48 protein-coding genes and 1 pseudogene (1 of these 49 running past the window's edge) are annotated in these 56,840 nt (G+C 64.6%); 32 read left to right on the forward strand and 17 right to left on the reverse strand.

Features of this window, described 5'->3' with window-relative positions; all coding sequences use genetic code 11:
- Positions 1–111 precede the first annotated feature (111 nt).
- From ACCQ12_RS00735 to ACCQ12_RS00745, 3 genes are all read left to right on the forward strand, one after another.
- Positions 112–897 carry an FRG domain-containing protein gene (locus ACCQ12_RS00735; protein WP_372382691.1) on the forward strand — a complete coding sequence of 262 codons (786 nt, stop codon included), beginning with the start codon at positions 112–114 and terminating at the stop codon, positions 895–897.
- A 634-nt stretch (positions 898–1,531) separates the two neighbouring features.
- Positions 1,532–2,194 carry a hypothetical protein gene (locus tag ACCQ12_RS00740; protein WP_372382692.1) on the forward strand — a complete coding sequence of 221 codons (663 nt, stop codon included), beginning with the start codon at positions 1,532–1,534 and terminating at the stop codon, positions 2,192–2,194.
- Between the two features lie 399 nt (positions 2,195–2,593).
- Entirely contained in the window at positions 2,594–2,944 is a 351-nt protein-coding gene (locus ACCQ12_RS00745) for a SymE family type I addiction module toxin (protein ID WP_372382693.1), read from the forward strand.
- Positions 2,945–3,207: 263 nt separating this feature from the next.
- Here the strand turns inward: ACCQ12_RS00745 and ACCQ12_RS00750 are convergent, their stop codons facing one another.
- Positions 3,208–3,297, reverse strand: coding sequence for a hypothetical protein (locus ACCQ12_RS00750; protein ID WP_326520498.1), 90 nt, complete (start codon positions 3,295–3,297; stop codon positions 3,208–3,210).
- 210 nt (positions 3,298–3,507) lie between these two features.
- Between ACCQ12_RS00750 and ACCQ12_RS00755 the strand changes: the two genes are divergently transcribed.
- Positions 3,508–3,993, forward strand: a complete 486-nt coding sequence (locus tag ACCQ12_RS00755) for a hypothetical protein (RefSeq protein ID WP_081422448.1) — start codon at positions 3,508–3,510, stop codon at positions 3,991–3,993.
- A gap of 43 nt (positions 3,994–4,036) precedes the next feature.
- On the opposite strand, the gene ACCQ12_RS00760 is transcribed toward ACCQ12_RS00755, so the two are convergent.
- Positions 4,037–5,488, reverse strand: coding sequence for an XVIPCD domain-containing protein (locus ACCQ12_RS00760; RefSeq protein ID WP_372382694.1), 1,452 nt, complete (start codon positions 5,486–5,488; stop codon positions 4,037–4,039).
- A complete protein-coding gene (locus tag ACCQ12_RS00765) occupies positions 5,485–6,174 on the reverse strand; it encodes a hypothetical protein (RefSeq protein WP_372382695.1) in 690 nt (229 codons plus the stop codon). The genes ACCQ12_RS00760 and ACCQ12_RS00765 overlap by 4 nt, the downstream gene beginning before the upstream one ends.
- A gap of 517 nt (positions 6,175–6,691) precedes the next feature.
- Between ACCQ12_RS00765 and ACCQ12_RS00770 the strand changes: the two are divergent.
- The 4 genes and pseudogenes from ACCQ12_RS00770 to ACCQ12_RS00785 all read left to right on the forward strand — a co-directional run bounded on the left by ACCQ12_RS00770 (position 6,692) and on the right by ACCQ12_RS00785 (position 9,121).
- Positions 6,692–7,041, forward strand: a pseudogene (locus ACCQ12_RS00770) (SymE family type I addiction module toxin).
- Between the two features lie 110 nt (positions 7,042–7,151).
- Positions 7,152–7,376, forward strand: a complete 225-nt coding sequence (locus tag ACCQ12_RS00775; RefSeq protein WP_372382696.1) for a hypothetical protein — start codon at positions 7,152–7,154, stop codon at positions 7,374–7,376.
- 650 nt (positions 7,377–8,026) lie between these two features.
- Positions 8,027–8,641 (forward strand): hypothetical protein, encoded by a 615-nt coding sequence (locus tag ACCQ12_RS00780; RefSeq protein WP_372382697.1) that lies wholly within the window; start codon positions 8,027–8,029, stop codon positions 8,639–8,641.
- Between the two features lie 102 nt (positions 8,642–8,743).
- Positions 8,744–9,121, forward strand: a complete 378-nt coding sequence (locus ACCQ12_RS00785; protein WP_372382698.1) for a hypothetical protein — start codon at positions 8,744–8,746, stop codon at positions 9,119–9,121.
- A 153-nt stretch (positions 9,122–9,274) separates the two neighbouring features.
- Here ACCQ12_RS00785 and ACCQ12_RS00790 read toward each other — a convergent pair whose 3' ends face one another.
- The 3 genes from ACCQ12_RS00790 to ACCQ12_RS00800 all read right to left on the reverse strand — a co-directional run bounded on the left by ACCQ12_RS00790 (position 9,275) and on the right by ACCQ12_RS00800 (position 11,544).
- Positions 9,275–10,132 carry an SDR family oxidoreductase gene (locus tag ACCQ12_RS00790; protein WP_372382699.1) on the reverse strand — a complete coding sequence of 286 codons (858 nt, stop codon included), beginning with the start codon at positions 10,130–10,132 and terminating at the stop codon, positions 9,275–9,277.
- Between the two features lie 7 nt (positions 10,133–10,139).
- Positions 10,140–10,628: a MarR family winged helix-turn-helix transcriptional regulator gene (locus ACCQ12_RS00795; protein WP_372383525.1), complete on the reverse strand. Its 489-nt coding sequence runs from the start codon at positions 10,626–10,628 to the stop codon at positions 10,140–10,142.
- 184 nt (positions 10,629–10,812) lie between these two features.
- Complete coding sequence (locus tag ACCQ12_RS00800; RefSeq protein ID WP_372382700.1) at positions 10,813–11,544, reverse strand: carbon-nitrogen hydrolase family protein; 732 nt, start codon at positions 11,542–11,544, stop codon at positions 10,813–10,815.
- 375 nt (positions 11,545–11,919) lie between these two features.
- Between ACCQ12_RS00800 and ACCQ12_RS00805 the strand changes: the two genes are divergently transcribed.
- From ACCQ12_RS00805 to ACCQ12_RS00840, 8 genes are all read left to right on the forward strand, one after another.
- Positions 11,920–15,036, forward strand: coding sequence for a maltotransferase domain-containing protein (locus tag ACCQ12_RS00805; RefSeq protein WP_372382701.1), 3,117 nt, complete (start codon positions 11,920–11,922; stop codon positions 15,034–15,036).
- Complete coding sequence (gene treS, locus ACCQ12_RS00810; RefSeq protein ID WP_372382702.1) at positions 15,033–18,383, forward strand: maltose alpha-D-glucosyltransferase; 3,351 nt, start codon at positions 15,033–15,035, stop codon at positions 18,381–18,383. The genes ACCQ12_RS00805 and treS overlap by 4 nt, the downstream gene beginning before the upstream one ends.
- 11 nt (positions 18,384–18,394) lie before the next feature.
- Positions 18,395–20,578, forward strand: coding sequence for a 1,4-alpha-glucan branching protein GlgB (gene glgB, locus ACCQ12_RS00815; RefSeq protein ID WP_372382703.1), 2,184 nt, complete (start codon positions 18,395–18,397; stop codon positions 20,576–20,578).
- A 391-nt stretch (positions 20,579–20,969) separates the two neighbouring features.
- Positions 20,970–21,269, forward strand: coding sequence for a hypothetical protein (locus ACCQ12_RS00820; protein WP_372382704.1), 300 nt, complete (start codon positions 20,970–20,972; stop codon positions 21,267–21,269).
- A complete protein-coding gene (locus ACCQ12_RS00825; RefSeq protein WP_372382705.1) occupies positions 21,259–21,531 on the forward strand; it encodes a hypothetical protein in 273 nt (90 codons plus the stop codon). The genes ACCQ12_RS00820 and ACCQ12_RS00825 overlap by 11 nt, the downstream gene beginning before the upstream one ends.
- Complete coding sequence (locus tag ACCQ12_RS00830) at positions 21,528–23,081, forward strand: PepSY-associated TM helix domain-containing protein (RefSeq protein ID WP_372382706.1); 1,554 nt, start codon at positions 21,528–21,530, stop codon at positions 23,079–23,081. Before ACCQ12_RS00825 ends, ACCQ12_RS00830 begins: the two co-directional genes overlap by 4 nt.
- A gap of 336 nt (positions 23,082–23,417) precedes the next feature.
- A complete protein-coding gene (locus ACCQ12_RS00835) occupies positions 23,418–23,882 on the forward strand; it encodes a metallophosphoesterase family protein (protein ID WP_372382707.1) in 465 nt (154 codons plus the stop codon).
- Positions 23,883–23,948: 66 nt separating this feature from the next.
- Positions 23,949–25,097, forward strand: coding sequence for an aldo/keto reductase (locus ACCQ12_RS00840; RefSeq protein ID WP_372382708.1), 1,149 nt, complete (start codon positions 23,949–23,951; stop codon positions 25,095–25,097).
- 314 nt (positions 25,098–25,411) lie between these two features.
- Here ACCQ12_RS00840 and ACCQ12_RS00845 read toward each other — a convergent pair whose 3' ends face one another.
- From ACCQ12_RS00845 to ACCQ12_RS00855, 3 genes are all read right to left on the reverse strand, one after another.
- The gene (locus ACCQ12_RS00845; protein ID WP_372382709.1) at positions 25,412–26,404 is read right to left on the reverse strand and encodes a rhamnogalacturonan acetylesterase; all 993 of its coding nucleotides are present in this window, start codon (positions 26,402–26,404) and stop codon (positions 25,412–25,414) included.
- A 183-nt stretch (positions 26,405–26,587) separates the two neighbouring features.
- Positions 26,588–28,207, reverse strand: a complete 1,620-nt coding sequence (locus ACCQ12_RS00850; RefSeq protein ID WP_372382710.1) for a carboxylesterase/lipase family protein — start codon at positions 28,205–28,207, stop codon at positions 26,588–26,590.
- Positions 28,204–29,298, reverse strand: coding sequence for an alpha/beta hydrolase (locus ACCQ12_RS00855; RefSeq protein WP_372382711.1), 1,095 nt, complete (start codon positions 29,296–29,298; stop codon positions 28,204–28,206). Before ACCQ12_RS00855 ends, ACCQ12_RS00850 begins: the two co-directional genes overlap by 4 nt.
- Before the next feature lie 138 nt (positions 29,299–29,436).
- Here ACCQ12_RS00855 and ACCQ12_RS00860 point away from each other — a divergent pair, with 138 nt between their 5' ends.
- The 10 genes from ACCQ12_RS00860 to ACCQ12_RS00905 all read left to right on the forward strand — a co-directional run bounded on the left by ACCQ12_RS00860 (position 29,437) and on the right by ACCQ12_RS00905 (position 40,663).
- The gene (locus tag ACCQ12_RS00860) at positions 29,437–30,258 is read left to right on the forward strand and encodes a 2-keto-4-pentenoate hydratase (RefSeq protein ID WP_039407037.1); all 822 of its coding nucleotides are present in this window, start codon (positions 29,437–29,439) and stop codon (positions 30,256–30,258) included.
- A 37-nt stretch (positions 30,259–30,295) separates the two neighbouring features.
- A complete protein-coding gene (locus ACCQ12_RS00865; protein WP_039407039.1) occupies positions 30,296–31,294 on the forward strand; it encodes a TRAP transporter substrate-binding protein in 999 nt (332 codons plus the stop codon).
- Positions 31,295–31,304: 10 nt separating this feature from the next.
- The gene (locus tag ACCQ12_RS00870) at positions 31,305–31,826 is read left to right on the forward strand and encodes a TRAP transporter small permease (RefSeq protein ID WP_372382712.1); all 522 of its coding nucleotides are present in this window, start codon (positions 31,305–31,307) and stop codon (positions 31,824–31,826) included.
- Positions 31,826–33,109, forward strand: coding sequence for a TRAP transporter large permease (locus ACCQ12_RS00875; protein ID WP_039407044.1), 1,284 nt, complete (start codon positions 31,826–31,828; stop codon positions 33,107–33,109). Before ACCQ12_RS00870 ends, ACCQ12_RS00875 begins: the two co-directional genes overlap by 1 nt.
- A gap of 194 nt (positions 33,110–33,303) precedes the next feature.
- Entirely contained in the window at positions 33,304–34,887 is a 1,584-nt protein-coding gene (locus ACCQ12_RS00880) for a family 43 glycosylhydrolase (RefSeq protein ID WP_372382713.1), read from the forward strand.
- Positions 34,888–35,028: 141 nt separating this feature from the next.
- Positions 35,029–36,087: a LacI family DNA-binding transcriptional regulator gene (locus ACCQ12_RS00885; protein WP_029218312.1), complete on the forward strand. Its 1,059-nt coding sequence runs from the start codon at positions 35,029–35,031 to the stop codon at positions 36,085–36,087.
- A 515-nt stretch (positions 36,088–36,602) separates the two neighbouring features.
- Positions 36,603–37,457 carry a 5-dehydro-4-deoxy-D-glucuronate isomerase gene (gene kduI, locus ACCQ12_RS00890; protein WP_047695036.1) on the forward strand — a complete coding sequence of 285 codons (855 nt, stop codon included), beginning with the start codon at positions 36,603–36,605 and terminating at the stop codon, positions 37,455–37,457.
- 145 nt (positions 37,458–37,602) lie between these two features.
- Positions 37,603–38,358, forward strand: coding sequence for a 2-dehydro-3-deoxy-D-gluconate 5-dehydrogenase KduD (gene kduD / locus ACCQ12_RS00895; RefSeq protein ID WP_039407056.1), 756 nt, complete (start codon positions 37,603–37,605; stop codon positions 38,356–38,358).
- A gap of 232 nt (positions 38,359–38,590) precedes the next feature.
- Positions 38,591–39,253: an RpiB/LacA/LacB family sugar-phosphate isomerase gene (locus tag ACCQ12_RS00900; protein WP_179453348.1), complete on the forward strand. Its 663-nt coding sequence runs from the start codon at positions 38,591–38,593 to the stop codon at positions 39,251–39,253.
- A 291-nt stretch (positions 39,254–39,544) separates the two neighbouring features.
- Positions 39,545–40,663: a GDSL-type esterase/lipase family protein gene (locus ACCQ12_RS00905; protein ID WP_372382714.1), complete on the forward strand. Its 1,119-nt coding sequence runs from the start codon at positions 39,545–39,547 to the stop codon at positions 40,661–40,663.
- A 335-nt stretch (positions 40,664–40,998) separates the two neighbouring features.
- Here ACCQ12_RS00905 and ACCQ12_RS00910 read toward each other — a convergent pair whose 3' ends face one another.
- The 4 genes from ACCQ12_RS00910 to phhA form a co-directional block, all read right to left on the reverse strand.
- On the reverse strand, positions 40,999–42,282 hold the full coding sequence (locus tag ACCQ12_RS00910) for a type II toxin-antitoxin system HipA family toxin (protein WP_372382715.1): 1,284 nt from the start codon (positions 42,280–42,282) through the stop codon (positions 40,999–41,001).
- A complete protein-coding gene (locus ACCQ12_RS00915) occupies positions 42,279–42,596 on the reverse strand; it encodes a helix-turn-helix domain-containing protein (protein ID WP_047695032.1) in 318 nt (105 codons plus the stop codon). Before ACCQ12_RS00915 ends, ACCQ12_RS00910 begins: the two co-directional genes overlap by 4 nt.
- Before the next feature lie 180 nt (positions 42,597–42,776).
- The gene (locus ACCQ12_RS00920; RefSeq protein ID WP_039407065.1) at positions 42,777–43,421 is read right to left on the reverse strand and encodes a DMP19 family protein; all 645 of its coding nucleotides are present in this window, start codon (positions 43,419–43,421) and stop codon (positions 42,777–42,779) included.
- A gap of 140 nt (positions 43,422–43,561) precedes the next feature.
- Positions 43,562–44,452, reverse strand: a complete 891-nt coding sequence (phhA, locus tag ACCQ12_RS00925; RefSeq protein ID WP_372382716.1) for a phenylalanine 4-monooxygenase — start codon at positions 44,450–44,452, stop codon at positions 43,562–43,564.
- A 128-nt stretch (positions 44,453–44,580) separates the two neighbouring features.
- Here phhA and ACCQ12_RS00930 point away from each other — a divergent pair, with 128 nt between their 5' ends.
- Both ACCQ12_RS00930 and ACCQ12_RS00935 read left to right on the forward strand, forming a co-directional pair.
- Positions 44,581–45,063, forward strand: coding sequence for an Lrp/AsnC family transcriptional regulator (locus ACCQ12_RS00930; protein WP_039566292.1), 483 nt, complete (start codon positions 44,581–44,583; stop codon positions 45,061–45,063).
- Between the two features lie 512 nt (positions 45,064–45,575).
- Positions 45,576–47,777: a TonB-dependent siderophore receptor gene (locus tag ACCQ12_RS00935; protein ID WP_372361887.1), complete on the forward strand. Its 2,202-nt coding sequence runs from the start codon at positions 45,576–45,578 to the stop codon at positions 47,775–47,777.
- Positions 47,778–48,341: 564 nt separating this feature from the next.
- On the opposite strand, the gene ACCQ12_RS00940 is transcribed toward ACCQ12_RS00935, so the two are convergent.
- From ACCQ12_RS00940 to ACCQ12_RS00950, 3 genes are all read right to left on the reverse strand, one after another.
- Positions 48,342–49,379, reverse strand: coding sequence for a patatin-like phospholipase family protein (locus ACCQ12_RS00940; RefSeq protein ID WP_372382717.1), 1,038 nt, complete (start codon positions 49,377–49,379; stop codon positions 48,342–48,344).
- Between the two features lie 278 nt (positions 49,380–49,657).
- On the reverse strand, positions 49,658–50,668 hold the full coding sequence (locus ACCQ12_RS00945; RefSeq protein WP_047695922.1) for a TIGR00266 family protein: 1,011 nt from the start codon (positions 50,666–50,668) through the stop codon (positions 49,658–49,660).
- Positions 50,669–51,079: 411 nt separating this feature from the next.
- Entirely contained in the window at positions 51,080–51,916 is an 837-nt protein-coding gene (locus ACCQ12_RS00950; RefSeq protein ID WP_372382718.1) for an ABC transporter ATP-binding protein, read from the reverse strand.
- 148 nt (positions 51,917–52,064) lie between these two features.
- Between ACCQ12_RS00950 and ACCQ12_RS00955 the strand changes: the two genes are divergently transcribed.
- The 4 genes from ACCQ12_RS00955 to ACCQ12_RS00970 all read left to right on the forward strand — a co-directional run bounded on the left by ACCQ12_RS00955 (position 52,065) and on the right by ACCQ12_RS00970 (position 55,949).
- The gene (locus tag ACCQ12_RS00955; protein ID WP_372383526.1) at positions 52,065–53,270 is read left to right on the forward strand and encodes a DesA family fatty acid desaturase; all 1,206 of its coding nucleotides are present in this window, start codon (positions 52,065–52,067) and stop codon (positions 53,268–53,270) included.
- 94 nt (positions 53,271–53,364) lie between these two features.
- Entirely contained in the window at positions 53,365–53,697 is a 333-nt protein-coding gene (locus ACCQ12_RS00960; protein WP_166743796.1) for an EF-hand domain-containing protein, read from the forward strand.
- A 48-nt stretch (positions 53,698–53,745) separates the two neighbouring features.
- Positions 53,746–54,483 (forward strand): ATP-binding cassette domain-containing protein, encoded by a 738-nt coding sequence (locus ACCQ12_RS00965; protein ID WP_372382719.1) that lies wholly within the window; start codon positions 53,746–53,748, stop codon positions 54,481–54,483.
- Positions 54,480–55,949 carry an ABC transporter permease/substrate-binding protein gene (locus ACCQ12_RS00970; protein WP_372382720.1) on the forward strand — a complete coding sequence of 490 codons (1,470 nt, stop codon included), beginning with the start codon at positions 54,480–54,482 and terminating at the stop codon, positions 55,947–55,949. Before ACCQ12_RS00965 ends, ACCQ12_RS00970 begins: the two co-directional genes overlap by 4 nt.
- A 119-nt stretch (positions 55,950–56,068) precedes the next feature.
- Here ACCQ12_RS00970 and ACCQ12_RS00975 read toward each other — a convergent pair whose 3' ends face one another.
- Positions 56,069–56,840, reverse strand: the 3' portion of a protein-coding gene (locus tag ACCQ12_RS00975) for an aminotransferase class V-fold PLP-dependent enzyme (protein WP_372382721.1). It continues 410 nt past the right edge of the window; the window shows 772 of its 1,182 coding nt (coding positions 411–1,182); its start codon lies off the right edge, out of view; the stop codon is at positions 56,069–56,071.

Below are 56,840 nucleotides of genomic sequence, written 5' to 3' on the forward strand. Positions count from 1 at the left end.
TGCTGGAAAGGGCAAGAAACTTCAAAATTTGGCCCGATTGACGGCAACCAACGACTCGGCGAGAATCGCGTTATGCTGTGGTTAGGCGATCCAATAATAATTAGGTTAACCATGAAGGTTTTCAAGAGTAGCATCTACGGCAGCGTCGCAGAACCGGAATCGCTAGGCGAAGTACTTGATCTGGCTACGAAGCCGATCGAAGGAGTTCACTACAATGTCCACATGTGGAGAGGTCAAGCCAATATAGACTGGCTTCTTCACTCTGGAGCGTATAGGCGCCTTGCACTCACGAAGGAAAGGATTACTGAGTATGACCTGCGATCCTATGAGAAGAGCCTTCTAGCAAAAGCCAGATTTAATAACTTCCATATTGTTGATGGCAGAGAGCTGCCAGATTTTGACCTTCTAGCTAGGCTTCAACATCATGGCGCTGCGACGCGCCTATTTGATACAAGCAGAAATTGTCTAGTAGCCCTTTATTTCGCTTGCAGCTCCCACCCAGACGATCACGGATTAGTCACTGGATTTCATTCTCATAACCTTGGTGGGTACGAGGGGCAGGGTGAATACCGACCATACGAGCAGGTGGTCGCGGACGCCTCGGAGCATGACCATCCACAGACTTGGTCTCCGCCCTTGGTCTCACCCAGAATTGCTGCGCAACATTCCCAGTTTATATACAGCAAGGTTTCCAGCAATAGCCCTCATAGCCTAAATTTCTCGATAAAAGAAAACGCATTCTTGCCAATCGCAATATCGCCAATTTTAAAGGCAGAAGCTCTAAAGTTATTAAGTGAGGTCTTTGATATTCGTCAATCCACGTTGTTCCCCGACCTCTCTGGATTCTGTGAGATCAACAACACGCATACCCAGGCTTATGCGGATCATCGCTGGTGAAATTAGCCGAAGAACGGCAGGAGCCGGCTTAATTTCACTTCTCCAGTGGGAATAACATGTAAATAACGGGGGCAGGTTGAGGTTTTGGTGGGGCGAGTCGGGTTCACTTCATAAGTGAGCCTGATCCGTTCCGGCAACAACAGGGCTGGCGGTTCCGTGAAAGTAGGTAACGAGCTCCAGTGGCCGATTGCTAGATCTCGGTGTTAGGCTGCAAACACTCGGCTTAAGAAGGATCAACCGTTAGGGAGGCAACCTAATATCTGGCGCCAGAGGCGGAGACGCGGCTGGAAAGCGATGAGCTTCAGACGCTTGTAGTGATTGACCACGGTCAGGGAGTCAGCGAGGATGATGTTATGCCGCGCTGGGCGGTCCAATAGACGTTAGGGCGCAATGGACAGTTCAATTGGTAATCGGCAATTCAATCGAGCCTACATTTCGATGCAAGACATGGAACGATGCATCGAAAGCCTCCAATGTGCGTCTTCTGCCCTTGACCGTGGGGATTACAAAGCAGCGAGAACGGGGTCAGGTGCAATTAATAAGTAAACGTGAATAATTTTACGTGCTTAAAATTCAACCTTGCCTGTCCTAGAGTCCGGATTAATTCAACATTTAGTTTTCAGGAGAATCGCAGTTGAGAAATCCATGGCTGGCTCTTCCAAAAAGTGCGCCTTACATCCTGCCTGACGACCGCCCGCTGGTCGAGACATTTAATAGCCGAGCCGTGCCGGAGAAGCGGTATGATCTATCGCTGTTTCCCGAGCCATACTTTGGTCGCTTCGACGCTCCAGTAGTGTTTCTTGCTCTCAACCCTGGCTGGAATCCTCTTGACGCGGCCATGCATAGTCGCCCAGATTTTGCCACCCAATGCGCACTGTCGTTGGCGCACTCGCTTGCACCATATCCCTTTCTTCACTTGCAACCGGTTTGCGACACGCCAGGTAGCTTGTGGTGGCGTCGCATCACTAAGCCTTTGATCTCTGATGCTGGCTTCGATGCAGTCGCAAAGAACATCTCCTGCCTTCAATTTTTTCCATACCATTCCCGTAAGTTTGGTTCTCATACCACCTCTATTCCGTCCCAGTTGTACGGTATTGAACTGGTCAGGGGAGCCATGGCCCGGGGCGCCGAAATCGTGGTAATGCGTTCCTGGAAGTTATGGTCCAAGGCTGTTCCAGATCTCGTCAGCTACTCCCACTTGCACCTCGTCCGCAACCCGCGTAATCCCACTGTATCAGCGAAAAATCTCCCCAGCGGCTACGAAGTTGTGTTAGACCGAATAAAGGCCGGAAGCTGAAAATGGCTTAGTCAAAAGGGAGGTTGGGTCGAGCTACCCTTGATAACTCCAAGATAGAGGCAGAATCATTTTCATGCATCATCTAAAACGGCAAAGGCCGCGTTGGCATTTGATCGCCGTTTGCCACTCAAAGTAGTTGACATCCCAGCAAACCCGCAGCAATCTCTACCACAAGGAGCGTAGAAACTCCTCACACAGCGGTACCCACCTCCGTCAAACCGGTGGGTTTTTTGTGCCTGCAGCGTCTTGCGGGTGCAACCGACGCGATGCCTGCGTCGGGAGGGCGGCTAATACAACACCCCTCGGGGAAATACGCCCGCCGACTGTGTGCGGTTTCTAACCTCCCGACATCCCGTCGCCACCCGGCGGCGGCGCCTGTTCGTCAAGGAGGGCTTTGCCATGCGTCGACCCACGTCCCGTCCCACATCAGCACGCAAGCGCACCAAGGTGCCGCCGCCCACAGAGGTCGTCTGGCGCACCCTCGACCCCACACTGAAGCCACCGCCGTACCTTGAGCGCACGCCCATCCCCGAGCCCCGCACCGAACGCCGCCCCCCGCGCCCCGGCCACCCGCGTGCCCCCCAACACTGCACCGTGGGCTACGGCTACTACCCCGCCACCCACCAACGCATCCCCACGCTACGCCTACGCGGCCGCTGGCTAGAACAACTTGGCTTCACCATCGGCAGCAAACTCAACATAACCATGCGCAACGGCGAGCTGGTCGTCAGCGTGGCACCTACGGACTAACGCGCGGTACCGCCTTCGCATTTCTTGGGTTGTGGGCTAAGACGCAAGTGGTGGTTGGGGCTGCGACTTCATACCATGCGATGAGGCGCAGTAATGACGGTCCTGTTGCTGCTCTCGCTTCACGATTGCTGCTTTTGCTGCGGCGGTTCTCCAATGCGCCTGCAGCTGACTCAGTGACTGCTCCACAGGTCACGCGAGGGCGTCGCCTGTTTTCATGTGCGCTATCAAGTTGGCGGGGCTGTCCAGCGCTCCTTGAATAATAATTACGTCTTGCCCTGCCGCACACGACGTTTCTCCGCACTCAGCACGATGTGATCGATGCTTGGCAGCCCGTTCTCTGTGGCTAGATACACGCTACTGGCTGCCAGTCGGGCACTTCGGCGCCGTCACGTATCGCTGCGTTGCGGGGCAAGCTAGGTGTTGTGAGCTGTGGCACACTCAGTGCAAGCGGCAGTGCTGGGAGCATAGTTGTAACACCCATTTTTGCGGCGACCCACTTCCTAACAAGTCATTCGAGCCAAATCTTCACTCTGCAATTTGGCTTAATTCATACGTCCGGTGTTATGAAACTTATTGAGATCTTACCCTTGGCTGGTGTCGGCCTTGTAAAGCTCGGCATGTCCCGAGCCGAAGTTCATGCTGTCATGGGGGCGCCTCCAACTAGCTTCAGAAAAGTTCCTACGTCTGCCTATCCCACAGACGCATGGCACCGTGGGTTCCACGTTTTCTATGGGGGCATCGAGCCGAGCGTGGAGTTCATAGAGCTGTCCGCGAATTCCGGATTTGAGGTTCTGTGCCTCGGCCAACATGTATTTAGCACGCCAGCATCGAGGCTCGTCGAGAAATTCCTTGCAGTTACTCCTTTCGATCCTTTTGATGAAGAGTTGGGGTACAGCTACGTGTTTCCGGCACTTGAGCTTGCGGTGTGGCGTCCGGATATGGAAGAGCCGCAGGGAAAATATTTTTCCACGGTGGGCATCGGGTGCGTTGGCTATTTTTCACGGAGAATTCCCAATAACCGGTCAGGTACACTTAAAAAGTCAACCTGACCCCGTTTCCTTCCACGATGACAAGTGCAGGCACGTCATTGCCTCAAAGTGACGGAACAGGGCCGCGCTGTTGTTGCTCCTGTGAGCGCTGCTGTTCCATTGCCAGCTCTTGCGTGCGCTCATGCGCTAAGCGCTGGTTGACAGATTCCAATTGGGTAAAGCTCTCTTGAACAGGCCGCTGCGCGGCGTCGGCCGTTGGCATATGAGCGCGCAGCATGGCCGGATCCTTTGGATCACCTTGCACTACAAAAAGGGTCTGCGCAGTGGGCGAGTCTTTGGTCTTTTCGCTGAGCAGCACATGGTCCACCCGGCTTAGTCCGTTGTCTTTGGCTAGCGTCAGCAGACTCGCTGTCATCCGTTCACTGGTCGCGTCAAACGTGCGGCCGTTGGCTGCATCTAACTGCTCCACCTTGCTTCGGATCTGCTGATGCATGGCATGGTCAGGGTGCCCCGCTTCTGCAGGCGTCAATGTGCGTCCTAGCTCACTCGGTGTCGCGAAATTGGGAGAGCTAACGCCGCGTGCGCCAGTGTCCTTGAACTGGACCATGCCATAGCCGTCCTTGCCAAGGTCAACGATGTTGAAGGTCTTCGCAGATCCTAGCTCCAGCCCGTTGCGCTCCAGCTGTCTTGGGTCCAAACCCAGCGATTTGAGATCGATGCGGATTTCCGGGGGCCGGCGGTCATGCGCCAGATGCGCGTAGTTCTGTGCGATGTGACTGATCGGATTGACGCCATAGTAGTTCCGGTAGTCGGAGTCGCCATGCGGGCCTAGCGTGCCACTGCTGTCATAAAAGCAGTGCTCAACAGATTTAGTCAGCGCATCGTTGCGGGTAAAAGGGTGCTTGGTGAGTGCATCGTAGGTCAGTCCGTCTGCAAACTGCGGAGCGCCGTTCGGTTGTCGCACGACACACCGATTACTCGACCGGTCGAGCAACTCCTTCTCAACCACACTGTCGGGCATCTCAGGGTTCAGATGTTTGATTCGATCATGCAGGGCACGCATTCCCGAGATTTCCGACAGTGCTTCGTCTGCGCGGGTGGAATCCAGGTAAACACGCGTAGGTCCAGTCAGGTCGACCTGATTCTCCCGATTATCGTAAGCCTCCTGCATCCGGTTGCCCATGCTCTTGCCGAACTCGGCAAGAGCTTCGGCACGATGCTTGGCCAACACGCCGTGCATGGTTTCATGGCCCATGACCTCGGTCAGATAGTCGAGGCGCTCTGATCCTGCGAAGTCTTTGAACGCTGCTTCGCTGATATTGAGTGTGCCCGCTTTGCCGTCTTTACCGTCCTGGAAGTGACCCCCGTTATTCTGTCCGTGCGAGACAGCAATCGCGCCAATTCGGCCTTTCTCAATGGCATCACCTAGCAGATTTGAAAGATAGGGTGATTCAACAATTGTCTGCCGGATGCTTGCTTCCGCACCGGCAGGAAGCGCCGGATCTTTTGCCATCTGGGCAAGTAGGGGTTCAATACGTGGATCAACCGGGATCATGGCTTACCTCCGTCGATTTTCACGCTGTAAACGCACTCTTGTGGACTGCTTTGGTCATTGGTTCGATAGATGAGCAGTGAGACCGAGAACATGTGGCTACCGCGATTGATTGCATGCCAATGCTGGCGTAGCCATCCACCCTGGAAGGGTCGCTGGCCGCCGCGTGTGTATCCCATGCCCTCAAGCGTTTTGGACAATGCTTCTGCTTGCCAGATGCAGGTCGACGTGGGCACGCGCGTGGGATCGCCTTGGTTAGGCAAGGACACTGCAACTTCGATCCGCGAGAAGCCATCCTTCGTTGGGCGATGTGTCGCGTAGAGCGCATAGCCATCGGCCAGAGCGACGTCTTTTGCTTCACGCCACGGGTATGCCGGATCAGACGGTGGCCCAAGCTTGATGCCAAGTGCAGATTCCATTCGCGGGTAGTCCATATCCGCTGGCACTGTCAGACCATCGATGAAACGCAGCAGCCGGCGCTCCAGCTCTTGCGGAGTGGTGTTGGCAGAGACGGAATCGGCACGGTTATCGGTGCTCTTGCCTTTCTCTGGCGAGGTTGGCGTCGCTGTGGCAGCAGATTGCGTGGCTGCATCCCGTCCTGCTTCACCAGGCGCGCGAGCGCATGCACTTGGCAGCGCTAGTAAAAGCAGCAGCAAAGGAAACAGGCTTCGGACGTTAACTTTTATCATTGGAATCCTACTCACGCGACATTGCGATGTTGGCCAACTGTCATTCGCGCCGTTGGTGTAATGCACTGCCGAGTCCGAACCTGAGAGGCGCGATGGTGATAGATAGCGAGGGGACGGAAAGCTATTTGCGGGAAGGTTGGGGTGCGCTTGGAGTAGCAATCTCTCTAGGTTCAATCCAACTCTGACCCTGCTGCTTCACACGTTGACGCAAGGGATCTTCCATCAACGCTTTCCAGATTGCCAGCATCAGCCAGTTGACATGTCACGCAGCGCGTAGCAGTCTTTTGGCCACGGAGCGTAGAAACTCCTAAGACAGCGGTACCCACCTCCGAAATACCGGTGGGTTTTTTGTGCCTGCAGGGTCCTGCTGGCGCAGCCGACGCGTTGCCTGCGTCGGGAGGGCGGCTAATACAACACCCTTCGGGGAAATACGCCCGCCGTCTGTCTTCGGTTTCTAACCTCCCGGCATCCCGTCGCCCCCTGGCGGCGGGGCCTGTTCGTCAAGGAGGGCTTTGCCATGCGTCGACCCACGTCCCGTCCCACATCAGCACGCAAGCGCACCAAGGTGCCGCCGCCCACCGAGATCGTCTGGCGCACCCTCGACCCCACACTCAAGCCACCGCCGTACCTTGAGCGCACGCCCATCCCCGAGCCCCGCACCGAACGCCGCCCCCCACGCCCCGGCCACCCGCGTGCCCCGCAACACTGCACCGTGGGCTACGGCTACTACCCGCCACCCACCAACGCATCCCCACGCTACGCCTACGCGGCCGCTGGCTGGAACAACTCGGCTTCACCATCGGCAGCAAACTCAACATAACCATGCGCAACGGCGAGCTGGTCGTCAGCGTGGCACCCACGGACTAACCAGGCGCACCGCGCACACGACGCACGCACCCGCACGCCCCGCATCAAGTACAAGGCACCGATCGCCACAACGTGCGCGTTCACCGCTGCCCGCGTAGAGGATCATAAAGATGGAGCACCCCACCGTTGTCTTGCATCTCACGTTGGACCAACTCGACCAACTCGACCGTCTGCTACGCAGCCTCATCGCGCACGGCGACGTCATCGCCATGAGCACAGCGGATCGCCTGCATGCGCAGACCCTCCCAACGCTGGGCAAAGCCGTCTTCGACGCCGCCAAGGCCTTGCGCGAGATGCTTGAGCAGAAGGTAGAACAGACGCACGGTGCGCGGTAATGCCCCAAGTGCTGGGCGATCTCACCATCCCCGTGTCATGACCCACAATGCATCTGTCGAAGGCTAGTCCCGGCAATCCGGGTCTGGCCTTTCGTGTCAGAATTTCAGGCATCCTCCGGAGGTACGCAGGAAATGGTCCAGCAAAGATCAACGCTTTGTCCTGAGCTTGAGGCGGTCGTGGCACAGGAGATTGCTCGCGGAAACATGGTTGAGCGTGAGCCGGGGCTATGCGACTGGCCGGAGCCTGGCTCGTTAGTTGCACATCTCCGCTCCAGTCTTAGCTCCCTGAATGATGAGTTGCCGCCGGATCTCGCAACTGCCATATGCAATGATCCGCACTATGGGTGGTACAACGAGGTCTTCTCTTCAGTACACAAGCACCTGCTCACCGCAGGCCTGCCGCGACCTGGCGAGCCAATGTACGTAAAGGCCTAAAAATCGTTCGAGGCAGATGCCTTTCGACGCCGGTTGCCTACACATTAGAGTGCAATGGATTCCACGCTAACCAACCGCCAGTTCAATCGTGCCCAAATTTCTAAGCACGATATGCAGCGATGCATCAAGTATTTGGAATGCGCTCAACTCACCGTTGGTCGGAAAAATTGGGCGGTGGCATCTGGCATATTGAGTCCGGTTGTCGTTAACTATGCATGCCTATTCACTGGGAACCGCGAGCTCCTCAAGACAATCTCGAAATTCGGGTTTTTGCCGCCATGCTGAAAAATCACCTAGACCCACTAAAAAAGAAATTGCGTGCGTTGCATCAAGTAGCACCGCCATCCCCTTGGCGCCAAGTAGCTACCATAGCCGTCGGGGGCCTGCGCTCGGTCGGATTTGACCGCAACTCGGAACTCTTGCTCGTTATCTCTAGTGCAGGGCGCGGGGTCATTGACTGCCGCACTGGCACCAAAGTAGCACGGGACTATAATGAATATTACGAGCATGAACAGTTTCTTGAGGCGGAAGGCATCGGCCCGTTACAAGGGCAAACTGTTCGCATATCCGGGCTCCTTGGTGGCGGGCTACCCGTCTCTACTCTCGACGGTTGGTCTGTGGAGCTGGTATCGCTCGATTGGCCGGTCACAGACATTCTGTTAGTTGAGCCATCTTCTTTTTTATACGGATCGCTATACGGCAAGCCCGCCATCTTCCACAAGATCGGCGCAGAGTCAGAGTTGTGTGCTTGTGGCTTCTCCTACATCGGCAATAGTCTCGTTGTCGCATCGCCTAGTGACGTCGCTATCTTTTCCCGTGATTGCAGCTAACAACTCATTGAGCCGAAGGCGCTTGGCGGCTAGGCCTAATTCGGAAAAGCGGGTTCAGGTTTACCGCCGCCTGGGTCGCTCAATGTAGGGTAAGTGATTGATATGGGTGTAGACCTTAAGAACAAAGCTGGCACCGAATTCTATTTCTCAACAATAGGATGGTCTTTTTATTTGAATTTGGCATCGATTTACGGATGGAAGCCAGAAGGGACATCGCCTCCCCCTGACTGGATCGATAGAGGACCTTGGGGGTCACATTACGATTGGAATGCTGGGCAATCTGTCGCTGACTCAGACGCAAGGGAGTTGGCTGCTGCGCTGGGACGCTACTTAGTGGATCCGCATCGTGATGAGCGAGCATTGCTCATTGCAAAGAAATTTTCCGAGGCTGGTATTTCTGTAGCCGTCCCTAATTCTGAAGATGGATTCATCGAGAAATTTTTAGTTTTTGCAAGGAGTGGAGCTTTTGAGATTTGGTAGATCAAATGGAGCGCATAACATAGTGGCGGGTCAGGGTCATATCTTTAGATAAGCCGGCTAGATAACGCTCATGGATATCCTCCGCGCTCAGGGGGAACAGGGTGAGGTTCACCTCATAAGTCACTTGACTCGTTCCATGCGGTCTCCCAACGACTAACCCACAAACGACTGCCAGTGGTCGCGAATAAAGTCGTCGAATGTATGTGGTGGCATTCCGGTGAGCCGCTCGATCTCGAAGGTGGGGTCGATATCGTGATGGCCTGCCACCACGTCCGCGAACTGCACAGTGAGGCCCTTGGCCATCCAGGGCGAGTTGCCCGTTGCACGCATCAGCACGCGGAACACCGGTGTCGGCAGGTTGAGATAACGCACCTTGCGGCCAATGCCCTTCGACAGGCGTGCGGTTGCCGCCTGCATGTCGAGTGTCTCTGGCCCGGTGAGGAAATAGGTTGCGCCTGCGTGGCCTTCTTCGGTCAGCACCGTCGCGGCCACGCGCGCGATGTCGCGTGTGTCGATCCAGGACACGCTGCCCCGGCCAGCCGCCATCGGGAACACGCCTTTGGCAATCGGATCCTTGAACCACAGAAAGTTCTGCATGTAGGCGGTGGGCTTGAGGATGGTCCACGCGATGCCTGACGCACGCAGGTGGTGGTCGATGAGCGCATGCGATTTCGCCCACGGCACCGGTGAGCGCACGTTGCAATCCGATGCCGAGACTTTCACGATCCGGCCGTTGCCGGCGCGTTTGGCCGCGTCAATCGCGGCCGTCTCCTGCGCCACCTGCCCGGGTGTGGGCGGGGTGATGAGAAACAGCGTGCTGCACCCCTGCATCGCGTTTTGCAGCGTGTCGGGTGTGTCGAAGTCGCCCAGCACGGCGTCGATGCCCTTGCGTTGCAGGTCATCCACCTGCTGCTGCTTACGGCACATTGCGCGGAACGGTGTGCCTGCTTCTTTTAAAAGCCTGCACAGCTCGCCGCCGATACCGCCCGTGGCACCTGACACCAGAATCATGGCTGCGTTACTCTTGCGGTTTGGCGGTGGAACTGGGAGTGCTGGGCGCATCGCCTAGCCACTCGGAGATGACAGTGCTCATCTCCTCAAGCGTGCGGATGGCATCGCAGATACGCTCGAGGCCGATCCTGCCGGCAATCGCCTGGTCGACGGGCGCAACCGCGTTCTCGGCACCGGCCACGGCTTTACTGCCTGCCCGGGTGAGCGCTACGAGCTTGGCGCGCCGGTGATGTGGATTCGGCTGGAACTCGACCAGCCCCTGCTCGGCAAGCACATCGACGATGCGTTGCACCGCCTGCCGGGAGAGGCCCATGTTGCGTGCGATCGAGGCGGCGGGAAGCGGGGCGGGTGCGTACCGCAGCGCGGCCAGCACCTGCCACCACGCACTGGTGAGCCCAAGATGGGCAACCAGCTCGTTGCCCGCGCTCACCAAGCGGCCGTTGGCCGCGAACACTGCTAGCGCCAACGCGCGCACGTGTGCTTTGTCTGTCTGCATGCAATCGACGCCATTCAATTTGACAACATGTTGTCAATTGAGTGGTGAGCGGTAGGTGACGCAGGTGTTGCAGAAGTCCCGTGGTCACCGCGGGATAGCGATAAGTGAACGCGGCGCCGGGGAGTAGGGGATGGCTGAAGTGTCACCGCACAGAGGGGCTGCCTGTCATTGACCCTGGCCTGATTCAAGCCAATTGGAAGACGCCCGCCTCTCCGGTCCCTACGTCGTACGCCACCAATGCCTCTTCAGACGCGTCGGCGCTGCACACGCATTTTCCGCCACTGCTCCAGATAGCAGACTGGCCCGCACCGATGAAGGTGTCGGCGGCGCCCACACAGTTGGCCATCACCACGGTCATGGAATGTTTCTTCGCAATCATCGGGTAATGCCCGTAGGCCGATGCGACGCCCCTCTCAGACTTCGCCACGCTTGCCAGATAGACGTGAGCGCCTAATGCGGCTGCGTGTTCGGCATGGCTGGCCTGCAGTGATTCATAGCAAATGGCGGGCGCCAGGACATGATCTGCCTGCGTGAGCACAAGCTGCTCGGCGCCTGGGGCGAAAAAAGGCAATTCGTCGAGGTGGAGATGCTGCTTCGAATAGGTACAGCGTTTCAGCCCCGGCTGGAAACAGACCATGCTGATTTCTGTGCCGTTCGCTCCCCTGGTGGGCGCGCCCACGGCGATGAGCATGCCGTACCGGTCACTGGACACCTGAAACGCGTCAAAACGCCTGTCAGTCGGGTCCACCGCCAGCGCCTCTGCCAGCCCCGGCTCATAACCGGTAAGGGAAAGCTCGGGGAACAGCAGCACGTCGGCACCTCTGCTCGCAGCGAAGCGAATGACATCAAGGTGTCTGCCAATGTTCCTTTCGATCTCACCCGGTGTGGAACGAATTTGTGCAGCGATGAGCTTCATTGCTGGTCTCGCGCCCATGGATTGAGCACCAAGCTTAGTCCTGCTTGCCTGGGCACAGCCGGGCTTGTTTGATTTTCGTCAATTCGGCCGACACATGAAATTCGCAGGGGGGGTGCTTGACTGCATGGGTCAAGAATCGTTGCGGAGTTGCGCATGAGTGCAGTCACGGTAGGCAGGGTCGACCAGGCGTTGAGCGGGCGGGCATCAGTGCAGCAGGCGGCGGCGCAGCATGCGTCGCTGCCGCTCGCATCGGTCCGAGCGGGTGGAGGGCCGGCGCGTTGGCAGCGAGCGCTTGCAGCGACATGGAGCGGCGGGTGCCGCGTGACGTCCACCCCGACGGTGCGTTCGCGCGCCGTTGCCTGCTGAGGGGCGGTCATGCGGATCTGTGTACTCAACGAAACGACCCCGAGCGCCACCGGGCTGGAGCAGCGCTGCGCGGCGGCGCGCGAGGCAGGGTGCGACTACGTGGTGATGGCTGCGCCGTTCGAGCGTGATGCGGATGGCCGGCTGATCGAGCCGGCTGGTGCTGCCGATGCGCAGCACGGCCCGTTGCGTGAGGCGGCGCAGGCCGCGCATCGCGCCGGGGTGAAGCTGCTGATCGATCTGCGGCTGGATGAAGTGGGCGGGGCCAGCGCGGTGGTGCGCGATAACCCGCAGTGGTTCCGCGCACGCAGTACGGCAGTGCCGGACCCGCGTCAGCCGCGCGCCACGCCGGAAGTGGCCGAGGCGCGCTTCAGCTATGCACAAGAGGGCGCTGCGCTGGTGGAGTGGTGGAGCGCACGCTTGCTGGAGTGGGCCGGGCAGGGTGTGGCCGGGTTCCGGCTGTTGCAGCCGCAGCAGGTGCCGGCACAGCGTTGGCGCGAGCTGATCGCCCGCGTGCATGCGCAGGCACCGGAAGTGGTGTTTGCGGCGTGGACGCCCGGGTTGGGGCTGGAGGCGCTGCAGCAGCTGTCCGGCGCCGGGTTCGATGCGGCGTTCTCGTCGCTGGCATGGTGGGATGGTCGCGGCAGCTGGTTCTTCGATGAAGACACCGCGCTGCGTGCATTGGCGTCGCAGGTGATTGCCGTGCTGGATGCACCGGACGGCAAGCGTGCTGCCGCGCCCGAGCAGCACTGGCAGCTGGCGCTGGCCCTGGGTAGCGCCTGGTTGCTGGACGATGCGCATCTGGACGCGTTGCCGCTGTCGATCCGTGCCACCGATGGTTTGCCCACCAGCAATGCGGGCATGCGGTTGCGGCCGCTGCTGCGCGAATCCACCGGCTTGACCGCGGTGGCAGTGGAGCCGCTGGGCGGCTTGCCCTCCTTGTTATTGATCAATGGCGATACGCGGCATGTGGTGCCGGTGCCGGCATCGGATCTGTTGCGCCTGCTCGGCGACGCCGAAGCGCTGGTGGCCGAAGACGGCCGTACCTTGTCGGGCGCAACGCTCGATGCGTTGGAGCCGGGCGAGGTGCGCGTGTACCGCAGCGTGCCGGCGCGCCACGTGCTGGCGGTGCCGCGCATGCGCCCGCGTGCGCAGACCGCCGCCACTTGGCCGCGCGTGTGCATCGAGTCGGTAACGCCGTCGGTCGACAACGGCCGTTTCCCGGTCAAGCGCACGGTGGGCGACCGCATCTGTGTGGAAGCCGATGCGTTCTGCGACGGGCACGACCGCATCGCAGTGGCGGTGCTGTGGCGCCCGGCCGATGCAAAGACCTGGTCCAGCGCGCCGATGCGTGCACTGGGCAACGACCGCTGGCGCGCGGAGTTCCCGCTGGAGCGCATCGGTACCTATGAGTTCCGCGTGGAAGGCTGGCGCGATGTGTTCGCCACCCTGCATGCGGACCTGGAAAAGAAGCGCGCGGCCAATACGGTGCTGCCGGTGGACGTGCAGGAAGCCGTCGCCGTGGTGCAGGCCGCGCATGCGCGTAGCAATGGTGCGTTGGCCGAGCGCCTGCAGGCGGTGCTTACCCGTATCGGCGCGCAGAGCGAGCCTTTGCAGCAGCTGGCGATCGTGCTGGAGCCGGACACCGCGCAGGCGATGGCGGCAGCCGACGACAAGCCGTTCCGCTCCGAGACGCCGGTGACCTACCGGGTGGAATCGGAGCGCCGCGCGGCGCATTTTGCCAGCTGGTACGAGTTGTTCCCGCGCTCGCAAAGCGGCGACCCGCAGCGGCACGGCACCTTCGACGATGTGATCAAGCGGCTTGCGCACATCCGCGCGATGAACTTCGATGTGCTGTACATGCCGCCGATCCACCCGATCGGGTTGAACAACCGCAAGGGCCGCAACAACTCGGTCACGGCGGTCGAGGGCGAACCGGGCAGCCCGTATGCGATTGGTGCCAGCGATGGCGGGCACACCGAGGTGCATGCCGAACTCGGCGGGCTGGAGGGCTTCCGCCGCCTGATCCAGGCGGCGCGTGCACACGGGCTGGAGGTGGCGCTGGATTTCGCGATCCAGTGCGCGCCCGACCACCCGTGGTTGAAGGACCACAAGGACTGGTTCACCTGGCGCGCGGATGGGTCGATCCCGTATGCGGAGAACCCGCCGAAGAAATACCAGGACATCGTCAACGTCGATTTCTACGCCAGCGGCGCGGTGCCGGATCTGTGGAACACGCTGCGCGATGCGGTGCTGTTCTGGGTCAACGAGGGCGTCACCCTGTTCCGCGTGGACAACCCGCACACCAAGCCGTTCCCGTTTTGGGAGTGGTTGATTGCCGATGTGCGCGGGCGTCGCCCGGATGTGGTGTTCCTGTCGGAGGCGTTCACCCGGCCGAAGATGATGTACCGCCTGGCCAAGTGCGGCTTTTCGCAGTCCTACACCTACTTCACCTGGCGCAACCACAAGCACGAGCTGCAGGAGTACGTGGAAGAGTTGAACGAAGGCGAGCCGCGCGAATGCTTCCGCCCGCATTTCTTCGTCAACACGCCGGATATCAACCCCACGTTCCTGCAAAACAGTGGGCGCAACGGGCATCTGATCCGCGCCGCGCTGGCAACCACCTTGTCCGGGCTGTGGGGTATGTACCAGGGCTTTGAATTGTGCGAGGCCACGCCGCTGGCACCGGGCAAGGAAGAGTATCTGGATTCGGAAAAATTCCAGCTACGTGCATGGCCCGAACGTGCGCCCGGCGACATCGTCGATGAGATCACCCGCTTCAACCAGCTGCGCCGCATGCATCCGGAGCTGCAGTCGCACCTGGGCACGCGCTTCTATCAGGCGCACAACGATCAGGTGCTGTACTACGGCAAGTTCCTGGATGCCGGCTACCTGTCGCGCAGCCGCAGCATGGTGCTGGTGGCGGTCAATCTGGACCCGCATGCCGGGCAGGATGCGGATATCGAAATCCCGCTGTGGGAGCTGGGCCTGCCCGATCACGCCACCGTTGCGGTGGAAGATCTGTGGGACGGGCACCGGTTTGAGTGGCACGGCAAATACCAACACATCCGTCTAGAGGCAACGCGACCGTTCGCGTTATGGCGCATCCGCGCAGGAGAGGTCGCATGAATGCAGTTGCAGCGTTACAAGCCGATGCCGAGCAGTCGTCGGTGGTTGCCGATCAGCTCTGGTACAAGGACGCCATCATCTATCAGGTGCACGTCAAGTCGTTCTTCGACTCCAACGACGATGGCATCGGCGATTTTCCGGGGCTGATTTCCAAGCTGGACTACATTGCCGAACTCGGCGTGGACACCATCTGGTTGCTGCCGTTCTACCCCAGCCCGCGCCGCGATGACGGCTACGACATTGCCGAATACATGGCGGTGCACCCGGACTACGGCAGCATCGAGGATTTCGAGCAGCTGGTGGCGCAGGCGCATGCACGCGGCATCCGCATCGTCACCGAGCTGGTGATCAACCACACCTCCGACCAGCACCCATGGTTCCAGCGTGCACGCAATGCGCCGGCCGGCTCGCCGGAGCGCGACTTCTATGTGTGGTCGGACACCGACCAGGAATACGAAGGCACGCGGATCATTTTCTGCGACACCGAAAAGTCCAACTGGACCTGGGACCCGGTGGCCGGGCAGTACTTCTGGCATCGCTTCTATTCGCACCAGCCGGACCTGAACTTCGATAATCCCGCAGTGCTGGAAGCGGTGCTGGAAGTGATGCGCTTCTGGCTGGACCGCGGGGTGGATGGCCTGCGTCTGGATGCAGTGCCGTACCTGATCGAGCGCTCCGGCACCTCCAATGAAAACCTGCCGGAAACCCACGCGATCCTGCGCAAGATCCGCGCCACGCTGGATGCCGAATACCCGGACCGCATGCTGCTGGCCGAGGCCAACATGTGGCCGGAAGACACCCAGCAGTATTTCGGCCAGAACGCCGACGAATGCCATATGGCGTTCCACTTCCCGCTGATGCCGCGCATGTACATGGCGATCGCGCGCGAAGACCGCTTCCCGATTACCGACATCATGCGCCAGACCCCGGAGATTCCGGAGAGCTGCCAGTGGGCGATCTTCCTGCGCAACCACGATGAGTTGACGCTGGAAATGGTCACCGATTCGGAGCGCGATTATCTGTGGCAGACCTATGCCGCCGACCGCCGCGCACGCATCAACCTGGGCATCCGCCGCCGCCTGGCGCCGCTGCTGGAACGCGACCGCCGCCGCATCGAGCTGATGACCTCGTTGCTGCTGACCATGCCCGGCACGCCGGTGCTGTATTACGGCGACGAAATCGGCATGGGCGACAACATCCATCTGGGCGACCGCGATGGCGTGCGCACGCCGATGCAGTGGTCGATCGACCGCAACGGTGGCTTCTCGCGCGCCGATCCGGCGCAGCTGGTGCTGCCGCCGGTGATGGACCCGTTGTACGGCTTCCAGGCGGTGAATGTGGAGGCGCAGATCCGCGACCAGCATTCGCTGCTCACCTGGACCCGCCGCGTGCTCAGCGTGCGCAAGCGCTACCAGGCCTTCGGGCGCGGCAGCCTGCGCTTCCTGTACCCGGGCAACCGCCGCATGCTGGCCTACCTGCGCTGCTATCAGGACGAGACCGTGCTGTGCGTGGCCAACCTCTCGCACACGCTGCAGGCGGTGGAGCTGGACCTGTCCGAGTTCGAAGGCCGCGTGCCGGTGGATATCATCGGCGGCGGCAGCTTCCCGCCGATCGGCCGGCTGACCTACCTGCTCACGGTGCCGCCGTTCGGTTTCTACGCGTTCCAGCTGGTGAGCGAAGGCACCTTGCCGGATTGGCATGTGCCCAGCCCGGTGCCGTTGCCGGACTACCGCACGCTGGTGCTGCGCAGCGACACCGATGAGAGCAACGCCTTGCTGCCGCATCTGCCCACGCTGGAAGGCGAGATCCTGCCGGCCTGGTTGTCGGCGCGGCGCTGGTTCTCGGCCAAGGATCAGGCATTGACGAATGTGCGCATCTCGCGCCGCACGCCGCTGCCGGGTGATGAGCCGATGAGTCTGCTGGAGCTCGACGCGGAGCTGGAAGATGGCCGCCACGAGCGCTACATGCTGCCGATCGGCATCGTGTGGGAGCGTGACCACCCCAGCACGCTGGCCGAGCAGCTGGCACTGGCGCGCGTGCGCCAGGGCCGCGAGGTGGGTTATCTCACCGATGCGTTCGCACTCAAGCCGATGGTGCGCGGCGTGATCGATGCGCTGCGCAGCAATGCGGTGCTGGACGTACGCGATGGCGACGATGCCGCGCAGCAGGGCCAGGTACGCTTCGAAGCGACGCCGGCACTGGCCAGGCTGGAGATCCCTGCCGACCCGGACATCCGCTGGCTGTCGGCCGAACAAAGCAACAGCTCGCTGGTGGTGGCCGACAAGGCGGTGTTCAAGCTGCTGCGGCATGTGGCCGACGGGGCGAACCCGGAGATCGAGATCGGCCGCCGCCTGACCGAGATGGGCTACGCCAATGCTGCGCCGTTGCTGGGCAGCGTCAGCCGGATCGATGCGCAGGGCACCGTCACCACCATCGCCTTGTTGCAGGGCTTCATCCGCAACCAGGGCGATGCCTGGCGCTGGACGCTGGATCACCTGGCGCGCAGCTTCGACGAATACGCCACTGCGCAGACCGACGAAGCACGCGCCGAAGCCATTGCCGGGTACGACGCCTTTGCCGCGGTGGTCGGCAAGCGCCTGGCCGAGCTGCACGAAGCCTTGTCGCGTGCCAGCGACGATGCCGACTTCGCCCCGCAGCGCATCGACCTGCCCGCCGCCAACGATGTGGTGGCCGGCGTGGCGCGCCAGGTCGAAGAGATGTGGGACACAGTCAATGCACGTCTGGCAGGCACTGACGACGCCATCGAGCGCGAGGCGCTGGAAGCGGTGCTCGCCGAGCGCCCGCAACTGGACAGCCTGTTGGCCAAGGCGCCCAGCGTGCTGGCCGATTCGTTGCTGACCCGTGTGCATGGCGACTTCCACCTGGGCCAGATCCTGGTGGCCTTCGACGATGTGGTGTTGATCGACTTCGAAGGCGAACCGGCCAAGCCGCTGGCCGAACGCCGCGCCAAGGCCAGCCCGCTACGCGATGTGGCCGGCTTCCTGCGCTCGCTCGATTACGCCAGCGAAGTCTCAGCACGTGGCGAAGAGGGCACGGCCGCGCGCGCAGGCGTCGGGGTGGACACGCATCTGGACGAATTCCTGGTGCAGTTCCGCCGCCGCTCCACACAAGCCTTCCTGGACGCTTACCATGCCGTGCTCGACGCCAGCGCCCACCCGTGGATTGCGCCGGCGGCGTTCAATGCGGCCACCTTGCTGTTCCTGGTGGAGAAGGCCTGCTACGAGGTGCGTTACGAAGCGGCCAACCGCCCGGGCTGGTTGATGGTGCCGATCGAAGGCTTGCGACGCATCCTGCAACGTGCACGCGCCGGTGCAGGAGACACATGATGAATGGAGTAATGACAGCAGTGACCAATCGATGGGACCCCGGCGTGGTACGCGCGCTGGCCGAATCACGCCACGGCGATGCTTTCGCCGTACTGGGCGCGCATCCGACCGACACCGGGCGCGTGTTACGCACCTATCTGCCGGGCGCCAACCACGTGAGCGCCGTGCTGGACGACGGCCAGACGATCGCCCTGGAGGCCGGCCCGGAGCCGGGCCTGTTTGCCGGCGACCTGCCGGCGCAGGGCGGTTACCGGCTGCGCATCGGCTGGCCCGGCGGTGAGCAGGAAACCGCAGACCCGTACGCATTCGGCCCGCAGCTCAGCGACTTCGACCTGCACCTGATCAGCGAAGGCCACCATCTGCAGCTGGCCGACGCGCTGGGCGCCAACGTGGTCGAGGTGGATGGCGTGCGTGGTACGCGTTTTGCGGTGTGGGCGCCCAATGCCTCGCGCGTTGCGGTGGTGGGCGACTTCAATAGCTGGGATGCACGCCGCCACCCGATGCGGCTGCGGCATCAGTCCGGCGTATGGGAGCTGTTCGTGCCCGACGTCGGCCCCGGTGCGCACTACAAGTACCAGCTGCGTGGCCCGCATGGGCACGAATTGCCGGCCAAGGCCGACCCGGTGGCGCGGCGCGCGGAACTGGCGCCCGGCACCGCCTCGATCGTGGCCGACCCGGCGCCGTTCCAGTGGAGCGACGACGGCTGGATGGCCACGCGTGCGCGCCGCCAGGCGCACGACGCACCGATGAGCATCTACGAGATCCATGCCGGTTCCTGGCTGCGCGAAGAAGGCGTGGACCTGGACTGGGATGGCCTGGCCGACCGGCTGATTCCGTACGTGGCCGATATGGGCTTCACCCATGTCGAGCTGCTGCCGGTGAGCGAGCATCCGTTTGGCGGATCGTGGGGCTATCAACCGCTGGGCCTGTTCGCACCCACCGCGCGTTTCGGCTCGCCGGACGGCTTTGCCCGCTTCGTCGACCGTTGCCACCGCGAAGGCATCGGCGTGCTGGTGGACTGGGTGCCGGCGCACTTTCCCACCGACGCGCACGGCCTGGCGCATTTCGACGGCACCGCGCTGTACGAACACGCCGACCCACGCGAAGGCTTCCACCGCGACTGGAATACGCTGATCTACAACCACGGCCGCCGCGAGGTGTCCGGGTTCTTGATCGCCAGTGCGATGGAGTTCTTGCAGCGTTACCACGTGGACGGGCTGCGCGTGGATGCGGTGGCTTCGATGCTGTACCGCGATTACAGCCGCAATGCCGGCGAGTGGGTGCCCAACATCCATGGCGGGCGTGAGAACTACGAGACCATCGCCTTCCTGCGCCGGCTCAACGAAGTGGTGCGCGAGCACACCCCGGGCGCGGTGATGATTGCCGAAGAATCCACTGCATTCCCCGGTGTCACTGCCGATGTGGCGCACGGTGGCCTGGGTTTCCACTACAAGTGGAACATGGGCTGGATGCACGACACCTTGCATTACGCCGGGCTGGACCCGATCTATCGCCGCTACCACCATGGCGAGCTGACCTTCAGCATGGTCTATGCGTATTCGGAGCGCTTCGTGCTGCCGATCTCGCACGATGAAGTGGTGCACGGCAAGGGCTCGCTGCTGGGCCGTATGCCGGGCGACGAGTGGCAGCGCTTTGCCAACCTGCGCGCGTATCTGGGCTATATGTTCACGCACCCGGGGCGCAAGTTGCTGTTCATGGGCTGCGAGTTCGGCCAGCCCACCGAATGGAACCACGACGCCAGCATTCCGTGGCACCTGCTCGACGACCCGCGCCACCGCGGGGTGCAGACCCTGGTGCGCGATCTCAACCGGTTGTACGCGGAATATCCCGCACTGCACGCGCATGACGACGACCCGGCCGGGTTCGCCTGGGTGGTTGGCGACGATGCCGCCAACAGCGTGCTGGCGTTCCTGCGCAAGGGCAAACGCGGCGATGCGCCGGTTCTGGTGGTCATCAACTTCACCCCGGTGGTGCAGCACGGCTACCGCATCGGCGTGCCGCAAGGCGGCCAGTGGCGTGAGGTGTTCAACAGCGACGCCGGCATCTACGGCGGTGCGAACCTGGGCAATGGCGGCATCGTGACGGCAGAGCAGCAGTCCATGCATGGCCATGCGCAGTCGCTGCCGTTGCTGTTGCCGCCGCTTGGCGCCATCGTGCTGACCCCGCACGGCTGATGCGTCACGCACACCGCCGGACAGCTGGTCCGGCGGTGTGCCACCTGTTAGATTGCGCGCCGTAGAGTGGCTGACACCCTGCCGCGCATGCCCGCCGGGCCGCGCTGCAGGATTGCCAGCTTTCTCAGGCAGCCCGGGGAGGGCTGCCGGGCACAGCCGCCGCCATGCCTTCCGTCGATCCTCTTGCGGGAGTGGTGTGCGTGGGCGTCTTGATCGCTGTAGTGGGTTTTCCGCCGGTTGCGGCCGTTCGCCGCGTTTTGGGCGTGCATGGCCGTGCGCAGGCAGACGTGTGGACGGTGGTGGTACCGCTGCACGCGAAGGCGCAACCTCGCCGCGCGCATCGTGCCCAGCGTGGTGCGCCGCCTTCGCTCACCTCAATGCAGGCTGGCGCATGAGCGCGCTGATGACCGCACTCTATCTGCTTGCCGCTGCCGCCTCGGCCCTGGCGTTTTATCTGGCAACCACGCATCAACGTCTGTTGCTGCAGCGAGGCCCCACGGCGCGCGGGTTGCGCGTCGGTGGCTGCGTGTTGCTGGCGTTGTCACTGGCCTGCGCCATCCATGCGCTGGGCGTGTGGGCCGGCATCTTTGCCGCCGTGACGGCGCTGATGCTGGCGGCAGTGGCACTGCCGGTGCTGGATGTCGGGCGGCAGGTGCGCGCACAACGCAGGCAGGCACGCCATGTGGGCTAGATGGTTGAGTGCGGTGGTGCTGGGCCTGCCGCTTGCGGTGGGCGTGGTCGGCCTGTGCGCCTTGCTGCTGCCGGGGCCGCAACAGCGCTATACCCTGGTGTGGTTGCTGCTGATGTTTCCGGTCTGGATCGGTGCGATGGCGTTGCCGTTCGTGTTCCGGCGGGCATTGCATGCCTGGATCGTGCTCGGCGGGCTGACGCTGCTGTGCTACCTCGCACTCGTCGCGATCAAGGCACTGGGCTGGACGGAGCTGAGCGCATGAAAGCATCGACCTTGCGCGCGTTTCTGTCCGTGCACAGCTGGATGGGGTTGCTGGCCGGCATGGCCTTGTTCATTGCCTTCTATGCCGGTGCCATCACCGTGTTCACGCATCAGCTCAGCGAGTGGCAGAGTGCGCCGGGGGGCGCCGAAACGGCGCCTGCCGATCCGGTGACTGCGGCGCAGTCCTTGCTGGACACGGTCATCGCCACCCACCCGCAGGTGGCCGATTCGTTCCTGCTGCTGTTGCCGGGCGAACATGGGCCGATTGCGCGGGTGTATTGGTATGGCGCGCAGGCCGATGCCAGCGGCGGTATGCGCCAGTATCAGGCAGGGCCCGATGGCTGCCTGCTGGAGGTGCCGCAGCGCGTGGGCTTTGCGGATTTTCTCTACGACCTGCACTTCACCGCCGGCCTGCCGCGCGTGCTCGGCACCTATCTGTTCGGGGTGGTGAGCGTGTTGTACGGGCTGGCGCTGGTCAGCGGCGTGGTGTTGTACGCGCCGGTGTTCTTCAAGGACCTGTTCGCGCTGCGCGTGGGCGCCAACGTCAAGCGGCTGTGGCAGGACGCGCACAATCTGGTGGGCATGCTGTCGCTGCCATTCCATGTGATCTTTGCCTGGTCCGGCGCGGTGCTATGCCTGGGCGTGCTGCTGCTGGCGCCATTCCAGTTCCTGGTGTTCGACGGCAAGCTGATGCAGATCCTGGAGCCGGATTTCGAACTGGCACCGCATGTGGCGCCGGCCAAGCGTGCAGCGCCGTTGTTGCCGGTAGCGGTGCTGTTGCACAAGGCAGTGGCAGCCAGCCCCGGCTTCGTGCCGGAAAGCCTGGCCTACCACGATGCCGGCGATGCCCATGCGCGGGTGGAGGTCTATGGCCACCACGACCAGCGCCGGCTCAACACCTTGGGCGGCGTGGCACTGGATGCCAGCACCGGGCAGGTATTGCGCGTGCTGGAGCCGGCCACGATGTCGCCCGGCACCGCTGCGTTGCGCGGCTTGCAGGCGCTGCATTTCGGCAACTTCGGGCATGTGGCGGTGCAGTGGCTGTACTTCCTGCTCGGCCTCGGCGGCGCGTTCCTGTTCTACAGCGGCAACCTGTTGTGGATCGAAACCCGGCGCAAGCGCCGCGCCATTGCGCAGCCGCGTCGCACGCATGCGATGGCGCGGCTGACCGTCGGTGTCTGCCTGGGCAGTGTGGCAGGTATCTCGGCGCTGTTTATCGCTGCGCGGTACCTGCCGCAGGGCCAGGAGCGCTATGTCTATTACACAGTGTTCGCCGCAACGCTGCTGTGGGCGCTGGTCCGCCCCACCGCACGCGGTGCATATGAGGTCTTGCTGGCCTGCGCCGCGTTGACGGCGCTGATTCCGCTGGCCAGCTGCATTGGCGCACACGGCGCGACCGCGCCGTGGCAGAGCGCGTCCGTGCTCGGCGTGGATCTGGTCGCGCTGGTGATGGCCTGGGCGTATTGGCGCATGGCGCTTGCGAGCAAACGCCGTGGCATGCAGGGCGATCCCAATAGCGTGTGGGCATGGCCGGCGCGCGGGGTCGCTTAGGAGCGGCGAACAGATGACTGCGTTCACCGCCAGGCGCGCACGGTCGCTGTCCGACGCGGCATGGACGACGCGTGCGCGGCAGTCCAAGCGTGGTGACCGCACTCATCTGACGACCGCCCGCTACGTTGTTTGGTCACGCTACGCCGCGGGTGATTGGGGTGCAGGCATGGAGTAGTGAATGCCGCAGGTGATTGCTGGTGCAGGCGTGCAGCAGTGAACGTAGTAGTCCCTGCACGGCGCTGCGCTGCGGCGTGCGACCTCTGCACGCGCTGGCCTCACGTCCGGCGCACTTGCAGTGCGTAGCATGTGCCGCTTCTGTCTGCGCAAGAGGATGCCATGCCCGACCGCACACGCATCGGCCTGATCTCCGACACCCATGGATTGTTGCGCCCCGAAGCAGTGGCCGCGCTCGTGGGAAGCGATGCGATCATCCATGCCGGCGATGTCGGCAAGCCGGAGATTCTCGCCGCGTTGCAGGCGCTGGCGCCGCTGCATGTCATTGCCGGCAATATCGACAACAAGCCCTGGGCAGCGGGCTTGCCGCAGACGCTGGATGTGCTGATCGGCGGCGTACGCATCCATGTGCTGCACGATCTGAAAACGTTGACGCCGGCCGTTGCAGCAGACGTCATCATCAGCGGGCATTCGCACAAGCCGGCGATCCAGACACGCGATGACGTGTTGTACGTCAATCCAGGCAGCGCCGGGCCACGTCGCTTCAGTCTGCCGATCAGCGTGGCCACGTTGTGGCTGGGCGATGGCGCGCCACGCGCACAGGTGCATGAGCTCGCACTGGGCTGAGTTCGCTGACCTGGCATGCACACGCGCGGGGCCATCCTCGTGGGCCACGTTGTGCAAGGAATCCCGATGAATACACGCCGCCAATTTCTTTCCGCTGCCGCTGCGGGCACTGCGGCATTGGCCGCTGCACCGCTGCTGGCACAGGCTTCTGCGCCTGGCAGTGTGATGCCGACGCGCGGGAAAACCGCTGCGAACGCATTGCCGACCAATCCCGTCGTCAAGGGCGCACGCTACCGGCCGCGCAGCCGCCTGGGCTTTGGCGGCGTGGCCATCGGTAATGGCTTTGCGCCCACCAGCGACGCACAAAGCGAGCAGACGCTGGCCGCGGTGTGGGAGTCGGGGGTGCGTTATTTCGATACCTCGCCATGGTACGGGCTGGGCCTGTCGGAGCGGCGCACCGGCCATCACCTGCACAATCACGCGGCCGATGACTATGTGGTGTCGACCAAGGTCGGGCGCCTGCTCACCGCCACCGACAAACCGCCCAAGACGATGTGGGTGCAGCCCTCGCCGTTCGACTATCGCTACGATTACAGCGCGGCCGGTGTGCGGCGTTCGATCGAAGACAGCCTGCAGCGTTTGGGCGTGTCGCAGATCGACATCGCCTATATCCACGACCTGTCGCCGGAGAACGAAAAAGACCTGGGCATGCCGTGGGAGCAGCGTTTTGCCGAAGCGGTGAAGGGCGCGATGCCGGAGCTGACCAGGATGCGCAAGGAGGGTCTGATCAAGGCCTGGGGGTTTGGCGTCAATCGCCCGGAGCCTGCATTGCGCGCAATCGAAGAGGCCGACCCGGATATCTTCCTGATGGCCTGCCAGTACTCGCTGCTCGATCATGCGCAGGCCTTGCACGACACCTTCCCCAAGATCGCCAAACACGGCGCCTCGGTGGTGGTCGGTGCGCCATTGCTGGCCGGGTATCTGGCCGGCCGCGAGCGTTATCTGTACGACGGCACGGTGCCGGAATGGGCGCCAGCCAAGCGGCAGAAAGCGCTGGCCGCTTGCGAGCGGCATGGTGTGGATCTGCGTACCGTGGCGTTGCAATTTGCCGCGGCGCCGCAGGTGGTGTCGTCGGTGATTCCTGGCGCACGCACGGCCGAGCAGGCAATCGCCAATGCGGCATCGATGCGCGTGGCAATTCCGGCGGCGGTGTGGGAGGAGCTCAAGCGCGAAGGCGTGATCGAGGCGGATGCGCCGGTGCCTGTTGTGCGTTAAAGGACGACGCTTGGAGCGTCTAATCAAACATTGCGTAGCCGCTGGGCCGGCGCGGTCGGTGCTGTGCGATGCGTCCAACAAAACGCAGCCACGCTGCGTTTCCTTCTCCCACCGGGACATTGTCCTCCTTCACGGGGGAGAAGGTGCCCCGGAGGGGGCGGATGAGGGTACGGAACAAGCGACCACGTCCCCGATAGCAGTCGATTGCACCAACCCCGCCCTGCACGCCTGGGAACGACTTCAGCGTCATTGCGCTCGGCAAAATTGCGCTCGGCAAACTCCCAACCGTGCCAAGCACAGTTGCCGTCAACGCATCATGGAATCAACAGCGGCCGCAAGGCCGGCACTTGCCTTGCCAATTCGTCGGCGACGATCGCCGCAAAGACATCTGCGCCCTCGGGGCCAAGATGCGTGTAGTCGAACGCAAGTTTTGCCTGGCCCATCGGTTCCGCACTGGCATTGTCCTGCGCAGTGGCAGTCGCGCTGGCCGCAGTCACGCTGGCGCCTTCAAGCACTTTCGACGATGACGATGACGATGACGACGGCAGCGTCTGCGCCGGTGTCTTGCCGACGGTAGTGCCCGATTGCGCAGCAATCACTTGCTGCGGGTCGGCCGGCCGCTGCGCAAGCCGCATCGCCAGCACCGGCCCCATGCCCTGCACCAATGTGCGGCTGCGCGCGTGCAGGTCGACTACCGGCACCTGCAACTCGCGCGCAACCGCACGTGTGGCCTGCGCCCATGGCGCCAGGTCGTCCAGCAGCTGGCCGCGCTCGAACTGCCGCCGCGTCAACGGCGTCACCAGCACCGGAACCGCGCCTGCGGCACGCGCCTCGGCCACATAGCGGCGCAGGTTGGCCGGGAATTCTGTCGCCAGGTCGGTGGAGCGCCCCGGCTTGCCGGGCTGGTCGTTATGACCAAACTGGATCAGCACCACCACCTGCCGGTAGCCACCGCTGCGCAACTCCTTGAGCGCAATGTCCCACGACCCTTCCGTACGATAGTTGGAGGTACTGCGCCCGCCACGCGCCAGATTGAGGCAGCTCAAAAACGAGGTCACATGCTGCGCGCAGAAACTCGGCCCCCAACCACCCTGCACGGCGGTGGTGGAATCGCCCACCAGCACGATCTTGCTGGCGGCAAACGAAACTGTCGCGGCAGGTGCGTTGTTTTTTGAGGGATCGGTGGTGGATGCCGCAGACGCCAGCGGCGTGTCGACCAACGCGGCAGCGGCGGCATCGGCCAACGGAAGGCAGGCAGCTGCCAGTGCAGCCAGCAGCAGCGATAAAGCAACAGACTCATGACGCATGCATCACCTCAAGATCGAATCAACACTGCTGCAGGGTCGAATAAGCGCGGCTGCGCAGCGCAGCTGGGGCGCAGCCGCTGCCTGAACTGGCATGTATCAGGGGCTTCTTGCGTTTTCGCGCAGAATGCCTTCATGCGAGTGGCGACCATCCGGCACGTCCGTTGTTGTTCCAAAACAGAATGGTCAGAACGTACCGCGCTGGATGAAGGGGGCCTGCTGGTAGAGCCGCCGTTCGCCGCCGCGCGGGTCGTTGGCCAGCCGGCTCGGCACGTCGAACAGCAGCGTCTCGCGCCGTTGCAGCGAATACGGCTTCCAGTGCGGTGCGCCGCGGTGGTTCGGGTCGCCATGCCGCGCGAACGCGATCAGCGCATCGCTCATCTGATCGGCCATGCGTTGCGCATCAATGCTGTTGCCGGTGCGCGAGCCGGGTTGGGCGATGGTGTCGAACACCAGCGGAATATCCAGCGTGTGGAAGGCGCCGAACTTGCCGCCCTCCAGCGGCGAGCCCCAATCCAGTTGATAGACCCAGGTGGGCGCGCCCTGACGCGCACGCGCTTCGGCTTCTTCGACCGCGCCACGCCACGAGCGGCCGGCAGTGGTGGCGGCAAAGAACACCTGCGAAGGCGAGTACTGCGGATACAGCCGCCGGTATTCGGCAATCACCACCTGCGGCAACAGGTCCACGTATTGCTGCGCTTCCAGCTTGGCCGGCAAGTCATCCCAGCTCAGCGCAAAGTTTTTTGCATCGTTGCCGAGAAAGCCGCGCGTCTCATCGCGGGTATTGCCGATCACCATCGGAATGCGCGCCGATTGCAGCGGCGCGGTGGGCCAGAACGGATGCACCGGCACGTTGCGCGCATCCAGCACCGGGCCGAAATACAGCGCGCTGTTTTCCACCCGCGATGGGTCGCGCACCTGCGCGGCGGCCAGCAGGTCCGCCACCGGCACAGTGCGCAGCCGCGCCAGATCGCCTGGCGCAATCTTCAATGCGTCCAGCAGCAGCTGCGCGCGCTGGGTGGCCGCGCGCGGGCCGGCCACGGTGACCTGCTGCCCGCTCATGGTCCAGGCACGGTGAAACAGCCCACGTGCGGCCGGCATCGCCATCAGCGTGGCGATCTTGGCGCCGCCACCGGACTGGCCGAACACGGTGACATTGCCGGCATCGCCACCGAATTCGGCCGCATGCTGGCGCACCCAGTGCAGGGCCTGGATCAGGTCCAGCTGCCCGGCATTGCCGGAGTCGGCGAAGCTGGCATTGCCCAGCTGCGCCAGCGACAGGTAGCCGAACAGGTTGAGCCGGTGATTGACCGTGACCACCACCACATCGCCGCGCGTGCACAGGCGCACGCCGTCGTAGAGCGGGTCGCTGCCGGAGCCGGTGGTGTAGCCGCCGCCGTGGATGTAGAACAGCACCGGCCGCTTGCCGCCATCGCGCAGGCCGGGCGTCCACACGTTGAGGAACAGGCAGTCCTCGCTGGTGGGCTCGCTGGCCTTGGGTTGTGGGGCGGCCGCACCGAAATGGCTGGCATCGCGCACGTCCTGCCACGGCGTTTCCTGCAGCGGCGCCTGGAAGCGTCGCGCCGCGGTATCGCCGCCATACGGGATGCCCTTGAATACGCAGATTCCCTGGTCGCGGTAGCCGCGCACTGCGCCGCCACGCACGCGTGCCAGCGGGGCGCTGTCGTTGCGTGGCGGCGGCGCCACGGCACCGGCGAAACCTGGCAGCGCGACGGCGGCACTGGCGAGCAATCCACTGCGCAACAGCGTGCGTCGGCGCACGTCGGGCATGGACGGCGCTGTCATCGCGCCGCGTCCTTTGCAGATGCATCTGCTGGTACCGAGCCCGGTGCCTGTGCCGCTGCAGCTGTCTGCGCCTTGGTCACATGCGCAATCCAGGCCTGCGCCAGCTGCGGCCATGCCGCCAGCGTCAGCCCGCTGGTACGGCCGGTGCCGAAGCCATGGCCGCCCTGCGGAAACACATGCAGTTCGCTTGGTACCCCGGCGCGCAGCAGCGCGCCGTACATCAACAGGCTGTTGCGTACCGACACCACGGTGTCGTCCTGCGCATGCAGCAAAAATGTCGGCGGGGTGCGCGCATCCACGTGCAACTGCGGGGAATACGCGCTGACCTGCGCCGCGCTGGGCGCCTTGCCGATCAGGCGTTCGCGCGAGCCCATGTGCGCGTTGGCGCTGTCCATGTCGATGACCGGGTAGACCAGCAGCTGGAAATCCGGCCGCGCGCTCAGCGCATCGGCCGCATCCACCGGTGGATACACCTGCGCGGCGTAGCGCGTGCCAAGACTGGCCGCAACGTGGCCGCCGGCCGAAAAGCCCATCACTCCCACGCGCTGCGCGTCGATGCCGTAGCGCGTTGCATTGGCGCGGATCAGCCGCAGCGCACGTTGCGCATCGGCCAGCGGCACGTCGGCACCGTTGGGGTGGCCTTCGCCCGGCAAGCGGTAGCGCAGCACGAACAAGGTGATGCCGGCCTGGTCGACGAAGCTGGGCACCAGCGCGCTGCCTTCGTTGTCCAGCACGATGCGTTGATAGCCGCCGCCGGGGGCGACCAATAGCGCGGTGCCGTTGGGCCGCCTGGGGCGGTAGACCACCAGGTATGGGTCGCTGATGTTCTGGATGTAGCGGTCGGGCAGGGCGGCATCGCTGCTGCGGTCGACGATGCGCTGCGGCTGCGGCAACGCGGTGTCTCCCGGTGCCAGTGCGCGCGGCCACAGGCCGATGCGGCTGGCCTGTTCGGCTGCGGTGTCGGCGCTGGCCACCTCCGCCGACCACGCCGGGGTGGCAACCAGGGCGAGCGCGCCCAGGGCCACCGTCACTGTTCGGCGCAACGCGTGCAAAAGCCCGCTGCCCCTGCGTTTGCGACGTGTCTGTTGCATCCACCCCTCCCAGGGCCAGTTCGTTATCGCGGTCACAATGCCGCACTGCACATTGCCAATGACACCGGTTTACCATATACAGCACACCGTGCCGCTGTCGATTGGCAGTGCAACAAAACACCTATCAGGGAGACACCCTTGAGCAACGACGCCGCCACCCCGCCAACGTCCACATCCGCGTTGTCCGACATCGCCCAACGCTTTGTGGAGGCCCGCCGTGCCGGGGCTTCACTGCCCGACTTTCCCGGGCAAATCCCGGACGATCTGGTCACTGCGTACCAGGTGCAGGACATCGCCATCAGCCAGTGGCACGACCAGGTGGTGGGCTGGAAGGTGGGCTACATCGCCGCCGAGCGCCGCGATGCCTCCGGCGACGAACGGCTGCTGGGCCCGATCTTCTCTCAGAAGCTCTGGAATGCTACCGGTGGAACAACCGAGTTCCCGATCTATGTCGGCGGCTTCGGCGCGGTGGAAGCCGAGTACGTGCTGCGGCTGGAGGCCGATGCTCCCAGCGGCAAGACGCACTACACCGCCGACGAGGCCGCCGCATTGCCGGCGCGGCTGTTCATCGGCGTGGAAATCGCCAGCAGCCCGCTGGCCACCATCAACAAGCTGGGCCCGCGCGTGGTGATCTCCGACTTCGGCAACAACAACGGCCTGATCCTGGGGCCGGAAGTGACCGATTGGCTGGACCGCGAGGAGACTGCCCTGACCGCCGAAACCCTGATCGACGACCAGGTGGTCGGCACCGGCGGCGCCACCACGCTGCCCGGCGGGTTGCGTGCGGCCTACGCATTTGCGCTCAGCCGTTCGGCCCAGCGCGGGCGTCCGCTCAAGCGCGGTGATCTCATTGCCACCGGCAATGCCACCGGTATCCACGACATCGAAGTGGGACAGCATGCCCTGATTCGCTTCGCCGGCATCGGCGACATTTCCTGTACGGCTGTGTCCGCCAACTAGGTGCGGACCCCGTGACCAGACGCTTGGGAGGGCGCCAATGATCACACGCAGACATTTCCTCGGTGCCGGGCTCGGCGCCGCCGCCGCTGCCCCTTGGCTGGGCGCCGGCGCCACCACGCCGATTCCCGGCGGGCAGTTGCTCACCGCCACCGATGTGCACGTGGGCGACTACCCCACCGTGGAAGCGGTGCGCTGGTTCGGCAAGCAGCTCGAGGCACGCACCAACGGCCGGCTCAAGCTGCGCCAGTACCATTCCGGCCAGCTGGGCCGCGAGTCCGAGGCGATCGACATGGCGCGCTTCGGTGCCATCGACATCACCCGGGTGTATTCGGGCGCGTTGAACAACACCTTTCCGCTCACCCAGGCGCTGTGCCTGCCGTACGTATTCGACTCGGTGCCGCATCTGCGCCGTGCCATCGACGGGCATGTGGGCGACAGCGTGTTGCGCAGCTTCGAGCAGCGCGATCTGGTGGGTCTTGCCATCTACGATTCGGGCGCGCGTTGCTTCTACAACACCAAGCATCCGCTGCACCGCCCGGAAGATCTCAAGGGCCTGAAGTTGCGCGTGGCCTCGTCGGACATCTTCCTCAAGCTGATGCGGATGCTGGGCGCCAACCCCACGCCGATGTCGCTGGGCGAGACGTTTTCGGCGATGGAAACGCACATGATCGACGGTGCGGAAAACAACATGCGCAGCTTCCAGTCCAGCCGGCATTTCGAAGCCGCACATTACTGGTCGCAAAGCGAGCATTCCTACGCGCCGGACATCCTGGTGATGTCGCGCGCCAGCTTCGAATCGCTGAGCCCGGCCGACCGCGGCCTGGTGGTGGAACTGGCGCGCGCCTCGGTGCCGGTGATGCGCAACTTGTGGGATGCCTCGGAAACGGTGGCGCGCAAGCAGGTGATCGACTACGGCGTGAAGCTCAACCAGGTCGACATGCCTGCGTTCCGCGCCGCTGCCGCGCCGCTGCTGGCCGAATACCGCAAGCAGCCGGAGATCGAAGCGCTGTACCGCCGCATCCGCGATTTCGCATAGAGGTGACCCGATGACCGAACCCGAGACTCTCGCCGTCCCGGTCGCGCCGTTGCAGCGCGCGCTGGACCGCGTTTCCGATATCGCCGTTGGCGTGGCGTCGCTGGCGCTGCTGGGCCTGGTGGTCGTGCAGGGCTGGCAGGTATTCACCCGCTACGTGCTCAACGACTCGCCCAGCTGGACCGAGCCGGTGACGCTGCTGCTGCTGAGCACCGCACTGAGCCTGGGCGCTGCCGCCGGCGTGCACACCAATCGCCACTTCGGCTTCTACCTGCTGGGCGAACACGTGCCGCCGCTGGTGCGCAGAATCTTCGAAGTGATTCGCCCGCTGATGATTCTCGCCATTGGCGCTGTGCTGGCGTGGTGGAGCGCGGCGCTGCTGCTCGATGGCCTGGACATCAAGATGGCCGGCGCGCAGATGCCGCAGAGCATCAACTACCTGCCGCTGTCGATCGGCGGTGCGCTGATGGTGCTGTTCGCCCTGTTCAAGTTGTGGCGTGTGCTGCGCCCGGTCCATGTCGGAGGAGTGCGCTGATGGGCATCGCCATGTTGTTGGGAACCTTTGTGGTGCTGCTGCTGATCGGCGTGCCGGTGGCGTATGCGCTGGGTGCGGCCGCCCTGGCCACGCTGCTGTATCTGGACCTGCCCACGGTGGTGCTGGTGCAGCAGATTTCCGCCGGTAGCGGCTCGGCGTCGCTGATTGCCATTCCGCTGTTTATCTTCGCTGGCGAGCTGATGTTGCGCGGTGGCATTTCCGAACGCCTGATCGCGCTGGCGTCTTCGCTGGTGGGTCGCGTGCGCGGTGGCCTGGGCCAGGTGAGCGTGCTGTCGTCGCTGTTCTTCGGCGGCGTGTCCGGGTCTGCCATCGCCGACGTCTCGGCGGTGGGCGGCACCATGATTCCGCAGATGATCAAGCGCGGTTACGACCGCGATTACGCGGTCAACGTGAGCATGACCGCCGCACTGGTGGCGTTGCTGGTGCCGCCCTCGCATAACCTGATCCTGTTTTCGGCCGCGGCCGGCGGCGGCCTGTCGATTGCCGATCTGTTCGCGGCCGGCATCGTCCCCGCGTTGTTGATGACTGCAGCGATGATGGTCACCGGCTATGCGGTGGCGCGCCATCGCGGCTACGGCACCGAGCCGTTCCCGGGCTGGCGTGCGGTGGCATTGCGCCTGATCGGTGCATTGCCGGGCCTGGGCCTGGTGGCGTTGATCTTCATCGGTATCCGTGCCGGCATCTTTACCGCGGTGGAGAGTGCGGCGATCGCGGTGGTGTACGCGCTGATCGTCACTGCGCTGCTGTATCGCCAGCTACGTTGGGCCGAGTTCTTCGCCGCGGTCACGCATGCCGCGCGCACCACCGGCGTGATCCTGTTCGTGATCGCCACCGCGGCGGTGTTCGGCTGGTTACTGGCCTATCTGCAGGTGCCTGCCGCTGCGGTGAAGTTCCTGCAGGCCATCGCCGACAGCAAGAACATGGTGCTGCTGATGATCGTGGTGATGCTGCTGTTGCTGGGCATGTTCATGGACCTGGCGCCGAAGATCCTGATCTGCACGCCGATCTTCCTGCCGGTGGTCAAGGCCTATGGCATCGACCCGATCCACTTCGGTCTGGTGATGGTGCTGGCCGGCGGTATCGGCCTGATCACCCCGCCGATCGGCTCGGTGCTGTTCATCGGCACCTCCATCGGCCAGATCACCATCGCGCAAAGCATGCGCACCATCTGGCCGTTCTGGCTGGCGGCGCTGTGCGTGCTGTTGATCGTGGCGTTTTTCCCCGAATTGTCGCTGTGGTTGCCACGCGCCTTGCGCGCATGAGGACCTGAGCGACGGCGTGCCTGGCAGGCGCGGATCGGTACGGCAATCGCGCCGTATCCCCGCCTGCCAGGTACGCGCGGTGCCTTGCGTGGGTTGGGCATCGCTGCTGGCGGGAGGGTTCCGCCTCATCCGGTTAACCGGTGGCATTGCTGCCGCGACCGTATCGCCCCGCACCGCGGGGACCAGGAGAAAGCATGCGTATGCGTATCACCTCACCCCGTCTGCGTTGGCTGCTGGCCGGCGGACTGTTGCTGTGTACCGGGCTAAGCGCCGCGGCCGACTGGAAGCGCGGCATCGAGCATCAGCGCATCGCCGACCAGGGCAACGGCACCTTCCTCAACCCGGTGCTGGCCGGCGACCATCCCGACCCGTCCGTGCTCAAGGACGGCGACGATTACTACCTCACGCTGTCCTCGTTCGATGCCTACCCGGGCCTGCCGATCTGGCATTCGCGCGATCTGGTCAACTGGCAGCCACTGGGCCATGCCATTACCCAGAATGTCGGTGCGATCTGGGCACCGGACCTGATCAAGCACGGCAAGCGCTATTACATCTATTTCCCGGCCCGGCGTGGCGACCAGGGCGAGCGCAGCAACTTCGTGGTGTGGGCCGATGACATCAAGGGCCCGTGGAGCGCGCCGATCGATATCGGCCTGGGCAAGTACATCGACCCCGGCCATGCGGTGGGCGAAGACGGCAAGCGCTATCTGTTCCTGAGCGGCGGCGATTATGTGCAGCTCTCCGACGACGGCCTGAAAGTGGTCGGTTCGCCCAAGCACGTCTACGACGGCTGGAAATACCCGGAAAGCTGGGACGTGGAAGGCTACGCCCAGGAAGGCCCCAAGATCACCCGCCACAACGGCTGGTACTACATGACCACCGCCGTGGGCGGCACCGCCGGCCCGCCGACCGGGCATATGGTGATCACCGCGCGCTCGCGCTCCATCCACGGGCCCTGGCAGAACGCGCCCAACAACCCGATCACCCGCACCAAGAGCGCCGACGAGCCGTGGTGGTCGCGTGGCCACGCCACCCTGGTGGAAGGCACCGACAAGCGCTGGTGGATGCTTTACCACGGCTACGAACACGGCTTCTGGACGCTGGGCCGGCAGGCGCTGCTGGACCCGATCGAATGGACCCCGGACGGCTGGTTCGTCGCCAAGGGCGGCGACCTGGGCACCCCGCTGAAAAAACCCAGCGGCCAGGCGCTGCAACACGGCCTGGCGCTGTCGGACGACTTCCGTGCCGCCACGCTCGGCCCGCAGTGGGCGTTCTTCAACCCGGCCGCCGATGAGGCCAAGCGCCTGCAGGTGGGCGATGGCGTGCTGCGCCTGCAGGGCAAGGGCAACGCCCCGCGCAATGCCTCGCCGCTGACGGTGATCGCCACCGACCCCGCCTACCAGTTCGAGGTGCAGATGACGGTGGCGCCGGGCGGGCAGGGCGGGGCGCTGCTGTTCTACAGCGACAAGCTCTACGCCGGCGTGGGCAGCAATGGCGAAAACTTCGTCATGCACCGCTACGGCGAAGAACGCCCCGGCACGCTGGCGCCCAGTGCTACCGGTGGCACCTTGTGGCTACGGGTCACCAACAACCGCCACATCGTCACCATCCACAGCAGCACCGACGGCAAGGCGTGGACCAAGTACCCGGTGCAGATGGAGGTGTCCGGCTACCACCACAACGTGGCCGGCAAGTTCCTGGCCCTGAAGCCGGCGCTGTATGCCGCAGGCCCCGGCCAGGTGGAGTTCCGCAACTTCCGCTACCGCGCCCTGGACTGACCGTTCTGCATCGTCGGGCATGCCGCGGCGAGGCCTGCCGCGACAGGCCCTGCATGGCGGGCCTGCGCTCTCGGCAGGCTGCGCTCAGGTCTGCCGGCCCTGTGGCCGGTAGAATCCAATCAACTTCAACGGTTGACCGCTATGCCCGCCCGCAAGATGCCTGAAGAGGGAATGCCCGGCCTGCCGAAGGGCAAGGTAGCCACGATCAACGACATCGCCCGCATGTCGGGCGTGTCCAAGAAGACCGTGTCGCGGATCATCAACAACTCGCCGCTGGTGCGGCAGGACACCCGCGAGAAGGTCGAGGCGCTGATGCGCGAGGTGGGCTACGCGCCCGACCCGCTGGCGCGCGGGCTGGCGTTCCGGCGCTCGTTCCTGATCGGCATGGTCTACGACAACCCCACCGCCCAGTACATCGTGGACATGCAGTACGGCGCGCTGGACGCGCTGCGCGGCTCCAGCTTCGAACTGGTGGTACACCCCTGCGACAGCCGCAGCCCCGGCTACATCGAGGGCGTGCGCCGCTTTGCGCAGGCGCAGAAGCTGCACGGGGTGATCCTGGTGCCACGCGCCTCCGAAGACCAGGCGCTGGCCGACATGCTGGCCGAAATCGGCTGCCGCTATACCCGCATCGCCTCGATCGCGCTGGACGCCACCTCGCAGACGGTGATCACCCACGACCGTGACGGTGCGGCCGAAGCGGCCGATTACCTGCTCTCGCTCGGCCACCGCGACATCGCCCTGGTCACCGGCCCCAGCGCTTACCGCTCCTCGATCGAACGCACCTCGGGCTTTGCCGACGCACTGACCCGGCGCGGCATCGAACTGCCGCCCGAGCGCATCGTGGAAGCCGGCTACACCTTCGAATCCGGCGTGGCCGCGGCCGAAAAGCTGCTGCTGGGCAAGAAGCGCCCCACCGCCATCTTCACCGGTAACGATGAAATGGCCGCCGGTATCTACAAGGTGGCCCTGCGCGCCGGCATCAGCATCCCGCGCCAGCTCTCGGTGATCGGCTACGACGACAGCTCGCTGGCCTCGCGCCTGTGGCCACCGCTCACCTCGGTGCGCCGTCACACCCGCGACACTGGCCGCACCGCCGCCGCCATGCTGATCCAGCCGGACAACGCCCCGCAACTGCCCACCGCCAGCGTGCGCCCGCACCTGATCGTGCGCGACTCCTGCCAACCGCCGGAAGATTGAGCGCCTTGCGTCGCGACCCCTCGCGGTGCTGGCCTTCCGCTCCTTGCGGGACGGCGCGCCCGTCAAGGTGACAACTGCAGCCTTGGTCGGCCCACGGCGGCCCCCATCCGCCCTTCGGGCACCTTCCCCCGCAGGCGGGGGAAGGCAGTCCGCCGATCGCCGCGACAAAGACCCTCTCCCTGCAGGAGAAGCGCTCTAAGCCCCTCTCCCGCCGGCGGGAGAGGGGTTGGGGTGAGGGCAAGGCGGCAGACAGCCATCCAAAAAAGCAAGCCGTAAGCGTTGGTGGGAGATCCACATAAGCCTCTAACCCGACCAACCAAACCGCGCCCCCACACACCACGCGCAGCCTCGCACCCTCATCCGGCGCTGCGCGCCACCTTCTCCCGACGGGAGAAGGGCAAGCCGGCGCACGGTTCAACCGCCATCTTGCACTGCGCAATGACACCGGTTAACCAGAGCCGGTAGACTACCCCGGTGCAAGCCCTCTTTCCCCCCGCTTGCCACGGAGATCGCGCATGTCCCTGTACTGCAAGACCCACTACGCCACCCACCCGGACGCCATCAAAGGCGCCAGCAACGACGACCTGCGCGAGCTGTATCTGCTCGACGGCCTGTTCGTCGACGGTGCGGTGACCCTCAAATACACCCACTACGAGCGCTTCGTGCTCGGTGGCGCCGCACCGCTGGGCACCGCAGTGGAGCTGCCCAAGCAGACCGAGCCGGCGTCGGCCGCCGGTCATGCCTTCCTGGAGCGGCGCGAGCTGGGCGTGATCAACGTCGGCGCGGGCGCCGGCACCGTGACCGTGGACGGCACCGCCTACACGCTGGGGCCGAAGGACGGCCTGTACGTGGCGATGGGCAGTACCGATGTCAGCTTCGCCTCGGATGATGCCGCCAACCCGGCCAAGTTCTACCTGGCCTCGACACCGGCGCATGCGCGCTTCGAGACCAAGCAGCTGTCGATCAAGGATGCGGTGGCACTGGACCGTGGCGCGCTGGAAACCAGCAACGAGCGCACCATCTACCAGTACATCGTGCCGGCCACCTGCCAGTCCTCGCAGCTGCTGCTGGGGCTGACCGTGCTCAAGCCGGGCAGCGTCTGGAACACCATGCCGCCGCATCTGCACGACCGCCGCAGCGAGGTGTATTTCTATTTCGACCTCGGCGCCAACGACCGCGTGTACCACTTCATGGGCGAGCCCGACGCGCAGCGCCACATCGTGATCCAGAACAACGAAGCGGTGGTGTCGCCGCCGTGGTCCATCCACATGGGCGCCGGCACCAGCAATTACGCCTTTATCTGGGCGATGGGCGGCGAAAACCTGGATTACACCGACATGCACGTGCTGGACATCTGCCAGCTCAAGTAAGCCCGCGTTTCAGCAAGGCCGGCACCACAGCGTCGCCTCGGTCGCGCTAGGCGCCGGCACTGCACCCGTTCGAACAATGCAATCGGCCGCGCATCGCGCGGTTCACTCATCACATCACGGCACATCCAGCAGGAGCGACAAGGTAATGAGCAATCCGTTCAGTCTCGAAGGCAAGGTCGCACTGGTCACCGGTGCCAACACGGGCTTGGGCCAGGGCATCGCGCTGGCACTGGCGCAGGCCGGCGCCGACATCGCTGCCGCCGGCATCCAGGCGCCCACCGAGACCGAACAGAAGGTCAAGGCGCTGGGCCGTCGCTTCCTCGCCATCGAAGCCAACCTGATCAGCATCGAACCGGTGCAGCGCATCGTCGACGAGACCATCGCCGGGCTGGGCGGGCTGGACATCCTGGTCAACAACGCCGGCCTGATCCGCCGCACCGACGCGGTCGATTTCAGCGAGCAGGATTGGGACGACGTGCTCAACGTCAACCTGAAGTCGGCATTCTTCATGGCGCAGGCCGCCGGCCGCCACTTCATCGCCCAGGGCCGCGGCAAGATCATCAACATCGCCTCGATGCTGTCGTTCCAGGGCGGCATCCGGGTGCCGTCCTACACCGCCAGCAAGTCCGGCATTGCCGGCATCACCCGCCTGCTCGCCAACGAATGGGCCAGCAAGGGCGTGACCACCAATGCCATTGCGCCGGGCTACATGGCCACCGACAACACCGCGCAGCTACGTGCGGACCAGGATCGCAACAAGGCCATCTTGGATCGCATCCCGGCCGCGCGCTGGGGCGAACCGTCCGACCTTGGCGGCACCGCCGTGTTCCTGGCCAGCAGCGCCTCGGATTACGTCAACGGCGCCATCATCCCGGTCGACGGCGGCTGGCTGGCACGCTGATCCAGATCGCACAGCGATGGCGCGCACCATCCAGCGCGCGCCGCCGCCCCTGGTGTTGCTGCGATGTGGTGTCCTTCTCCCGCCTGTGGGAGAAGGTGCCCGAAGGGCGGATGAGGGCAGCCCTCGCCTGCCAACGCCCCGGACGGGCAGCGCAACCGAAAACACCTCGCGGCGGCACCATTGCCTTCATCTTTTTCCGAACCACTCTTCCCCAACCAATCGGAGCATTCCCATGAAAATCGCACTCATGAACGAGTTTAGCCAGGCCGCCAAGAACCCGGTGATCCTGCAGCAGCTCAACGACGTCGCCAGCGAGCAGGGCCACAGCGTGTTCAACGTCGGCATGGACGGCGACAACGATCACCGCCTGACCTACATCCACCTGGGCATCGTCGCCAGCCTGCTGCTGAACTCCAAGGCCGTGGACTTCGTGGTCGCCGGCTGCGGTACCGGCCAGGGCGCGATGATGTCGCTCAACGCGCACCCGGGCGTGTTCTGCGGCTACTGCATCGAGCCGACCGACGCCTACCTGTTCGCCCAGGTCAACAACGGCAACGCGCTGTCGCTGGCATTCGCCAAGGGCTACGGCTGGGGCGCGGAAATCAACGTGCGCTACATCTTCGAAAAGGCCTTCAGCGGCGAGCGCGGCCTGGGCTACCCGGCCGAACGTCGCGAATCGCAGGCCGCCAACGCCGGCATCCTGACCCAGGTCAAGCAGGCCACCGCCAAGTCCTACCTCGACGGCCTGCGCGCCATCGACCCGGAGCTGATCAAGCAGGCGATCGGTGGCGAGCGTTTCCAGCAGTGCTTCTTCGACAACGCCCAGGATGCGGAAATCCGCAGCTTCGTCGCCGGTGTACTGGGCAAGCCCGAAGCCGCAGCTGCCGCCGCGTAACTAGCAAACGCGCTTGAGCCCCTCTCCCGCCGGGGCGAGAAGGTACCGCTTGCGCGCCATTGGCGCGCGTACCTTGGAGCGTCCGCGCTGCTAGCGCGGGCAGGGGTGCGGAGCGAGGGTTGGGGTGAGGGTATGGCGGAAGACGGTTGCCTCAAACGGATAAAGACTTGAGACGACAGTAAGGCGGTCCAGCATTTTCGGAATACCCGCACCCTCATCCGCCCTTCGGGCACCTTCTCCCAAAGGGAGAAGGAACAGCGTCGTGTACTTGGCATTTCCCCGGAGCCCACCATGCGTCTGCTGCTGTTCGCATCGCTGCTGCTCTTTGCAAGCATTGCCCACACCGCACCCCACCACATCTTCATCGCTGGCGATTCCACCGCCGCCGATTACGGCCCGGAGCGCGCGCCGCAAGCCGGCTGGGGCCAACTGCTGCAGGAGTGGTTCGACCCGGCGCAGTGGCAGGTGCATAACCACGCCAAGGGCGGCCGCAGCACGCGCAGTTTCATCGCCGAAGGCCGCCTGGATGCCATCGCAAAAGAACTGCAACGCGGCGACATCCTGCTGATCCAGTTCGGCCACAACGACGCCAAGCGCGAAGATCCCACGCGCTACACCGATCCCACCACCGACTACGTGCAGTTCCTGCGCCGCTACATCGCCACCGCACGCGACACCGGCGCCACCCCGATCCTGATCACCCCGGCCGAACGTCTGCTCTACGACTTCGGCGCGCTGCTCGACACGCACGGGCGCTACACGCTGGCGATGCAGCAACTGGCCGCCGAAGAACGCGTGGCCCTGATCGATCTCAACGCCAGTTCCAGCGACTGGATCCGCGCACTCGGCGAACAAGCCGCCAAACCGTATTTCCTGTTCGTGCCCGAACAACACAAGGCAGACGGCACCCACTTCAGCCGCGCCGGTGCCACCGCCATCGCCTGCCTGGTCGTGCACGGCTGGGTGCAACTGCAGCCCGAGCTCAAGACACAACTACGCCGCGATGCCGACTGCGGCGCAGCACCCGACACCGCCGCCCAACGCACCGCACAGGCGCATCCCTCGCTGGTTGTGCATGAGCGCGATCTTGCCCACGAACAACCCGGCCCGCACGGCGGCGCCGGCCCCACCACGGCCTATCCATTCTTCGCAGACGCGCCGGAGCTGAAGTTCGTGCTGCGTAAGCGCGTGCTGCACAAGGGCGCCGGCATCGGCCTGCACCTGCACGACAAGGACGAGATCTATTACATCGTCAGCGGCCGCGGCCTGTACGCGCTGGATGGCAAGCAGTACGACGTCAGCGCCGGCGACGCGCTACTGACGCGGCCTGGCAGCACGCATGCCTTGCAGCAGATCGGTGAGGAACCGCTGGTGCTGCTGTTGGCCTACACGCAGACGCCGAAAAACTAGCGCAAAGTCGCATCAGATGCCGTCTCTGATGGACGGGTGCTGTACTACTCGCTCAGCTGTGTAGTGAGAACGTAATGTAACGGCGCAGAACATCGCTGTCGGTAAGAGATCTAGTCTGTGCCGAATCAATCACGTATTCCCGACGTTGAGCGGCTAAAAAACATGGCGAGCAGTCGTCGTCAGATGCGTGCCGACGGCGCGCTCGGAACGCTGTGTACGACTGCACCATGCTGATTCCCAAGCATCGGCCACGCCGGCCTGGCGATGAGTGCAGGCGTTCGTCAGCTGCTCTCAGCACGGCATTCGTGCATCCAGGCACGCCAAACCCATCCGGCCTATCGCGCGGGATCGATCACCGCCTCCATTGCGGCGATCTCGGAACGGCTGGCATTGCAGCGCAGCGCTTCTTGTTGCCAGCGGGCTACGGCAGCGCGTACGTCCTCGATGATGGTCAGCGCCTGTGGTTTGCTGAGCCGATAGTAGGCATGGGTGTCCATCAACAACGCAATCCGTGGCGTAGGGTCATCCAGACCAATGGCCAAGACATGCGCATCCTTGTCCTGATTGGGATTGACGTCGAACGCAGGCGCCAGTCGCCAGCCAGCTGGCTCACGCAAGAACCCATGATTGCGCAGGTGGTCATCGCGGTTGCCGATAAGCACATTGAAGGCGACGCGTCGGAACAGCTGATGAAGATCGTCCTGGATGGCATGCGCCGCGCCAAACATCTCGATGGCGTGCGCGATATCGACATAAGATGATTCTTCGCTGTGGTCCACATCCAGTAGCGTCAATGCCGACGCATAAGTACGGCGGCCCTGCGGTGTGCGATCGAAGCGCTGCACTGCGTAGGTGGTGCCGTGCTTGGAAAGTTCCAGCGGTCTGGCCGTCGACATGCTGATGCCCGCGGACAACGCCAGCCGATAGGTGATGTATTCCCAGCGGCCGACGTTGTAGTCATCCTCGGCAGAAGGGAACTTCGCCAGCCACAGCGTGTCATCCGCCTCACGCACACTGGCTTTGGGGCGCGCGCCGCCCAGTGAGGCACCGGGTGCGATCAGTTGCTTGATCCACGCCAGGTCCGTGTCGTTGTCGCCAATTTCATCGTGCTCGAGCCGGCGAGCGATTGCCTCCAGCTCGCGTAATTGCGTAAGCGGTGGTGCGCTCAGTGCATGATCATCGAGAAACCTGCCGCTGACGCTGTCTTTCAATCGCAGGGCGCCCATGCGCGAGACGTCGTTGACGCCGATCAGATAGTCCCAGGGCCGCAAGGCACGCACCTTACGGCCTTGTTCGCGGGCCTTGATCACCTCTTTGCGCTTCATCAGCAGTTTGCCCCACCGGTCGGGCGAACAATCGAGAAACGCAGCGCTCAACTCCGATGCGCCCGCGCGTGCAATCAGCACGCCTGCGTGGAGCGGCAGTTGCGGATCGAGCGCGAAGGCGCGGACAGGTGTCTCGTTGGCCAGCCATCCCGCGGCGTACTCAAAATGAAGCGTGTCGCCGCGTCGGCTGTTCTGCCGGGTCAGATATCCCGCCAGTGCATTCCCGCCCAGTGAGGGATCCTCCACCCACACTTCCACCTTGCCGATTTCCTGCGGAGTGCTGGACGCGTTCATGGCGGTGTCCTGCCAGCGGGGCCTGGCCGACGTAAACGGCTGTCCTGCAGCGCTCTTCCCAGTGGGTCGGTCTTTGCCAACAGATCAATGTCCTTGTCCAGACCGAGGACGGTGAGCACGCGCAGGACGGCCGCCAGGCTGATCGATGGATCGCCGTTTTCGAGCTTTGCCAGGGTGGGTACGCTGATGCCGACACGCATTGCCAGCTCGCGCTGCGTCATCTCGCGGCGCAGTCGCGCCGTGCGCAGGCGCTCTCCCAGTGCTTCGATCTGGCGAAGTGCGCGGGGCATTGTGGGCGGGATATATTTCGGCATGCCAAATTAAATTACTCTTCCGGGCCTGGAAAGCAAGTTAATTTGGTATTGGCCAAGGGTGTGGCTGGAATCTGCGACCTGTGTTGAGGCTTTCAGGTGCACGGCCGCGTGATGGGAACGGGTAGGTCACCAGCCCGCTGATGCAGTTCGTGCAATCGCCAGGCAGCACGGGCAAAGCCCTCAGGCCTTGTCCACGCCGTAATGCGTCAGGCCCAGGCGCGCCAGGTCGCCGAGGCGGCGGTAATACACCTCTTCCCACCCCTGCACGCGCTGGCGGTCGGCCTCGTTCATGGCGTCGAGGATGTCTTCGATGCTCAGCAGGTCCGGGTCTTCTTCCAGCCGTTCGAACACCGCGCCCAGCCCTTCGATGGCCTGCCGCGTCTGCGCTGCGCCCATGGCCGCCAGGCCGCGCAGTGCGTCGCTGCGGGTGGCCGCATCCCAGCGGTCGAAATAGCGCGCATAGCCGCTTTCGCTCATGTCCGCATCCAGCCGCGCCAGTGCGATCAGTTCACGTTCGCCCGGCGTCAGCGCGTCCAGGCGTCCACGCAGCGTGGCTAGTTTTGCCTGCGCGCGTGCAGCACGCCGGCGCCACAGCAGCTCGGGCATGTGGAGCAGGCCTTCGGGCGTGGGTGGTGCGATCGCCGGCCAGTTCACCCCGAAGCCGTCGTCGGTGAGTTGCCATTGCGCACGCTGCGGCGGTGTCGCCTTGAGCAACAGGCGATGGGCCTGGATGGGCTCATCGATGCGGATGCCGTTGGCCAGGGTGAACAGCAGGCGGGTATCGTCCAGCTCCAAGCGCCGGATACGCAGATGCGTCAGGTCCATTGAGCGAAGGCGGTGTGGGGAGGCTTGACCTTAGTCCGCAGTGGCAGCGGTGTCGAGTCGGTGTGCCTCACATCGCAGCGTCACCAGCATGCATCGCCTCACGCTGCCGCAGCGGGCAGCACATGATTTCAGCCGGTGCCTCACACGTCGCCGTCGCGGCTCCAGCCCTCGCCGGTGCCGCGCTGGAACGCCAGATCGCTTGCCAGCACGTCGCCGGCCGGCACCTGCGCCTGCTGGGCGAGATCGGCGTAGATCGGGGTGAAGTCGGGCGCGGTGGCGTCCATCAATTGCGCAAAGCTGTCGATGACGAAATAGGTCTTCTGGAAGCTGTCGATGCGGTAGCGGGTGCGCATGATGCGCTGCAGATCAAAGCCAATACGGTTGGGTGCAGCCGACTCCAGCGAGTACAGCGACTCGCCCTTGGACGAGACGATGCCGGCGCCGTAGATCCGCAGCCCCTGCGCAGTCTTGATCAGGCCGAACTCCACCGTGTACCAGTACAGCCGCGTCAGGTTCTGCAGCGCGCCCGGGCCGATGCCGTGCGCCTTGACTCCGCCACGGCCATAGGCCTGCATGAATTCGGCAAACAGCGGGTTCATCAGCAGCGGCACGTGCCCGAACAGGTCATGGAACAGATCCGGTTCGGCGATGTAGTCGATCTGGTCGGGACGGCGGATCCACCACGTCACCGGGAAGCGCTTGTTGGCCAGGTGATCGAAGAAATCCAGCTCCGGCAGTAGGCCTTCCACCCCCACCAGGGTCCAGCCCGTCGCCGCCTGCAGCACGGCGTTGAGCGCACCGAAGCGTGGAATCTGCCGATCGTCCATGCCCATCGCGTCTTGCGCCTGCAGAAACTCATCGCAGGCGCGGCCCACCAGCAACTCGCGCTGGCGGCGATAAAGCGTGCCCCAGGTGGCGTGGTCGTCGCTGCTGTACCCGTCCCACGGCTGGTTGACCACTGCGGTCGTGTAGACCGGGACGTAGCCCTTGTCGGTGAGCTGGTTTTCGACGCGGCGCGGGGCAGTGTTCATGCGGTAGGAATCCCATGGCGGCAGCGGTTCACCTTATCCGGATCGCGACGCAACAGGCTTGCGAATCTTGCGTGCCGCGACCGGTTGCGCGCAAGATTCGTGCGTCCGAATCTGCTGCTGCGCAACATATGGACCAGCCAATCGCTCTGGACCGCACCGATCTGCGGTTGCTTGCCCTCCTGCAGACGCAGGGGCGTACCAGCAATGCCGAGCTCGCCATGCAGGTGAACCTGTCGGCTTCGGCCTGCCTGCGCCGCACGCAGCGACTGGAGGCCGCCGGCATCATCGCCGGCTACGGTGCGCGGCTGGATGCCCGCGCGCTGGGGCTGGGCCTGCAGGCCTTCGTGCGGGTGCAGCTGGAACAGCATGGCCAGGCCGATATCGACCGGTTCGCCGATGGGGTGCGCGGTTGGGACGAGGTGGTGGCGTGCTGGGCCCTGACCGGCGACATGGATTATCTGCTGCAGGTGCAGGTACGCGACCTGGAGCATTTTTCGCGGTTCCTGCTGGATCGCCTGCTCAATGCCACCGGCGTGTCGGACGTCAACTCCAGTTTCGTGCTGCGCACGGTCAAGGCGCCGGAAGGGCTGCCGCTGTCGCATCTGGGCTGAGCGGGCGCGCTGCATGGGCAGGTGGCTGGCGGGCCCTCCACGTTGTTTCCAAAGTGCTGCGCGCCGCGCTGGCCAGTTCGCGCGCGTGCGTGGCTGCGATGGGGAGCCGTCCTTCGTCGTCATCCATACCACCGGTGTCGCCCATGGCCGCATCTTCCGGCAGCGTGAGCGTGTTACCTGCACGCGCGCGCTGCCACCGCCGGCGCCTGTGACCTGGCCGGATGCGTCGCCGTGTTCACCACGCCGCGGCGTGTCGTGTTGATGCACGACGCGCGTTGCCGAGCCATTGACGTAACGGCTCGCCACGACCAAGCGACCCCAACCGCGCCGCACTTGTCGCACAAACGATAACGATTTACATTTGCGTAACGTCTGGCCGGCTCCGGCCATGTCCTCTCGTCGATCCGCCAGCCTTTGCCAGGCCAGCCAGCCATCGCCTGAGCAGGACGCTGACACATGACTGCCTCCCTGCTGCCACGCCACGGCGTGCGCCCACGATCGATGAGAGACCGATGCCTGCATTGCCCCATTCCCTGACCACGCTGTCTGTCGCCCTGCTGTGCGCGCTGAGCTTGCCGGCCCCGGTGCACGCGGCCGACCTGGCCGATGCCAAGACGCTCGACCAGGTCAACGTCAACGGCACGGTGAGCCGCGCGCAACCGGCCACCACCACGCGCCTGCCGCTCACGCTGCAGGAAACCCCGCAGTCGGTGAGCGTGATCGGGTTGCAGCGGCTGGAAGACGAATCGCTGTTCAGCATCGACGATGTGATGCGTAACGTTACGGGCGTCAACGTGTCGTTCTACGACACCCAGCGCCCGCTGTATTTTGCGCGCGGCTTCCAGATCACCGATTTCCAGGTCGACGGCCTGCCGACCTATAGCGGGGCGACCAATCAGGAATACGACACGGTCTTCTACGACCGCATCGAAGTGATCCGCGGCGCCAATGGCCTGCTCACCGGCGCGGGCATTCCTTCGGCCACGGTGAACCTGCTGCGCAAGCGCCCGGGCAAGGACTTCGATGCGTCGTTTGCGGTGAGCGCGGGCACCTGGGATTTCCGCCGCATGCAGGCCGACGTCAATGCACCACTGACCGAAGACGGGCGTTTTCGCAGCCGTGTGGTGGCCGCCTGGCAGGACCGCGATTACTACTACGACCGCTACCACGACAACAAGATGTCGGGCATGGCGGTGCTAGAAGGCGACCTGACCGACAGCACCACGCTCACCGTGGGCTACCAGCGCCAGGACAACAGCCCGGTCGGCTCGACCTGGGGCACGGTGCCGTTCTTCGCCGCCGACGGATCGTTGGCCAATCTGCCGCGCTCCACCAACATGGCACCGGAGTGGACGCGCTGGCAGCGCGAAACCAGCACCGCCTTCGCCAACCTGGAACAGCGCTTTGGCGAGGACTGGCTGCTGCGCGTCAACTACGCCCATACCAAGGGGCAGGTGCAGAACATGCGCGTCTACGGCACCGGCTATCCGGCGGCCGATGGCAGCGGCATCTTCCTGCGCACAGCGGCCGGCGAAACCGAGGATGTCCGCGACAGCGTGGACGTGTACCTGTCGGGCGGGTTTTCGCTGTTTGGCCGCCAGCACGATGTGGTCGTCGGCGGCAGCTGGCAGGATCTGCAGTCCACCGCGTACCCCACCGTGCAGACCTATCCGGATGACTGGGCCACCTGCATCAGCCCGACCGGCGCGCGCGAGCGCTGCTATTTCATTCCGGACATCCGCAACTGGAACGGCGACATTTCCGAGGTGACCTACGCGCGCAACGGCCGGCGCAATGAAGCGCGCACCACGCAACGTGGCGTATACGCCTCCACCCGCTTCCGTCTGGCCGAGCCGCTGTCGCTGATCGCCGGCGCACGCCTGAGCACCTGGCAGACCCGCACCCAGGCCTTCAGCGCCAGTGGCAGCTATACCGGCACCAGCGGCCGCTACAAGGTGAGCGACGAAGTCACCCCGTATGTGGGGCTGGTCTACGACATCGTGCCCGATGTGTCGGTCTACGCCAGCTACACCGAGATCTTCAATCCGCAGAACTACCGCGACAAGGACAACAACCTGCTCGCGCCGGTGGAAGGCTCCAATCTGGAAGCCGGCATCAAGGCGCAATTGCTCGACGGCCGCGCGATGGCCACCGCCGCCGTGTTCGAAGCCAAGCAGGACAACTTCGCGGTGCGCGACATGACCCAGCCGGAAGGCGCATTGCCCGATGGCACCTCTGCCTTCATCGGCGTGGACGGCACCAAGAGCCGTGGCTGGGAAGTGGATTTCAACGGTGAGATTCTGCCGGGCTGGACGGTCAACGGCGGCTACACGCACGTCAAGGTCACGCGGGCGCCGACCGATGCGATCTACGCCAATCTGCCGGAGGACTATCTGCAGCTCTCCACCCAGGTGCGCCTGCCCGGCGCCTGGGACCGCCTGAGCATCGGCGGTGGCATCAGCTGGCAAAGCGCGGTGCGCGGCTTCAATATCGCCCGCCCCACCGGCGACGGCAGCGGTGCCACCACGCCGGTCACCGTGGTGCAGAACCCTTACGCGCTGGTGCATTTCAACGCCAACTACCGCATCAGCGATCAATGGACCGCCACGCTGGCGGTGCGCAACGCCTTCGACAAGACCTACTGGGCGAATCTGGATTATCAGAACTACGGCGAGCCGCGGTTCGTCAGCGTGTCATTGCGTTGGCGGTATTGAGGTCGATGGCGATGCATGAGCCTGAGTGAGACACGGGGCTGGGTGGCGCGCACGCCGTGCGATGCGCATCGCGGTCATCGGGACGGCAGCGCGACCAGTGTCGCTCCTACCAAAGCAGTGCTGTGACCAGGCCGTTGTAGGAGCGGCCCAGGCCGCGATGCCGTCCCGATGACGCCTGGCCCCCGAGCACCCACGACATCACTCAGGCCCCCGGTCCGCCTCAAGCACGCCAATCTGCCCACGGAGGAGCGCGTTCACGCGCGGCGGGATATCACCAGTCACGTTCCCTCGACTGCGCACCCCCAGTGACGTTCCCTGGCGCACAAGCGCGCCGTAACCGCGAGGCCTGCGCATACGCCGTTGTAGGAGCGGCCCCGGCCGCGATGCCGTCCCGATGACGCCTGGCCCTCGAGCGCCCACGACATCCAGCAGCCCCACACTCCGCAGCTACACGCGACTCTCAGCGCGCGACGAGCATCACCGGCAACTCCTCGCGCACTCGCGTGCCCTGGCAACAGCCGCCTCCGGCCGCCGATCCCACCCATCCAGCTCAGCGCGGCCGCGTCACGGTGCCACGCAGGCCTCGTCCTTGCCGCGTAGTTTTTCCCAGCGCGAGCGTTGTTCCAGGCAGCGCTCGTAGGCCTGCTGCCTTGCGGCCCTGGCCTGATCGGCCGCCGTGCGCTTGGCACTGCTGCGCGCGGCCTGCAGCTGCGCAATCTTGGCGCGAATCTGCGGCATCACCGCCATGGCGGCGCGTTCGCCTTCCAGGATCGCAGCGCTGCGCTGGTTGAAATCGGCCGAGCCGATATCGTTGACCTTGGGGCGCACCACCACGTCCGCGCGCTTGAGTTCGGCCTCGCCCAGGCGCTGGCCCATGATCGAGATGGACTGGTTCACCGTGCCCAGCAGGTCGCCCGGATTCTTGCCGCTGGCCTTGCTGGAGATATCCACCGCCACCACGAACTCCGCGCCGAGCTGGCGTGCGGCATCCACCGGCACCGGGCTGACCACGCCGCCATCGACGAAGTGGGACTGCCCGATGGTCACCGGCTCGAACACGCCGGGAATACTGCTGGACGCACGCACCGCCTGGCCGGCATTGCCGCGCACGAACACGGTGCGCTCGCCATCTTCCAGGCGCGTGGCCACGGCGGCAAACGGCTTGCGCAACTTTTCGATCGGCTTGCCGCCCAACTGGTCGTTGACGTAGTCCTGCAGCTTCTGGCCCTGTACCAGGCCGCCGGAAAACAGGCGCACGTCGCGGATGCTGGTCTGATCCAGCGCCACCGCCTTTTCCTGCATGTCGAAGGCCGTCATGCCGCTGGCATACAGCGCGCCGACCACACTGCCGGCACTGGTGCCGGACACCACCACCGGGGCAAACCCGTTGGCTTCGAGCATCTTGATCACGCCGATATGCGCAAAGCCCTTGACGGCGCCACCGCCGAGCGCGATCCCGATCTTGACCGGTTTGGCTGCCGTCGCCGACGGCGCCTGCACCACCGGCGCGGGCAGGGCCGGGCGTGGCTCGCCACCGCAGGCCGAGAGCAGACCGAGCAGGGACAACAGGGCAAGCGAGCGGGGGCGGCGAAGCGCAGTCATGGCGAAAACGTCGATGGGAAAGGCGAGGGAGAATACACGCGCGCTGCCACTGCTGCTGCAGTGATTGGCGTGGGTGGAGCTTATTCAAAACGGCATCATCTGCAGGCCTTGCATTCCCTTCTCCCACCGGGACATTGTCCCCCTTCATGGGCGAGAAGGTGCCCCGTAGGGGCGGATGAGGGTACGCGCGAAGCGTCGTGCATCCATTCCGAAGAGTGGCTTCGCCCCGTACCCTCACTCGCTAGATCACCACCACGCCAACCCGCCGCAGCACCCACTCAGAACCGGTTATCCCCATCCAGCAGCCGGCCCAATCCGCCCAGCACCGAGCCTTCGCCGCGTTGCTGGCCGCCGGCTTGCGGAGCGGCCTGCAGCATGCGGCCGGCCATGCGCGAGAACGGCAGCGATTGCAGCCAGACCTTGCCCGGGCCGGTGAGGGTGGCCAGGAACACGCCTTCGCCACCGAAGAACATGCTCTTCAACCCGGCCACGCGGCGCACGTCCATGTCCACGCCGGCGTGATAGGCCACCACGCAGCCGGTGTCCACGTCGATACGCTCGCCAGGGCCAAGCTCACGTTCGACAACCGTGCCGCCGGCATGCACGAACACCCAGCCGTCGCCTTCGAGCTTCTGCATGATGAAGCCCTCGCCGCCGAACAGGCCGGTGAGGATCTTGCGCTGGAAGGCGATGCCCAGCGACACGCCGCGCGCGCCGGCCAGGAAGCTGTCTTTCTGGCAGATCAGCTGGCCGCCATGCTCGGACAGGCGCAGCGCCAGTACCGTGCCCGGGTAGGGCGCGGCGAATGCCACCTTGGCCTTGCCGCTGCCGGCGTGGGTGAACACGGTGGTGAACATGCTCTCGCCGGTGACCACGCGCTTGCCGGCCGACAGCAGCTTGCCCATCAGCCCGCCACCACCGCTCTGGCCGGCATGCGAGCCGTCGCCGAACACGGTGTCCATCTGCACTGCGGAGTCCTTGTACATCAGTGCACCGGCCTCGGCGATGGCGCTCTCGCCCGGGTCCAGCTCGACCTCGACGAACTGCATGTCGTTGCCGACGATGCGGTAGTCGATCTCATCGGCGCGGCCGGCCGCGCCGGTCAGCGGTGGCGGCGCACTGCCGCCGCCCTGCAGTTCGGCCAGCTGACGGGCCGGAGTCCAGCCATCGAGCCCATCGCGCCAGGCCAGTGCGTCGGGTTGGCGCTGCGCATACACGCGGGCGTTGGCAGCGTCGAGCGGGCCGATGCGTTCGGCCTGTCCGGGAACATGGAAATACCACTGGGCCATCGGGACGACTCCTGTCTGTAGGTGCGGCGAGTCTAAGCGCAACCGCAGCGGCGGCGTCCCGTGTCCAAGGTCATGCGCTGGGTGCAGGTGGGCACGGTGGCGGGGCGTCCCACGCGCAGCACCGTGCATCGCAGGGCATGCAGCACAACCGCGCCACACACACGCGCATCGGCGTGCAATGGTGCGATGCGAGCCAAGGACCAGCGCGCCCCAGCACGGACCGGCATCGCGGCAAGACACGTTCACGCGCTTGCACCCAGGCAAGCCACCGTAGCCATCGGGAAACAGCGCGCACTGCAGCCGCGTCGGCTATCCACGCCACACGTGCGTGGCTACCGCGCACACCGCAGATCCGCATCGGTGTGCGCGGTAGCGTCTGACAGGCAGGCGCGCAGGATCATCCTGCAGCTCTCACTCCCCAACGCTTGCCCAATAGCGCTCACCATCGCGATGCACGCGTACAGGGCCATCGAATGCCGCCGACAGGCTGGCATCGGTCAGCACGGCATCGCGCGCGCCGTCGGCCACCACCTTGCCCGCGCGCAACAGGATCACCCGCGCGATCTCCGGCACGATCTCTTCGATGTGGTGGGTCACCAGCACCAGGGTGATGCCCTGGCGGGCGAGATGACGCATCGTGTCCAGCAGGTGCTGGCGCGCCACCAGATCCAGCCCGGTGGAGGGCTCGTCCAGCAACAGGGCGCGCGGGCGGTTGACCAGGGCGCGTGCGATCAGCACCCGGCGGGTTTCGCCGGCCGACAGCTCGGCAAACGGGCGGTCCAGCAACGGCAACGCCTGCGCCAACGCCAGTGCTTCGCGGGCGCGGGCGCGCATGCCGTCGTCGATCTCCCGATGCGGCGGCACCACGTAGCTGGCGAAGAATCCGGACAGCACCGCGCTCTCCACATCCAGCCCCGGCATGTCGGCCAGGTTGACGCTCAGGTCGCTGGTGACGATGCCCAGCTGCGAGCGCAACCGGTCCACCTGCCAGCGCGTCTGCCCCAGCACCTTGACCGAGGCCTGTCCGTCGCCGCGTGCCAGCGGATACAGCTCGCGGGTGATGAGTTTGATGAAGGACGATTTGCCGCAGCCGTTGGGGCCCAGGATGGCGGTGTGCTGGCCCAGCGCGATGCGCAACTGCAATGCATGCAACACGCGAACCTGGCCGCGCATCACACTCGCCTGGTCGAGTTCGATCAACGCCGGCGCATCGGCGGGTGCAGCGGCAACATCGGTAACAACAGTCATACGGAAGGCATCAGGCAGTGGGAAGACAGACGTGTGAACCGCTTTAGAAATGTAGGGGCGACCCTACGCGTGCGAAGGGTGAAGTTTGCCGCGATCGCCCCCATCATGTCTGCATCGACCAACGAGATGCGCCGCCGTGGACCTGCCGATGTTGTCCGACCCGATCATCGACTTCCTGACCGCCGGCGTGGCCGGGCTGCGCGTGTGGGGCATGCTTGCAGTGCTGCTGGTGTTCACCCAGCTCACCATCTTCTCGGTGACCTTGTACCTGCATCGCAGCCAGGCCCACCGCGGCGTGGATTTCCATCCGGTGGTGGCGCATTTCTTCCGCTTCTGGACCTGGCTCACCACCTCGATGATCACCCGCGAGTGGGTGGCGATCCATCGCAAGCATCACGCCAAGGTGGAGACCGAAGAAGACCCGCACAGCCCGCAGACCAAGGGCATTTCGCAGGTGTTCTGGCGCGGCGTGGAGCTGTACCGGGAGGCGCGCGCGCAGCGTGCCGACATCGAGCAGTACGGCAAGGGCGCACCCACCGACTGGATCGAGCGGCACCTGTACACCCCGCATGCCAATGCCGGCCCGGTCGCCTTGCTGGTGCTCAACACGGTGCTGTTCGGTCTGCCGGGCATCGCGCTGTGGGCGATCCAGATGGCGTGGATTCCGTTCTGGGCCGCCGGCGTGGTCAACGGCCTGGGCCATTGGTGGGGCTATCGCAATTTCGAATCCGCCGACACCTCCACCAACCTCACTCCGTGGGCGCTGTGGATCGGTGGCGAAGAACTGCACAACAACCACCATGCCTTCCCGAGTTCGGCGCGCTTTTCGATGCGGCGCTGGGAGTTGGACATCGGCTGGATCGCCATCCGTGGATTGCAGGCCATGGGTCTGGCCAAGGTGTTACGCGTGGCGCCGTCGCTGGATATCCGCCCCAATATCGCCGTGCCCGATGCCGATACGCTCAAGGCGCTGTTGTCGCATCGCTTCCAGGCCATGACCGACTACCAGCGCAATGTGCTCAAGCCGGCGTTGCGCGACGAGGCTGCCGCCACCGGCGCCAAGCTGCGCGAGCTGTTGCCGCGCCGCCTGCGCAAGGGCCTGGTCGACGACGGGCGCTGGCTCAAGCCAGATGCGCGCGCGCAGTTGCAGGCCTGGGTGGCGCAACGCCCGCGCATGCGCACCCTGGTCGAGTACCGCGCACGGCTCAGTGCGGTGCTGGAGGCCCGCAGCCACGATGCATCCGAGCGCCTGAAGCAGTTGCAGCAGTGGTGCCACGAGGCCGAAGCCAGCGGCAATGCAGCGCTGCAAGCCTATGCGGCGCGGCTCAAGGGTTATGCGCTGAGTGGGCCGTAAGCCCGGCGGCACGCGTATTGCCGTGAGTGCGCGTGCGTTGCATCATCTGGCGCCGCCTGCGCCGCCTGCGCCGCCTGCGCCGCCTGCGCTGCCGATGGCCTGCGTTGTACTGGCCTGCCTTGTACTGGCGTGGGTGCCCGCAGCGCATGCCCAGGTGCAGGACAGCCAGGAATATCTCAAGCGCATGGACAGCGATGGCGATGGCCGCGTCAGCCGCGATGAATATGTGGCCTGGATGAGTTACGCCTTCGATCAGCGCGATGCCGATCACGACGGCGTGCTGCAGGGCGAAGAGTTGCCCGGCCGCCGTGGCAAGCCGATTACCCGCACGGCGCACCGCGCCAGCCTGATCGAGCGGTTTGCGCGGCAGGATGCCAATGGCGACGGCTATCTGAGCGCGCGCGAGCTGCTGGCGCCGCCCCGCTGATGCCTACCTTCGCGCCCGGCTGACGTCGGCTTGGGCAAGCTCGAGCGCATGTTCACTCTCGATCAGGTCAGCCGGCACTACGGCCAGTCCATTGCGCTCGACAAGGTCACGCTGACTGTTGCACGTGGTGCGACCACGGCGTTGATCGGGCCGAGCGGCGCCGGCAAGTCCACCGTCCTGCGCATGCTGGTCGGGCTGGAATGGCCCGACAGCGGCAGCGTCAGCTTCGATGGCACGCCGCTGGCACGTGCCGGCCTGCAGGCGCAGCGCCAGCGCATCGGCTATGTCATCCAGGAAGGTGGCCTGTTTCCGCACATGGACGCGCGCAGCAATGCGGTGTTGCTGGCACGGACCCTGGGCTGGCCGCGCGAGCGCATCCAGGCGCGGCTGGAGCGTCTGTGCACGCTCTGCCAGCTGCCGCCGGCGTTGCTGGCACGCTACCCGGCCGAACTCTCCGGCGGCCAGCGGCAACGCGTTGGCCTGATCCGTGCCCTGATGCTGGACCCGCCGGCGCTGCTGCTGGACGAGCCGCTGGGCGCCCTGGACCCCATCGTGCGGTACGACCTGCAGGCGCAGATGCGCGAACTGTTCGCCCAGCTTGGCAAGACCGTGGTGCTGGTCACCCACGACGTTGCCGAAGCCGCGTATCTGGCAGACACGTTGGTGCTGATGCGCGCTGGCCGCGTGGTGCAGCAGGGCAGTGCGCAGGCCTTGCTCGCGCAGCCGGCCGAGCCGTTCGTGCAGCGCTTTCTCAGCGCGCAGCGCAGCATCGGCGACGCAGCATGATCGCGCGCGTGCTTGCCATGGTGATGTTGCTGATCTGCAGCGGCGGCGCGTCGGCCGCCGGGGTGACGGTGGGCTCGAAGAATTTCACCGAGGCGGTGATCCTGGGCGAGATCGCCACCGCTGCCGGCAAGCGCGCTGGCGTGGACGTGCAGCACCGCGCCCAGCTCGGTGGCACCCGCATCCTGTGGCGCGCGCTGGAAACCGGGCAGATCGACGTCTACGCCGAATACACCGGCACCCTGGCGCAGGAACTGCTGCAGCTGCCCACCGCCAGCCAGGCCGAACTGCGTGCGGCGCTGGATGCACGCGGCCTGGCGATGACGCAATCGCTGGGTTTCGAGAACAACTATGCATTCGGCATGCAGCGCGAGCGGGCACGCGCGCTGGGCATCGCCACCCTGTCCGATCTGGCCCGTCATCCAACCCTGAAGATCGGCCTGAGCAACGAATTCATGCAGCGCGCCGACGGCTGGCCCGGCGTGCGTGCGGCCTACGCCTTGCCGCAGACCGCCACCGGGCTGGATCACGATCTGGCGTATCGCGCACTGCAGAGCGCAGCGATCGAGGTCACCGATCTGTACAGCACCGATGCGGAGATTCCGTATTACCGGCTGCAGGTGCTGCGCGACGACCGCCATTACTTCCCGGAGTACCAGGCGGTCTTTCTGTATCGCAAGGATCTGGCACAGCGCGCACCGGCAATGCTCAAGGCGCTGCAGGGCCTGCAGGGGCGTATCGACCAAGCCTCCATGCAGCGGCTCAACGCACAGGTGAAGCTGGAGCGCCAAGGCGAAGCGGCGGTTGCGGCGCAGTGGCTGGGCGTGGCGCCGGCCACGCAAGCCGATTCGCGTTTCAGTCGATTGTTGCGTCACACGCGCGAGCATCTGGCATTGGTCGGCGTTTCGCTGGGCTTGGCGCTGCTGATCGCCTTGCCGCTGGGCGTGCTGGCCGCACGGCGGCCGCGTCTGGGCCAGTGGGTGCTGTCGTTGACCGGCGTGCTGCAGACGCTGCCGTCATTGGCCGTGTTCGTGTTCATGATCCCGCTGTTCGGCATCGGCGCGAAACCGGCGATTGCGGCGTTGTTTCTGTATAGCCTGCTGCCGATCGTGCGCAACACCTACGCCGGGCTGACCTCGACCCCACGCGAGCTGCGCCAGACCGCCGAAGCGATCGGCGTGCCTGCGTGGACGCGCCTGTGGCGGGTGGAGTTGCCGCTGGCGCGCCGCACGATCGTGGCCGGCATCCAGACCGCCGCGGTGATCAACGTGGGCACCGCCACGCTGGGTGCCTTGATCGGTGCCGGTGGCTATGGCCAGCCGATCCTCACCGGCATCCGTCTGGACGACATCGGCCTGATTCTGGAAGGCGCGATCCCTGCGGCGGTGCTTGCGCTGATCGTGCAGGCGCTGTTCGAGGGGCTGGAACGCTGGGTCACCCCGCGTGGCTTGCGCATCAGCCGTGCCTGAACGTGTAGGAGCGGACCCGGCCGCGACGGGGCGTTACCGAGCGTTGTCAGGCATTACCGGGATAAAGCCGTGTATCGGTAACGCCCGTCGCGGCCGGGTCCGCTCCTACATGCGCGGCTTCATGCCTCTGGCAGCGCTGCGATGAGACCTGACAGCGCCTCACCGGTGACGCTCAGGTGCGGTGCGATACGCAGGCGTCCGTGCCGCCGCGTGCAGATCGCCCCGCGTTCGCCAATGGTTGTTGCCACGGCCTCCAGCCGGTGTGCCGGCGGCTGCAGGGCGGTCAGGTGCGGCGCATGCGCGGGCGTGGACCAGCTGCCCAGACCGCGTGCCTGCAGGGCCGCATCCCACTGCGCGGTGAGCGCGCCAAGCGCTGCAGCGATTCGTGCAGGTTGCCAGGCAAGCACTTGTTGCAAGGCGGCGGTGGCCATCGCGATCCTCAACGGGTCGGCCACCCCGCCGGCATCGAAGCGACGGGCGCCCTCGCGGTAGTGCGGTGCCTGCGCGATGGGGAATTCCCAACTGCTACCGGCATCGCGGCCGATCCAGTGCTCCTCGATCGGCACCCCGTCGACGCGCCACGGTGCTGCCACCCACAGCCACGCCAGACCCATCGGCCCCAGCAGCCATTTGTGGCCGACGCTGACCACGAACGCCGGCCGCCAGCGCGGCAAATTGGTCGGCAACACGCCCAGGCTCTGGCTGAGGTCCAGCACCAGCGCCGCACCGCGTGCATGCACCGCCGCGCTGATGCGGTCCAGGTCCAGTTGCCGTCCGTCCAGCCAGTACGCCTGCGGCAGGCTCGCGATGCGCAGCGCCGGTGTGCGCTCGATGGTCTGCAGCACCGCCTCGCTCAGGTCGGCGCCGCTGTTGGTCGGCACCGCCACGAGG

Origin of the sequence: Xanthomonas sp. NCPPB 1068, assembly GCF_041479385.2 — a bacterium.
Classification (GTDB): domain Bacteria; phylum Pseudomonadota; class Gammaproteobacteria; order Xanthomonadales; family Xanthomonadaceae; genus Xanthomonas; species Xanthomonas cannabis.

Coding starts and splice junctions, on each gene's coding strand:
- ACCQ12_RS00900 (WP_179453348.1), top strand. CDS start 38,591: ATGAAAATCGCACTCATGAACGAGTTTAGCCAGGCCGCCAAGAACCCG.
- ACCQ12_RS00855 (WP_372382711.1), bottom strand. CDS start 29,298: ATGCAACAGACACGTCGCAAACGCAGGGGCAGCGGGCTTTTGCACGCG.
- ACCQ12_RS00755 (WP_081422448.1), top strand. CDS start 3,508: ATGAAACTTATTGAGATCTTACCCTTGGCTGGTGTCGGCCTTGTAAAG.
- ACCQ12_RS00930 (WP_039566292.1), top strand. CDS start 44,581: ATGGACCAGCCAATCGCTCTGGACCGCACCGATCTGCGGTTGCTTGCC.
- phhA (WP_372382716.1), bottom strand. CDS start 44,452: ATGAACACTGCCCCGCGCCGCGTCGAAAACCAGCTCACCGACAAGGGC.
- ACCQ12_RS00775 (WP_372382696.1), top strand. CDS start 7,152: ATGGAGCACCCCACCGTTGTCTTGCATCTCACGTTGGACCAACTCGAC.
- ACCQ12_RS00875 (WP_039407044.1), top strand. CDS start 31,826: ATGGGCATCGCCATGTTGTTGGGAACCTTTGTGGTGCTGCTGCTGATC.
- ACCQ12_RS00830 (WP_372382706.1), top strand. CDS start 21,528: ATGAAAGCATCGACCTTGCGCGCGTTTCTGTCCGTGCACAGCTGGATG.
- ACCQ12_RS00820 (WP_372382704.1), top strand. CDS start 20,970: ATGAGCGCGCTGATGACCGCACTCTATCTGCTTGCCGCTGCCGCCTCG.
- ACCQ12_RS00955 (WP_372383526.1), top strand. CDS start 52,065: ATGTTGTCCGACCCGATCATCGACTTCCTGACCGCCGGCGTGGCCGGG.
- ACCQ12_RS00840 (WP_372382708.1), top strand. CDS start 23,949: ATGAATACACGCCGCCAATTTCTTTCCGCTGCCGCTGCGGGCACTGCG.
- ACCQ12_RS00920 (WP_039407065.1), bottom strand. CDS start 43,421: ATGGACCTGACGCATCTGCGTATCCGGCGCTTGGAGCTGGACGATACC.
- ACCQ12_RS00745 (WP_372382693.1), top strand. CDS start 2,594: ATGCGTCGACCCACGTCCCGTCCCACATCAGCACGCAAGCGCACCAAG.
- ACCQ12_RS00915 (WP_047695032.1), bottom strand. CDS start 42,596: ATGCCGAAATATATCCCGCCCACAATGCCCCGCGCACTTCGCCAGATC.
- ACCQ12_RS00935 (WP_372361887.1), top strand. CDS start 45,576: ATGCCTGCATTGCCCCATTCCCTGACCACGCTGTCTGTCGCCCTGCTG.
- ACCQ12_RS00800 (WP_372382700.1), bottom strand. CDS start 11,544: ATGAAGCTCATCGCTGCACAAATTCGTTCCACACCGGGTGAGATCGAA.
- ACCQ12_RS00805 (WP_372382701.1), top strand. CDS start 11,920: ATGCGGATCTGTGTACTCAACGAAACGACCCCGAGCGCCACCGGGCTG.
- ACCQ12_RS00965 (WP_372382719.1), top strand. CDS start 53,746: ATGTTCACTCTCGATCAGGTCAGCCGGCACTACGGCCAGTCCATTGCG.
- ACCQ12_RS00885 (WP_029218312.1), top strand. CDS start 35,029: ATGCCCGCCCGCAAGATGCCTGAAGAGGGAATGCCCGGCCTGCCGAAG.
- ACCQ12_RS00780 (WP_372382697.1), top strand. CDS start 8,027: ATGCCTATTCACTGGGAACCGCGAGCTCCTCAAGACAATCTCGAAATT.
- ACCQ12_RS00795 (WP_372383525.1), bottom strand. CDS start 10,628: ATGCAGACAGACAAAGCACACGTGCGCGCGTTGGCGCTAGCAGTGTTC.
- kduD (WP_039407056.1), top strand. CDS start 37,603: ATGAGCAATCCGTTCAGTCTCGAAGGCAAGGTCGCACTGGTCACCGGT.
- ACCQ12_RS00945 (WP_047695922.1), bottom strand. CDS start 50,668: ATGGCCCAGTGGTATTTCCATGTTCCCGGACAGGCCGAACGCATCGGC.
- ACCQ12_RS00970 (WP_372382720.1), top strand. CDS start 54,480: ATGATCGCGCGCGTGCTTGCCATGGTGATGTTGCTGATCTGCAGCGGC.
- ACCQ12_RS00960 (WP_166743796.1), top strand. CDS start 53,365: ATGGCCTGCGTTGTACTGGCCTGCCTTGTACTGGCGTGGGTGCCCGCA.
- kduI (WP_047695036.1), top strand. CDS start 36,603: ATGTCCCTGTACTGCAAGACCCACTACGCCACCCACCCGGACGCCATC.
- treS (WP_372382702.1), top strand. CDS start 15,033: ATGAATGCAGTTGCAGCGTTACAAGCCGATGCCGAGCAGTCGTCGGTG.
- ACCQ12_RS00790 (WP_372382699.1), bottom strand. CDS start 10,132: ATGATTCTGGTGTCAGGTGCCACGGGCGGTATCGGCGGCGAGCTGTGC.
- ACCQ12_RS00880 (WP_372382713.1), top strand. CDS start 33,304: ATGCGTATGCGTATCACCTCACCCCGTCTGCGTTGGCTGCTGGCCGGC.
- ACCQ12_RS00905 (WP_372382714.1), top strand. CDS start 39,545: ATGCGTCTGCTGCTGTTCGCATCGCTGCTGCTCTTTGCAAGCATTGCC.
- ACCQ12_RS00835 (WP_372382707.1), top strand. CDS start 23,418: ATGCCCGACCGCACACGCATCGGCCTGATCTCCGACACCCATGGATTG.
- ACCQ12_RS00910 (WP_372382715.1), bottom strand. CDS start 42,282: ATGAACGCGTCCAGCACTCCGCAGGAAATCGGCAAGGTGGAAGTGTGG.
- ACCQ12_RS00950 (WP_372382718.1), bottom strand. CDS start 51,916: ATGACTGTTGTTACCGATGTTGCCGCTGCACCCGCCGATGCGCCGGCG.
- ACCQ12_RS00870 (WP_372382712.1), top strand. CDS start 31,305: ATGACCGAACCCGAGACTCTCGCCGTCCCGGTCGCGCCGTTGCAGCGC.
- ACCQ12_RS00825 (WP_372382705.1), top strand. CDS start 21,259: ATGTGGGCTAGATGGTTGAGTGCGGTGGTGCTGGGCCTGCCGCTTGCG.
- ACCQ12_RS00940 (WP_372382717.1), bottom strand. CDS start 49,379: ATGACTGCGCTTCGCCGCCCCCGCTCGCTTGCCCTGTTGTCCCTGCTC.
- ACCQ12_RS00735 (WP_372382691.1), top strand. CDS start 112: ATGAAGGTTTTCAAGAGTAGCATCTACGGCAGCGTCGCAGAACCGGAA.
- ACCQ12_RS00765 (WP_372382695.1), bottom strand. CDS start 6,174: ATGATAAAAGTTAACGTCCGAAGCCTGTTTCCTTTGCTGCTGCTTTTA.
- ACCQ12_RS00845 (WP_372382709.1), bottom strand. CDS start 26,404: ATGCGTCATGAGTCTGTTGCTTTATCGCTGCTGCTGGCTGCACTGGCA.
- ACCQ12_RS00850 (WP_372382710.1), bottom strand. CDS start 28,207: ATGACAGCGCCGTCCATGCCCGACGTGCGCCGACGCACGCTGTTGCGC.
- ACCQ12_RS00865 (WP_039407039.1), top strand. CDS start 30,296: ATGATCACACGCAGACATTTCCTCGGTGCCGGGCTCGGCGCCGCCGCC.
- glgB (WP_372382703.1), top strand. CDS start 18,395: ATGACAGCAGTGACCAATCGATGGGACCCCGGCGTGGTACGCGCGCTG.
- ACCQ12_RS00760 (WP_372382694.1), bottom strand. CDS start 5,488: ATGATCCCGGTTGATCCACGTATTGAACCCCTACTTGCCCAGATGGCA.
- ACCQ12_RS00785 (WP_372382698.1), top strand. CDS start 8,744: ATGGGTGTAGACCTTAAGAACAAAGCTGGCACCGAATTCTATTTCTCA.